31 protein-coding genes and 1 rRNA gene are annotated in these 40,930 nt (G+C 43.6%); 20 read left to right on the forward strand and 12 right to left on the reverse strand.

The features are described from left to right. The 6 genes from rrf to FTU95_RS13340 all read left to right on the forward strand — a co-directional run. Positions 1-108: ribosomal RNA gene (gene rrf, locus FTU95_RS13315) — 5S ribosomal RNA — on the forward strand; the annotation flags it as partial. Positions 109-272: 164 nt separating this feature from the next. Then, positions 273-1,532: an esterase-like activity of phytase family protein gene (locus tag FTU95_RS13320; RefSeq protein ID WP_257220142.1), complete on the forward strand. Its 1,260-nt coding sequence runs from the start codon at positions 273-275 to the stop codon at positions 1,530-1,532. A gap of 288 nt (positions 1,533-1,820) precedes the next feature. Then, positions 1,821-3,185, forward strand: coding sequence for an MFS transporter (locus FTU95_RS13325; RefSeq protein WP_171255752.1), 1,365 nt, complete (start codon positions 1,821-1,823; stop codon positions 3,183-3,185). A gap of 336 nt (positions 3,186-3,521) precedes the next feature. After that, a complete protein-coding gene (locus FTU95_RS13330; RefSeq protein ID WP_180078761.1) occupies positions 3,522-4,871 on the forward strand; it encodes an aromatic acid/H+ symport family MFS transporter in 1,350 nt (449 codons plus the stop codon). Positions 4,872-4,967: 96 nt separating this feature from the next. Continuing rightward, on the forward strand, positions 4,968-6,245 hold the full coding sequence (locus FTU95_RS13335) for a HEPN domain-containing protein (protein ID WP_180078763.1): 1,278 nt from the start codon (positions 4,968-4,970) through the stop codon (positions 6,243-6,245). 58 nt (positions 6,246-6,303) lie between these two features. After that, positions 6,304-6,627 carry an ankyrin repeat domain-containing protein gene (locus FTU95_RS13340; protein WP_180078765.1) on the forward strand — a complete coding sequence of 108 codons (324 nt, stop codon included), beginning with the start codon at positions 6,304-6,306 and terminating at the stop codon, positions 6,625-6,627. A gap of 46 nt (positions 6,628-6,673) precedes the next feature. Here FTU95_RS13340 and FTU95_RS13345 read toward each other — a convergent pair whose 3' ends face one another. Beyond that, positions 6,674-7,225, reverse strand: coding sequence for a type 1 glutamine amidotransferase domain-containing protein (locus tag FTU95_RS13345; protein WP_159516525.1), 552 nt, complete (start codon positions 7,223-7,225; stop codon positions 6,674-6,676). A gap of 379 nt (positions 7,226-7,604) precedes the next feature. Beyond that, the gene (locus FTU95_RS13350; RefSeq protein ID WP_180078767.1) at positions 7,605-8,294 is read right to left on the reverse strand and encodes a TIGR04219 family outer membrane beta-barrel protein; all 690 of its coding nucleotides are present in this window, start codon (positions 8,292-8,294) and stop codon (positions 7,605-7,607) included. A gap of 135 nt (positions 8,295-8,429) precedes the next feature. Here FTU95_RS13350 and FTU95_RS13355 point away from each other — a divergent pair, with 135 nt between their 5' ends. The 4 genes from FTU95_RS13355 to zupT all read left to right on the forward strand — a co-directional run bounded on the left by FTU95_RS13355 (position 8,430) and on the right by zupT (position 12,971). Further along, positions 8,430-9,878 carry an aldehyde dehydrogenase family protein gene (locus FTU95_RS13355; RefSeq protein WP_180075602.1) on the forward strand — a complete coding sequence of 483 codons (1,449 nt, stop codon included), beginning with the start codon at positions 8,430-8,432 and terminating at the stop codon, positions 9,876-9,878. Between the two features lie 596 nt (positions 9,879-10,474). Then, entirely contained in the window at positions 10,475-11,950 is a 1,476-nt protein-coding gene (locus FTU95_RS13360; RefSeq protein ID WP_074383770.1) for a sodium-dependent transporter, read from the forward strand. 10 nt (positions 11,951-11,960) lie between these two features. Then, entirely contained in the window at positions 11,961-12,071 is a 111-nt protein-coding gene (locus FTU95_RS13365) for a methionine/alanine import family NSS transporter small subunit (protein ID WP_005173576.1), read from the forward strand. A 90-nt stretch (positions 12,072-12,161) separates the two neighbouring features. Continuing rightward, entirely contained in the window at positions 12,162-12,971 is an 810-nt protein-coding gene (gene zupT / locus FTU95_RS13370) for a zinc transporter ZupT (protein WP_180078769.1), read from the forward strand. A 71-nt stretch (positions 12,972-13,042) separates the two neighbouring features. On the opposite strand, the gene rsmB is transcribed toward zupT, so the two are convergent. After that, positions 13,043-14,350, reverse strand: a complete 1,308-nt coding sequence (rsmB, locus tag FTU95_RS13375; protein ID WP_180078771.1) for a 16S rRNA (cytosine(967)-C(5))-methyltransferase RsmB — start codon at positions 14,348-14,350, stop codon at positions 13,043-13,045. Further along, positions 14,347-15,309 carry a methionyl-tRNA formyltransferase gene (gene fmt / locus FTU95_RS13380; protein WP_180078773.1) on the reverse strand — a complete coding sequence of 321 codons (963 nt, stop codon included), beginning with the start codon at positions 15,307-15,309 and terminating at the stop codon, positions 14,347-14,349. Before fmt ends, rsmB begins: the two co-directional genes overlap by 4 nt. Positions 15,310-15,717: 408 nt before the next feature. Between fmt and ilvD (FTU95_RS13385) the strand changes: the two genes are divergently transcribed. The 5 genes from ilvD (FTU95_RS13385) to FTU95_RS13405 all read left to right on the forward strand — a co-directional run bounded on the left by ilvD (FTU95_RS13385) (position 15,718) and on the right by FTU95_RS13405 (position 22,605). Beyond that, complete coding sequence (gene ilvD, locus FTU95_RS13385; RefSeq protein ID WP_004280822.1) at positions 15,718-17,547, forward strand: dihydroxy-acid dehydratase; 1,830 nt, start codon at positions 15,718-15,720, stop codon at positions 17,545-17,547. 197 nt (positions 17,548-17,744) lie between these two features. Beyond that, entirely contained in the window at positions 17,745-19,052 is a 1,308-nt protein-coding gene (locus FTU95_RS13390) for an RNA-guided endonuclease TnpB family protein (protein ID WP_005173589.1), read from the forward strand. A gap of 126 nt (positions 19,053-19,178) precedes the next feature. After that, the gene (gene ilvD, locus FTU95_RS13395; RefSeq protein WP_100355461.1) at positions 19,179-20,864 is read left to right on the forward strand and encodes a dihydroxy-acid dehydratase; all 1,686 of its coding nucleotides are present in this window, start codon (positions 19,179-19,181) and stop codon (positions 20,862-20,864) included. Between the two features lie 150 nt (positions 20,865-21,014). Beyond that, on the forward strand, positions 21,015-22,337 hold the full coding sequence (locus FTU95_RS13400; RefSeq protein ID WP_100357655.1) for a hypothetical protein: 1,323 nt from the start codon (positions 21,015-21,017) through the stop codon (positions 22,335-22,337). Further along, entirely contained in the window at positions 22,318-22,605 is a 288-nt protein-coding gene (locus tag FTU95_RS13405) for a chorismate mutase (protein WP_005173592.1), read from the forward strand. Before FTU95_RS13400 ends, FTU95_RS13405 begins: the two co-directional genes overlap by 20 nt. A gap of 121 nt (positions 22,606-22,726) precedes the next feature. Here FTU95_RS13405 and FTU95_RS13410 read toward each other — a convergent pair whose 3' ends face one another. The 3 genes from FTU95_RS13410 to FTU95_RS13420 form a co-directional block, all read right to left on the reverse strand. Continuing rightward, positions 22,727-24,022 carry a solute carrier family 23 protein gene (locus FTU95_RS13410; protein ID WP_180078774.1) on the reverse strand — a complete coding sequence of 432 codons (1,296 nt, stop codon included), beginning with the start codon at positions 24,020-24,022 and terminating at the stop codon, positions 22,727-22,729. Between the two features lie 296 nt (positions 24,023-24,318). Further along, positions 24,319-27,003 (reverse strand): phosphoenolpyruvate carboxylase, encoded by a 2,685-nt coding sequence (ppc, locus tag FTU95_RS13415; protein WP_180078776.1) that lies wholly within the window; start codon positions 27,001-27,003, stop codon positions 24,319-24,321. A 150-nt stretch (positions 27,004-27,153) separates the two neighbouring features. Beyond that, positions 27,154-27,777: a TetR/AcrR family transcriptional regulator gene (locus FTU95_RS13420; RefSeq protein WP_100329647.1), complete on the reverse strand. Its 624-nt coding sequence runs from the start codon at positions 27,775-27,777 to the stop codon at positions 27,154-27,156. A gap of 148 nt (positions 27,778-27,925) precedes the next feature. Here FTU95_RS13420 and FTU95_RS13425 point away from each other — a divergent pair, with 148 nt between their 5' ends. The 5 genes from FTU95_RS13425 (at position 27,926) to FTU95_RS13445 (ending at position 34,676) form a co-directional block, all read left to right on the forward strand. Then, positions 27,926-29,029: an efflux RND transporter periplasmic adaptor subunit gene (locus FTU95_RS13425; RefSeq protein WP_180078778.1), complete on the forward strand. Its 1,104-nt coding sequence runs from the start codon at positions 27,926-27,928 to the stop codon at positions 29,027-29,029. 2 nt (positions 29,030-29,031) lie between these two features. Beyond that, positions 29,032-32,169: an efflux RND transporter permease subunit gene (locus tag FTU95_RS13430; protein ID WP_180078780.1), complete on the forward strand. Its 3,138-nt coding sequence runs from the start codon at positions 29,032-29,034 to the stop codon at positions 32,167-32,169. A gap of 130 nt (positions 32,170-32,299) precedes the next feature. Next, positions 32,300-32,677 (forward strand): hypothetical protein, encoded by a 378-nt coding sequence (locus FTU95_RS13435; RefSeq protein ID WP_004280853.1) that lies wholly within the window; start codon positions 32,300-32,302, stop codon positions 32,675-32,677. A gap of 104 nt (positions 32,678-32,781) precedes the next feature. Further along, positions 32,782-33,900, forward strand: a complete 1,119-nt coding sequence (dnaJ, locus tag FTU95_RS13440; RefSeq protein ID WP_005094779.1) for a molecular chaperone DnaJ — start codon at positions 32,782-32,784, stop codon at positions 33,898-33,900. A 305-nt stretch (positions 33,901-34,205) separates the two neighbouring features. Further along, positions 34,206-34,676, forward strand: a complete 471-nt coding sequence (locus FTU95_RS13445) for a spore coat U domain-containing protein (protein WP_159138977.1) — start codon at positions 34,206-34,208, stop codon at positions 34,674-34,676. 12 nt (positions 34,677-34,688) lie between these two features. Here FTU95_RS13445 and FTU95_RS13450 read toward each other — a convergent pair whose 3' ends face one another. The 5 genes from FTU95_RS13450 to FTU95_RS13470 all read right to left on the reverse strand — a co-directional run bounded on the left by FTU95_RS13450 (position 34,689) and on the right by FTU95_RS13470 (position 40,750). Beyond that, the gene (locus FTU95_RS13450) at positions 34,689-35,675 is read right to left on the reverse strand and encodes a spore coat U domain-containing protein (RefSeq protein ID WP_180078782.1); all 987 of its coding nucleotides are present in this window, start codon (positions 35,673-35,675) and stop codon (positions 34,689-34,691) included. Then, the gene (locus tag FTU95_RS13455; protein WP_180078784.1) at positions 35,666-38,011 is read right to left on the reverse strand and encodes a fimbria/pilus outer membrane usher protein; all 2,346 of its coding nucleotides are present in this window, start codon (positions 38,009-38,011) and stop codon (positions 35,666-35,668) included. Before FTU95_RS13455 ends, FTU95_RS13450 begins: the two co-directional genes overlap by 10 nt. A 37-nt stretch (positions 38,012-38,048) precedes the next feature. Next, positions 38,049-38,798, reverse strand: coding sequence for a molecular chaperone (locus FTU95_RS13460; RefSeq protein ID WP_166134614.1), 750 nt, complete (start codon positions 38,796-38,798; stop codon positions 38,049-38,051). A 24-nt stretch (positions 38,799-38,822) separates the two neighbouring features. Then, entirely contained in the window at positions 38,823-39,362 is a 540-nt protein-coding gene (locus FTU95_RS13465) for a spore coat U domain-containing protein (RefSeq protein ID WP_180078786.1), read from the reverse strand. 596 nt (positions 39,363-39,958) lie between these two features. Further along, positions 39,959-40,750 carry a hypothetical protein gene (locus FTU95_RS13470; protein WP_005166851.1) on the reverse strand — a complete coding sequence of 264 codons (792 nt, stop codon included), beginning with the start codon at positions 40,748-40,750 and terminating at the stop codon, positions 39,959-39,961. Between the last annotated feature and the right edge of the window lie 180 nt (positions 40,751-40,930).

Raw genomic sequence — 40,930 nt, forward strand, 5'->3', positions numbered from 1 at the left:
ACAATAGCAAGAGTGAACCACCTGATCCCTTCCCGAACTCAGAAGTGAAACCTCTTTGCGCTGATGGTAGTGTGGGGTTACCCATGTGAGAGTAAGTCATCGCCAGCTCATTATTCCAAACACCCCCTGCATAAGTAGGGGGTGTTTTTTTGTGTGTGGGGTTTATAATTATTAAGATAAAACTGTCCTTAAAACTTCATCTCATCGCAACTGTCCTGTCATTCACACTGTATTAAATAAGACGTCGACTTTATAAAAAGATGAATAGACGTATGAGAAAAATTTCTTTAAGTTTGCTGGCGGTCTCTGTATTCGCTCTGACGGCATGCAATGAATCCGATGATAAAACCCTTCAGCCCATCGAAAGCGTAACTGAACCAACTTTGGTGTCTTTTGCCAAACTGGATGTAGAGACCTATGCAGAAGGCTCTGATTCAGGACGAGATGTACGTGGAGCAAATGGTATTTTTCCTCCATTTTCAGGCCAGCCTGTACAGGGTTTTTCTGCTGCATTAAAGCAGCCGGATGGAACTTATCTGGTGATGTCGGATAATGGCTTTGGCTCGCAGGATAATTCTTCTGATTATTTATTGCGTTTGCATCATCTTTCTAGCGATTTCAGAACCAAGGCGGGCGGTACAGCAACTGTCAAACATTTATCTTATATTCAGCTTCGTGATCCGAACAAACTGATTCCTTTTGAAATTGTCCATCAGAATACTCAAGAGCGTTTATTGACAGGTGCTGACTTTGATCCGGAATCTATGCAGCGCGCGCCCAATGGCGATATCTGGATTGGAGATGAATTTGGCCCTTATTTATTACATTTTAGTGCAGATGGAATATTAAAAAGTCCGCCGATTGCTTTAGCGCATCCATTAGAAGCTGGAACTGAACTCAGATCTCCACAAAATCAGCTAAACAAGGGGACTATCGGTTATATTGACGGTTATATTGAACCTTTGGTACAGCGGAGTGGGGGCTTTGAAGGTATGGCAATTTCCCCCAATGGTCGCTATTTATATCCTTTACTTGAAAAACCTTTATTAAATGCCACGACGCCACAACTAATCATTTCAGAATTTGATCTGGAAAAGAAAGTTTATACTAGAAATTTCTATTATTTTGAGTTGGCTTCGAAAGCCTCTGCAATTGGTGATTTTCAGTTATTTAGTGCCAAAGAAGGTGTGATTATTGAACGTGATGACAGTGAAAATAATCTGGGCGGCTATAAAAAATTAATCAAGGTCAGATTGAATCAGTCCGGTGAGTCTGTCGCACGTGAAGAACTGGTTAATTTAATGGATCTGGCCAATCCAGATTTACTTTATGGTCCGGTACGTCCGGGAGATCTTGCCACCGGTCAGCGCTTTGGTTTTCCATTTCAGACCATTGAAGACATTATTATTGAAGGGCCTGATTTAATTACCGTCTTGAATGACAATAACTTTCCCGGTTCAAGTGGTCGTAATCGAAATCTGGCAGATGATAATGAAATTATTCAAATCCGATTAGCTCAAGCATTATATTAATTTCAGTTTTTTCTCAATTTTAAAACGTTCCCTGAGTCTGAGAACTCAGGGATTTTTATATCGAAGAAGTAGCTTGAATTGTTAAGAAATCATTAAAAACTGGACGCATGGGTTTAGAATTTTGAGCAAAGCTTAAGACTTTAGTCGCATATTGCCTGAAAATTAGCTGTGTTGAACTAAGTTGTTGCACGAACATGGCGATAAGAATCATTAAAAATAATAAATAAGAGTTAGTGGCATGTGTCGTGCTGAAAACAACGAATAATAACTCACAGGAGGTGAGTAAAAATGGTAGAAAACACGAAAATGGCAGCAAATACGGTTAGTGTGAATGATGTGATTGATCAGGCAAAATTCAATAAATTTCACTTAAGCATTGTATTGTGGTGTTTGTTTATTGTTCTATTTGACGGGTATGATTTAGCAATTAACGGTGTCGTTCTGCCTCTACTGATGCAGGAGTGGGGCATGAGTGCTGTTGAAGCAGGCATGCTTGCCAGTACAGCACTAGCCGGCATGATGTTTGGTGCCATGCTGTTTGGGATGCTTGCAGACAAAATCGGTCGTAAAAAAGTGATTTTAATTTGTGTCACTTTATTTAGTGCTTTTACATTTTTGGGTGGATTTACCACCACTCCAACAGAGTTTGGTATTTTACGTTTTATTGCCGGCTTGGGCATAGGCGGGGTATTACCTAACCTGGTTGCGTTAACCTCTGAATATGCGCCTAAACGTTTAAAAAGTACACTTGTAACCACCATGTTTAGTGGTTATGCCGTAGGTGGGATTATGGCTGCATTATGTGGTACATGGTTTACTCCAAGTTTTGGTTGGGAAATTATGTTCTTCATTGCAGGTATTCCCTTACTTTTTGTTCCATTGTTTTGGAAGTTCTTACCTGAGTCTCTAACTTTCTTGGTTAAAGAACAAAAAATGAATGAGGCACGTCATTTTATAAAACGAGTTGAGCCAACTGCAGACGTACGAGCAGACACTGAACTGGTTCTAGCCACAGGCGATCAGACACAAAGTGCATCAGTAAAAGCGTTATTTACAGAAAATCGTGCAATGGGAACATTCTTATTTTGGATTGCTTTCTTTATGTGCTTGCTCATGCTTTATGCACTTGGAAGTTGGCTGCCAAAACTCATGATGGCTGCGGGATATTCTTTAGGCAGCAGTTTAATGTTCTTATTAGCACTGAATATTGGTGCCGTGATCGGAACCATTAGTGGTGGTATTCTGGCAGACCGTTTTGACTTTAAACCTGTTCTTATTAGTATGTTAACTGTGGGTGTACTGTCTCTGGTTGGTTTAGGCTTTAACTCTCCAACACCTGTTATTTATTTACTTGTCAGTTTAGCAGGTGCTTCATCTATTGGTACCAGTATCTTGTTATATAGCTATGTTGCTCAATACTATCCTGTTGCAGTACGTTCTACCGGTATTGGTTGGGCTTCTGCTGTGGGGCGTACAGGTGCAATTGTGGGTCCAATTGTGATTGGTATGCTGCTGGGTATGGAATTACCACATAAATGGAATTTCATCGCGGTTGCCATGCCGGGTATTATTGGTATCATCGCTATTTCAATGATTCGTCAACCACAACCCGGTCGCGTTCAGGTGAAACAATTAAAAGCAGCCAAAATTTAAACGATCCTCATTGATTCATTCAGTTAAAAAAGCCCCTTTGTCTGAAGGGGTTTTTTATATTTTTAGTATGAAATAAAACCACTCAAAAAAAGTGATTGAGCTAAAAAATCTACAAATTCTGCTTAAATTAAAGTCATTATTATTAATAGCTTAAAATTTAATTTTAATAATAATGTGACATATCACGCAAATAAATGGCATTACATTTGTCATAGCAGAATATCAATTAGTCTTATTGTGCCTTAAATCCCGCTTGCGTATATTGCCTGACATTGAAGATTGCCTTCAATCTTCAACAAAGATGTTATGGACAAGTACTCATGGGAGATGAGAACGATGACAACGGAAAAAATAGATGTAAATTCTGTAGTCGATAATGCGAAATTCACGCCTTTCCACTTCAATGTAGTTGCTTGGTGTTTACTCATTATCTTATTTGATGGCTACGATTTAGCAATCAATGGTGTGGTTTTACCCTTACTGATGCAAGACTGGGGCTTAAGTGCAGTGCAAGCGGGCATGCTTGCAAGTACCGCACTGGCTGGCATGATGTTTGGTGCGATGATCTTCGGTTCCCTCGCGGACAAGATCGGTCGTAAGAAAGTGATCATGATCTGTATTGTATTATTCAGTGGTTTAACTTTTGCGGGTGGCTTTGCCTCAAATCCAACCGAATTTGGTATTTTACGTTTTCTTGCCGGTCTGGGTATTGGTGGGGTCATGCCGAATCTGGTGGCATTGACTTCGGAATATGCGCCACAAAAAATGCGCAGTACCTTGGTAACCACCATGTTTAGTGGTTATGCCGTCGGTGGTGTAATGGCTGCGTTGTTGGGTTCATGGTTTACCCCAAGTTTTGGTTGGGAAATCATGTTCTTTATCGCGGGTATTCCATTATTTTTATTACCAGTGATCTGGAAATTTTTGCCTGAATCGCTGGCATTTATTGTGAAGCAAAACAAGCAGGCTGAAGCACGTCAAATCGTACGTCGTCTGGCGCCAAATCTGACAGTAACGGATAATACGGTCCTTACTTTGCCACAGGAAAATGTGCCTGAAGCAGCGAACGTGGTCAGCTTGTTCCGTCGTGGTCGTGCGGTCAATACTTTACTGTTCTGGGTCGCGTTCTTTACTTGTCTGTTAACCATGTATGCACTTAGCAGCTGGTTGCCGAAGTTGATGATGGCAGCGGGCTATTCGATGGACAACAGCCTGATGTTCATGATGGTGATGAACGTGGGTGCGGTTGTAGGTATTGTGGGTGGTGGTATTCTGGCGGATCGTTTCCACCTGAAACCGGTACTGATGGTTCTGGGCATGATGGGTGCGATTGTAATGAGCTCAATGGGCTTTGCATCTAACCAGTTCTTGCTTTACATTTTGGTGTTCCTGGCTGGTGCAGCGTCGATTGGTTCGCAAATGTTGCTGTATAGCTATGTGGCGCAGTTCTACCCACTTGCAGTACGTTCAACAGGTATTGGCTGGTCTTCTGCGATTGGTCGTATGGGCGCGATTGTAGGCCCAATCCTGATTGGTGGCTTACTGGGTATGAACCTGCCTGCTTACTTCAACTTTATGGCAGTCGGTTTGCCGGTGCTGATCACTGCAATTGCGGTTGCCTTGATCATGCATGACGATGAATCTGAAAAGATTGGTTCAATTGAACCCGCAGTGTCTAAAGCTTAAGAATTTGAGTTTTAAAAAGAAGCCTCCGAAAGGGGGCTTTTTTATAAGAGGTATACTATTTAGAATGATATATACACTTTAAATTTAATAAATTTTATGAATAGAAGTAAAGCTAAAAGAATATTGCAAAGAATGGTTAACTCATTGTTTAAGTTGCAAGCTTTCGTAAAGATAAATAGCTTTGATGATATAAAAAATCTTGATGATTATTTTGGACAAGAGCTGACTTTATCAAAAGAAAAAACAATTTTCATTACTACTGATACAAGAAACACTTTAAGGTCCATCACCAGTGAATTGATTGTTTATTATGATTTAGAAGATTACATCACTTTTTCTGAGATTTTCTCTAATGTTAAAAAAATATATGCTGACTATATCCTAAATAAAAAATCTCCAGAAAATATGATAGATGATGTCTATGAGTTATCAAAGAAAGAAATAAGAGTATTTAATAATATTAACTGCTGTGAAGGTATAAAGCTTAACGGCATAGAACAATTAAACTGTGGAGAATATAAAATAATTTCTTCTGATTTTTCAACATTTCTTAAAGCCTATGGAAAAGAAGAAGCTGATTTTTATGAGATGATGAAAGATTATCTATGGATTTGTGGAAGTGAAAAAGGAAGTAAGAAGCAGGTAGAACATAAATTTGATTACAAAGCTAATCTAATTACTAGTTTTTTGAGTATCTGTTTGCAAACTATAAATAAAAAATCAATATTAAATTATAGGATTCAAGCTTTAAATTCTTCTTCTAGCCATAAATCTCGTAACCTTCGTTTACAGTGGGCAAACGAAAGTCAATATGGAAGTTTTTCTTATTCATTTCCTAAATTTTCCAATGCTGAAATTGATTTAGAAATATTAAAATACTTTAAAACCAATTTATTCTTTGATGAGTTTTTTACTATTTTAGAAAAAGAATTAAAAACCGAAGTAGAAGATGCGATTATTAAATCTGTATATTGGTTTTGTGAAGCTACAAAAGATAATAATGATACTATGAAATTTATTAAATTATGGTCATGTATTGAGTGCTTCTTCTCTATTACACAAGATGAAATATCTGAATCAAATGCAAAAGGTCTTGCCTGTATATTGGTATATGGTGGTTATCGAATCCATGATATTGAAAATTATAGAGAGGTAAAATTTAAAATTAAAAAAATGTATAAGAAAAGATCTAAAGCTTTACATAGAGCATATTGGTCTGACATAGAAGCTAACGATGTAGTGGAGTTAGCAGATTGGACTGCTTGGTTGATTATCAGTATTTTAGGTTTAGCAGTTGTAGGTAACTATACAAGACTGTCCCAAATTAAAGAACAGACCGTCAGATTAGATAATATTCATAATGAAATACAATAGAAATTAACTTTTTGACATTGTAAAATATTTATTAATAAATAATAAATTTGATCTCATTATGAAACTCAATTCAATCTCCCCAATCCCTGAAGATGATGACGAACTGCATCTTCCGGAACTGGTGTACTGGGCCTCTTTAGGCGATATCGAACAGGTCGAGCAGGGCTTGCAAGAAGGTCTGGACGTCAATTCTGCCGATGAAGAAGGCTATAGTGCCTTACAGGCGGCTGCTGAAAATGATCATCTAGACGTAGTCAAGCTTCTGGTTAGCAAAGGTGCGGATATTGCCCATCGCAGTCCAAATACTGCACTAGAACTGGCCGAAATGGCAGGCAATAAAGAAGTGATGGCTTATCTAAAAAGCTTGACCGGAACTGTTTAAAGCAAAAAAAGAACCTCAATCATGAGGTTCTTTTTATTGTAGGAGCTTAAGCAGCATCGCCTTCAAGTTCTTTTAAAATGGCTTCATTAAAGGCCGGAAGATCATCCGGATTCCGTGAAGTAATCAGTACCCAGTCGCCGGTATTACAGCGATGCACTTCTTCATCGACCCATTTTCCGCCGGCATTTTCCAGATCCAGCTTGATGCTCTTATACGAGGTCAGATTCTTGTCTTTAATTCGATCTGCATCAATTAAGGCCCATGGCCCATGACAGATCGCCGCAATCGGTTTGTGATTGTCGGCAAAATGCTGAATAATTTTCTGGGCATCCTGATTAATTCTTAAAGTATCTGCGTTGACTGTACCACCTGGAATCACCAACAGATCATAATCATTCAGGTCGACATGGTCAAAACTGGTATCAGGCGTATATTGGGTAGCAGCTTTGGTATCACCTTTGACAGTGGCTACATCTTCATTTTTTTCTGCAGCATGAATCACTTCAAAACCTTTGGACTTTAAAAAATTTAAAGGCTCAGTCAGTTCATCATGTTCAATACCTTGATTGGATGTAATAAAGAGGACCTTTTTTACCATGATTGCTGTTCCCAAAAAATGTGAGGATTTTTAGCTTAACAACAAGCCGATTTTTACAATGTTGGAGTTTTAACTCGGAACTGTTAAGCAAAGATAAATAAAACAATGCACAGAAAAAGAAATAGCAGAAAAAAAGCCCCAACATCCTGTTGGGGCTTTTTCCGTATCTCGTGATTTAGGTATAACTCCTGTCGTACCTCACGTCCTGATGCTTGCTTATTCTTGTTGTTTTTAGGTTTTCGGAGCATCCTGCTCTCTATGTGTCTAAAGTAATACACAAGCAGATTTTGTACCAGCAGCAGATTGCGCTTATTGTTGTACGCTTTGACTTACATGAACGCAGAGAAATTGAACACGACCAGCTGCTGAATTCTTGGCATCAAAAATGTACATCTAAGCCAATATACGGGCCTTTAAATTCCAGCTGTAAATCTGGACGTTGCTCCTGTTGAAAATCTACCGTCATCATGCGATAACCGATTTTGGCACCGACATCGACCAGCAGATTATCAATAAAATCATATTGTAACTCAGCCTGTACATCGGTCTTTTTACTATCGCTGCCATGACTGTAAACGGCTTCTGCTTTGGCACTCAGTCCGGTAAATGGCAATTTAACCCCTGCAGTTGCATAGAGCAGTGGAGTGTATTCATCCAGATCGTATTGCGTGAAAGCCCCGGTATTCAGGTTTTTTACCGTACCCTCCAGATTGCTTAAGCCTGCGCCTACATCGGCATGTACCACGGTATCCAGCAATTCGTAATACAGAATATAGTCAATATTCTTCAGTTTGATTTCTGAGGCATTGATCGGAGTGCTTTGTTCGCTGTTGCTGTCCAGATTGACATATTTGATTTTGGCATTCGGTAAAAGCGGAATCGGATGTTCAAAAGCCACGGACAGCTGCGCCGTACCTTGTCGATCCAGACCATGTTTCATACTGCTATTTTCGCTATAACCGTTAAAATTCCAGTAGCTGAGATCGGCTTTTGCCCCGATGAAATCTGCATGACTGAGCGTGCTTAATCCAAAACTGAAGAATAATGTGGCGAGTATTTTTGTCTGCATGACAGTGAGTCCCTAAAGCTTTATTAAAATTGAGCGTGTCTGGTTACTTAAAAACATCTTCTTAATATTTATCAGCAAGTGCATGATATAGAGAATTTCAAAAATGTATATCCTGAGATTTTGAAGGACTAAAAAATGCGATCTACAGCAGTACAACAGTGTAAAGACTATTCATTCTATGTGGCTGGTCAGGCGGTTCAGACCGGAGAATGGCTAGAGGTTAAACATAAATATACGCAAGCACTCTATGCACGTGTCGCTTTGGCCGATGCCAAAAGCCTGGAGCAGGCCATTCAGTCTGCCCTAGACACCGAGGCAGAGATGGCGGCTTTAGAACCCTTTCAAAAACAGAAAATTCTACTGCATTGTGTACGCCGCTTTCATGAAATTCGTGAAGAACTGACTGAAATTCTGATTGCAGAAGGCGGTAAACCGCGCAAAGCGGCAGAAGCCGAAGTCGAGCGTCTGATTAATACCTTTCAAATTGCCGCAGATGCCGTGACTCAGATCGATCAGGGACGCATGCTGCCTTTGGCTGTAACCGCGGCAGCATCGGGGTATCAGGGTATGGTTAAGCAGGTGCCGATTGGCGCAGTGTCTTTAATCAGCCCTTTTAATTTTCCCTTAAATCTGACCGCCCACAAAATTGCACCAGCGATTGCTGCCGGTTGTCCTTTCGTGTTGAAACCCGCCAGTCTGACGCCGATTTCTGCCTTGAAAATTGCCGAGATTCTGGCGGAAACCGATTTGCCGAAAGGCGCATTTTCAGTTTTACCCTGTCCGCGCGAGCTGGCCGATGTGCTGGTCACCGATGACCGTTTTAAATTACTCAGTTTTACCGGTTCCGATGTGGTGGGTTGGGATATGAAAGCGCGAGCTGGCCGCAAAAAAGTGGTTCTGGAGCTGGGCGGTAATGCCGCAGTGATGATCGAGCCGGATACCGAAATTAATGATGCCTTGATTACCCGTCTGGTTGGCGGTGCTTATGGTCATGCCGGGCAGGTCTGTATCAGTGTGCAGCGCATTCTGGTGCATCAGGATATTTATGCCGAAGTCAGAGATAAACTGCTTGCAAAACTCAAACATCTGAAAGCCACCGATCCAAATCTGAGCACAACTTTGGTGGGGCCGATGATCAAGGAAGCAGAAGCCAAACGCCTGAAAAAATGGCTGGAAAAAGCACTGAAAAAGGATGCCAGAATTCTGGTAGGTGGTGAGCTGGATGGAGTGATGTTCGCACCGACTTTATTGGAAAATGTGGATCATAATCTGGAAATTTACCGTGATGAAGTCTTTGGTCCGGTGGCGATGATTGAGCCTTATCCTGATTTTGAAGCAGGGATTGCCTGTATCAATCGTAGCCGTTTTGGCTTGCAGGCCGGAGTTTATACCCAGAACTTGAACAAGATGCTGTATGCCTGGGATCATCTGCATGTCGGCGGGGTCATTATCAATGACATTCCATCTTTCCGGGTGGACAACATGCCCTATGGTGGGGTGAAGGATTCAGGTTTAGGCCGTGAAGGGATTCAATCTGCCATTCGCGATATGCAGGAAGAACGGATGCTGGTGATTAAATCTTAAGTAAATGACATCAATCGCTCAGATCCCGTGATGGATTTGCTGCAGGTCAGACCGGGGTATTGCAGTCCATTTTTAGATGTCAAAAATGCACGTGGAGCAGGGCGATCAGATCTCTGCTCCGCGCATTTCAGCTATAGAGTGGCTCACATCGCGATAAGCCTTTGACTTTAATTCTTCTATAAATATAAGGCGATTTGGATGATCGCAGCATGAGCTTTGCTTGACTACGGTTCTGTAGTCAAACTTAAGAAAGATATATTCCAAAAAGTTTGTCAATATATAACCTGTAAAATCAGGTAGGTTTCGTTGAATTATTGAACGCTTAATTCGAATAGATTATAAATAACGAATATTTTCAGCAGAATTTACAGAAAAAATTTAAAAAAGTCAGTATTGTTGAACCATCTACAAGGTCAGCTTTTCGATCAGACTTTAAGCAAGATGTAAGACCTGCTGACCTGTTTGTACATTAGAATTCGACGCCCAAAAGGTGCAGCTCTAATCCAAACACCCAAAATAATTGAAATGCTTCTTTATTTGCTTGCGCTATAACCATAACAAGCAGCATCTGAAGGGGTTTAAAGTTTAGGTGTTCTATGACAGAAACTCGTGAGAATTGGTCTGCACGATCAGGATTCATTATTGCAGCCATTGGTTCCGCCGTTGGCTTGGGAAATATCTGGCGTTTCCCTTATGTGGCTTATGAAAATGGGGGTGGGGCATTCCTGATCCCTTACCTGATTGCGATTTTTGCAGCAGGTTTGCCTTTATTGTTTTTAGACTATGCGGTCGGACACAAGTTCCGTAAAGCACCACCCATGGCCTATAAAAAACTCATGAATGCCGAATCCTTGGGTTGGTGGCAGGTGATGGTGACCCTGATCATCGGGATTTACTATGCCAGCGTCTTGTCTTGGGCCGGCAGTTATATGTTCTATTCCTTTGGGCAGCAGTGGGGCACAGATACCCAGGACTTTTTCTTTAACACTTATCTGCAAAATGGTGAAGGTTTAAGTTTAGGTTTTGTTCCTGTCCTGTTTTTCGGTCTGGTGGTTGTTTGGGCTGCGGTGATGCTGATTCTTTACGGTGGGGTACGCCGTGGGGTGGAACTGGCGAATAAAATCTTTATGCCACTTCTGGTAATTTTATTTTCTATTCTGGTGATTCAGGCGGTACGCTTACCGGGTGCAGTCGACGGCTTGAATGCTTTCTTTACGCCGAACTGGGAGGCCATGAGTAACTATAAAGTCTGGCTGGCCGCATTTGGTCATATCTTCTTCTCACTGTCGGTGGGCTTCGGGATTATGTTGACCTATGCCTCTTATTTGAAACGCAAAACCAACTTGACCGGTTCTGGGATCGTGGTAGCACTGGCCAACTCATCCTTTGAAATTCTGGCGGGTATTGGTGTATTTGCAGCGCTTGGTTTTATGGCCTTCAGCGCAGGTGCAAATGTTGAAGATGTCGTATCTGGCGGTATTGGTCTGGCCTTTATTGCTTTCCCGAAAATCATTTCCAGTTTAGGTGCAGGCGGTGACCTGTTTGGCTTCCTATTCTTTGCTTCATTGACCGTTGCCGGTATTACCTCGATGGTCAGTATCCTGCAAGTTCCGATTGCCGCATTCCAGGACAAACTGGGCTGGTCGAAGAACAAGTCAGTCACGATTATTGCCGGTGGTTCAGCGGTGATTTCTACCTTGATGTTCTCGACCCATAGTGCGATTACCTTTGTCGACATTATTGACTACTTTGCCAATAATATCGGTATTGTCGGTGGTGGTTTGATCTCCATTATTCTGTTGTCGTGGTTCCGTCGTCCATTGATGAAGCAGCTGGAAGGCCATGTGAATCAGTTTGCCAGCGTGAAACTTGGTCGCAGCTGGAACTTCATGCTGACCGTCATCACGCCGTTGTCCTTATTAATGGCATTGGGTCTGACCCTGAAATCGATCATGGCAGAAGGTTATGGTGGCTATGCTGCCAGCACCCTGTGGATGGTAGGTGGAGGTGTCATGGCATTCTTTATTCTGGGCGCCATTCTGTTTAGTCTGGTCAAAGACCGTCATAGCTAGGAGAGCGACTATGAATACATCTGCACTGGTGATGATGATCATCTCTATCGTTTTATTGTGGGGGGGTCTGGTACTGTCCGTGATTCATCTGGCAAAAAATCCGGAAGAACCAGAAGACTAAAAATCTTCACATAAACCTACTGTTTTACTATAAACGAAAGTCATTATCATCTATGGTGATAATGACTTTTTTAATGGCTGACGATTTGGCATGATTTCCGTTTCAGATGGACAAGTCTATACAGCCTTTGCCGTGACCTTCTTCGCTGGGCTTGCCACCGTGTTGGGTGGGGGACTGATACTCTTCTTAAAAAAACCCAATTTCCGTCTGCTGGCCTTTGGTCTGGCCTTTGCCGCGGGCGCCATGATCTATGTTTCTTTAACCGAAATTCTGAATAAATCGATTGCCTCCTTTAGTCTGGCTTTTGATGAAAAAACCGGTTTTGCCTTTGGCACCTTTGCATTTTTGTTGGGCGTGATTCTGGTGTTATTGCTGGATCATTTTGTGCCGAATCCGCATGAAACTGTTGAAACGCATGCCAGTGAGGGCGTCAGTTCACCGCAACTATTGCGTACCGGCATGCTGACTTTATTCGCCATTAGCGCACATAACCTGCCAGAAGGTCTGGCGACCTTTTTTGCCACGCTGGAAAGTCCTGCCTTGGGTGCGCCTTTGGCGGTGGCAATTGCGATTCATAATATCCCGGAAGGTGTGGCAATTGCCTTGCCAGTGTATATGGCGACCGGACGCAAAGATTATGCACTCTGGGCCAGTCTGGTGTCGGGACTGGCTGAACCTTTGGGTGCCGTCTTGGGTTACTTTATTCTGGCACCTTATATGAGCGATACAGTATATGGTCTGGTTTTTGGTTTAATTGGCGGGGTGATGGTCTATCTGGCACTGGACGAGTTATTGCCGACTGCAAAACGTTATTCCGAAGGGCATGAAACGGTATATGGACTTGTGAGCGGTATGGCTGCGCTGGCCACCAGTCTGGTGATCTTTAAGTTTATTCAGTAAGTCCTGTTGCCATCCGGCAACTCCATAAAAAAAGCAGCCTAAGCTGCTTTTTTTGATTGTAAACTAATGACTTATGAAGTTTTTTCAATACGGCAATAGAAGAAACCATCACCTTGATCTGCTTTCGGTAACAACTGACGACCGTGAATCTGTTCGATGCCCCAGTCCGCTTCAATCTTGATTTCTTTGGCATCGCTATGCTGGGCAAAGAACTCGACCATCTGCTGTTCATTTTCCGCTTTCAGAATCGAACAGGTGATGTACAGCAAGCTGCCGCCGACTTTTAGCTGTTGCCACATATTTTCCAGAATCTGCTTTTGCAGCGCGACGGTTTGCGGAATATCTGTGGAATGACGCAGCAAGCGAATATCCGGATGACGACGGATCACACCAATGGCAGAACATGGCGCATCCAGTACGATACAGTCGACTGGTTCAGGCGCTGTCCAGTTGATGGCATCGGCTGCAATAATTTCAACTTCGGCATATTCTGTTAACAGTAGGCGTTCCAGATTTTCTGCCACACGCACTAAACGTTTGGCGTCCTGATCAATTGCATACAGCTTTTTCGGGCTGTATTTTTCCAGAATATGCGCAGTTTTCCCACCCGGCGCAGCGCAGGCATCGACCACGACCTTGCCTTCAAGATCAGGCACTAAAGTTGCGCAAAGCTGGGCGTGTTCATCCTGAACCGAGAAGCCGCCGGCTTCATAGCCCGGCAGGTTTGGAATATGCACATTCTGTTCCAGTACAATCCCGACTTCAGACAGGCTGCAAGCACGTGCTTCATAGCCTTCTTCTTCCAGAATTTCCAGATATTCATCACGGCTAACCTGATTGACATTAACACGCAAGGTCAGCGGTGCAATCTGTTTTAACTCGTGCGACAGTTCAGCCAGCTGTTCCGGCCAGTCTTTCTTTAAACGTTTGAATAACCAGCTTGGCAGGCCATGTGCCTGATTTAACGCCAGATCAAATTCTTCTGTTTCACGTGAAACACGACGTAACACCGCATTGACCAGACCACTTAAAGGTTCAAAGCCCAGCTGTTTGGCGGCAGTCACGGTTTCTGAAATGGCGGCATGTGCCGGAATGCGGGTACATAGAATCTGATATAAACCCAAATATAAGCAGCTTTCTAGGGCCTGGTTATCAAGGGGTTTGGTTAATAACGGCAGGGTAATGGCTTTCAGGCCATGCCACTGACGTAAACAGCCCAAGGTTAACTCGTGATATAAACCACGGTCACGTTCAGACACGATATTGATATGTTGATTGAGTACTGAAGCAAGTGATTGGCCATTTTGTACAGCCAAGAGTGTTTTGACAACTTGCGCGCGCAAATTCAAGTTTTTAGCTGATGATTGAATTTGGCTCATGTGAATTTATATCCTAGCGATAGTTTTTGAGTTTGATTAATTTGAACAGCATTCAGGGCTTTGCCGCCCGGCCATTGCAGATTGGTGATGCAAATGGCGTTCTGATCACCACACATCACATGTACGCCGTCTTTATCCAGAGCAATTACTTCACCTGCCACTGCAGCGGTTGCCTGCTGGGTAGAAAGTGATGAATTCCAGATGCGTAAATTGTTACTGTCATCCAGCGGGGTAAAGGCTACCGGCCAAGGATTAAAAGCGCGGATATTACGGTCAATCTCTGCCGCAGGCTGGCTCCAGTTGATTTGTGCTTCCGCTTTTGAAAGTTTATGTGCGTAAACCGTAAGTGCTTCGTCTTGCACTTCACGTTCAGCCAAATATTTTTGTAAGCTTTCTTCAGACTCAAGTACCTGAACGGTAGCTTCAGCACCTTTAACAGCAAGTTTGTCGTGTAAGGTTGCAGAGGTATCTGTCGCTTCAATTGGGCAGATGGTTTTCAGCATCATATCGCCTGTGTCCAAGCCTGCTGCCATTTTCATGATGGTTACACCAGTCTCGGTATCGCCGGTGGCAATGGCACGTTGAATCGGTGCTGCACCGCGCCAGCGCGGAAGTAATGAACCATGAATATTCAGACAGCCATATTTGGGTGTATCCAGAACCACTTGTGGCAGAATCAGGCCATAGGCCGCCACCACCATCACATCTGCATTTAAGGCTTTGAGTTCTGCTTGCGCTGCCAGACCTTCTTCAGTCGATGACTTGAAGTGCAAAGGCTGATAGACCGGAATATTGTGTTCTAGCGCCAACTGCTTGACTGCAGATGCCGTGAGTTTTTGCCCGCGTCCGGCTTTGCGGTCAGGCTGGGTATACACCGCCACAATTTCATGCTCGGTTTTGAGTAGCGTAGCCAATGCAGTCGCTGCAAATTCTGGTGTGCCTGCAAATATGATTTTCACACATGAAATTCCAAATAAACTTAAAAGCTATTATAAGCCAAAAGCCAAATTTCAGCCTAATCGTTGCAAAAACTTATCCAAGAAGCTTGCTGAGTGCTTGAATTTCGGTGGAATTTTTATATAAAAAAAACTCATGCAAATTGTAAAAATTATTCATGAAAGTTTTGTATTGTCCTGACGATGATGGCGGTATAGTAGATTTCATCAAGAAATTTTTATCGCCAGATCATCATAATCTCTCTATAGATATTTTTGCCTGCATCTACAACCAAAAGGTCATCTTGTAAAACAAGGACTTGTAGTATGATAGGTCTAAAATGCAACTGATTTAAGCTCATTGTCAGTATGATTTAGCCAGAGTGGATCTGCCCGGTTCATTTCAAGCTCAAACTTTGTTGGAAATATAAAATGCCTGACTATCGTTCAAAAACATCGACACACGGAAGAAATATGGCTGGCGCACGCGGTTTATGGCGTGCTACCGGAATGAAAGACGAAGATTTCGGTAAGCCGATTATTGCGGTCGTTAACTCATTCACGCAATTTGTACCGGGTCATGTGCATCTCAAAGACCTGGGTCAGCTGGTTGCACGTCAAATTGAACAAGCAGGCGGCGTAGCAAAAGAATTCAATACCATTGCTGTCGATGATGGCATCGCGATGGGTCATGACGGCATGCTGTACTCATTGCCTTCACGTGACCTGATTGCTGACTCGGTTGAATACATGGTTAATGCACACTGTGCAGATGCGATGGTGTGTATTTCAAACTGTGACAAAATCACCCCGGGCATGCTCATGGCAGCCATGCGTTTGAACATTCCGGTGGTATTTGTCTCTGGTGGCCCGATGGAAGCGGGTAAAGTGCAAATTCGTGGCAATGAACAGGCAATTGACCTTGTTGATGCGATGATTGTGGCGGCAGATGACAACTACACAGACGAAGAAGTCAAAGCATACGAACGTTCTGCATGTCCAACCTGTGGTTCTTGTTCAGGTATGTTTACGGCCAACTCAATGAACTGTTTGACTGAAGCTTTGGGTCTTTCATTACCGGGTAATGGCTCTACGCTGGCAACGCATGCCAACCGTAAGAAATTATTTGAGCGCGCAGGTCAGTTGATCGTTGAAATCACCAAGCGTCATTATGAACAGAATGATTACAGCGTATTGCCACGTAATGTAGCAACCAAAGCATCCTATGAAAATGCCATGACTTTGGACATCGCGATGGGTGGTTCAACCAACACCGTTCTTCACTTGTTGGCAGCTGCTCACGAAGCAGAAGTAGACTTCACCATGGACGATATCGACCGTTTATCTCGTAAAGTGCCTGTACTGTGTAAAGTGGCACCTGCGGTTAAAAACGTCCACATGGAAGATATTCACCGTGCCGGCGGCATTATGTCGATCCTCGGTGAACTAGACCGTGGTGGCTTACTGGATACGTCTGTACCGACCGTACATGAAGCAACGTTGAAAGATGCTTTAGACAAATGGGACATCATCCGTACTGAAGATGAAGAGGTATATAACTTCTTCAAATCGGCACCGGGCGGTGTACCAACCCAAACTGCATTCTCACAAGATCGTTATTACACCCGTCTAGATGGCGACCGTGAAAATGGTGTAATACGTAATGTTGAACATGCCTTCTCGCAAGACGGCGGTTTGGCAGTGCTTTACGGCAACATTGCACTGGATGGTTGTATCGTCAAAACTGCGGGTGTAGATGACTCTATCTTGAAATTCAACGGCACAGCACGTGTATTTGAAAGCCAGGATGATGCAGTTGAAGCCATTCTTGGTGGGAAAATCGTGGCAGGTGATGTGGTGCTGATCCGTTATGAAGGTCCACAGGGTGGTCCAGGCATGCAAGAAATGTTGTACCCAACCAGCTACTTAAAATCGAAAGGTTTAGGTAAAGACTGTGCACTTGTCACTGATGGTCGTTTCTCTGGTGGTTCTTCAGGTCTTTCCATTGGTCACGTTTCCCCAGAAGCAGCTGAAGGCGGCACAATTGCCCTGGTTGAAGATGGCGACCGTATCGAAATTGATATTCCAAACCGTAGCATTCATTTAGCCGTTGCTGAAGATGTATTGGCAGCACGCCGTGAAGTACAAGAAGCCAAAGGTTGGAAGCCTGCAAAGGAACGTCCACGTAAAGTATCTAAAGCGCTGAAAGCCTATGCAATGCATGCCACCAGTGCGGCGAAAGGTGCGGTACGTGATATCTAAGCTGTAATTTTACAGATTTAAATAGCACTCCAGATGGGGTGCTTTTTTTATACAAGAAACTATCTTAAAATGAAAGAGGACTCCACCCGACAGTCAGGGTGGAGGTGAATTTCGTAAGTTTTTTAATTTAGCTTTAATTCGTTTTTATGTTAAAATAAAAGAAATATAACATTGTATTTAAATAAGTTTTAAAAAAAATGAAAATCAACAAGGCGTACAAATTTAGGCTTGAGCCTAATGAAGAGCAAGAGGTTATTTTAAACAATCTTGTTGGTTCTGCGCGTTTTGTTTGGAATCAAATTTTAGTTGTGTCATTTGAAATGTTTGCAAAGAATGAATTTATCAATGCAACCAATTTGGTGAATAAAATCACCAGTCTTAAAAAGAATCCTGAATATGCTTTTTTAGCAAATCATTCTAATGCTGTTTCCCTACAGCAAAAAATTCGTGATCTGGCTTCGGCTTGGACAAGGTTTTTCAATGCAAAAGAACATGCAAGATTAAAAGAAAATAAGCGTAAACCACGCAAGCCCAAATTCCTCAAACTCACTGATGGTTCTGAAATCCAGTTACGCCCACTGATGCCTAGATTTAAGAAAAAATCAGATGGTTACGATTCAATTAGATTGGTGCAATTTGATAAATATTGTCGAATTGAGGGTAATCGAGTTAAGCTGCCAAATGGCATAGGATTTGTGAAATTTAGAAAATCACAAGATATTCTAGGCACAATTAAGAATGTGACAATCAGTAAGAGATCAGGTCATTGGTATATTTCATTTGGCAGTGAAAAAGAGTTATTGGAAAATCCAGTACATCCATCCAAAACCGCAGTTGGTGTTGATTTAGGTGTCAAGAAATTAGTCACAACATCTGAGGGTGAGGTATTTAACCCAAAGAACAGTTTTAAAACCAACCAAATTAAATTAGCTAAACTTCAACGTAAGTTGAGCAAAAAATTGAAGTTTAGTGAAAATTGGAAAAAGTTGAACACCACAATTAACAAGCTACATTATCATATTGCTAATATTCGGCATGACTACCTACATAAAGTCACGACAACTCTCAGCAAAAACCACGCAATGATCGTAGTTGAGGACTTAAAAGTAGCCAATATGTCGAAGTCAGCAAGTGGCACAATCGAGAAAAAAGGAAAGAATGTCAAAGCCAAGTCGGGCTTAAACAAGGCAATCCTAGATCAAGGTTGGTCAATGCTTGTTGATATATTGGAGTACAAACAACAATGGCGAGGTGGTTTACTCGTTAAGATTGACCCGAAATACACAAGTCAAACGTGTAGCTCCTGCGGTCATGTTGCAAAAGAAAATAGGCTTACTCAGGCACATTTTGAATGTGTTGCGTGTGGCTTTAGCGAGAATGCGGATATTAACGCTTCTCGTAATATTTTGGCGGTGGGACACACCGTTTTGTCTGTGGAGGGTGGATGCGGTAAAGGTCGCCCGATGAAGCAGAAAGCAAGCGAAATCCGTGAGGAAGTCACCTAAGAGCTGATGCTTTTAGAATCCCCCACTTGAATAAAGTGAAAGTGGTGGGAGTATGTCAAACAATGATCTTAAAATAAATTGTCCAAGACCGACGCTTAAAATCGGTCATCGCCCAGGAAGAGAATAATGAGTAAAGATAATATCCGCGAGCATTCTGCCCCCGTTTATGAAGGTATTGAAAATGCACCGGCGCGTTCCATGATGCGTGCCACCGGTTTTCAGGATGCCGATTTTAACCGGCCATTTATCGGCATTGCTTCGACCTGGGCCAATGTCACGCCTTGTAATATGCATATTGATGGTCTGGCCAGAACCGTAGAGCAGGGCGTGAGTGCGGCGGGTGGCAAGGGCATTATCTTTAATACCATTACCATTTCAGATGGCATTTCCAATGGCACCGAAGGCATGAAATATTCCCTGCTGTCACGGGAAGTGATCGCAGATTCGATTGAAACCGTGGTCGGCTGTCAGGCTTATGATGGTGTGATTGCCATTGGTGGCTGTGACAAAAATATGCCCGGCTGCATCATGGGATTGGCGCGCCTCAACCGTCCGGGGCTGTTTATTTATGGAGGAACCATCAAACCGGGTGAAGGTCATACCGACATGATTTCAGTGTTTGAAGCGGTGGGTCAATATGCCAAAGGTGAAATCAACGCGATTCAGGTCAAGCATATTGAAGAGGTTTCCTTGCCAGGTCCGGGTTCGTGTGGCGGTATGTACACGGCCAACTCGATGGCCTCTGCGATTGAAGCTTTAGGTATGAGCCTGCCGGGCTCTTCGGCACAGGAAGCGGTATCGGAAGACAAGCAAATTGACTGTGCCCGGGCCGGTGAAGCGGTGATGAACCTGTTGCGACTGGATATTAAGCCGCGCGACATCATGACCAAAGCCGCCTTTGAAAACTCGATTAAAGTCTTGATTGCGCTGGGTGGTTCGACCAATGGTGTACTGCATCTTTTAGCCATGGCACATACAGCAGGAGTGGAATTGAGTCTGGATGATTTCGTGCGGATTGGTAAAGATATTCCGGTGGTGGCCGACGTGCGTCCATCAGGTAAATATCTGATGTCAGAACTGATTGCGATTGGTGGAATTCAACCACTGATGAAGCGCATGCTGGATGCCGGCATGCTGGATGGCTCATGTCTGACGGTCACAGGTAAGACGCTGGCAGAAAATCTGGCCGATGTGCAGGACTATCCGGAAGGCCAGCAGATTATTCTGCCTTTTGATGCGCCAGTGAAAAAAGACTCGCATCTGGTGATTCTAAAAGGCAATCTGTCACCGAAGGGCGCGGTCGCCAAAATTACCGGTAAGGAAGGACTGCATTTTGCTGGCCCAGCTCGCGTGTTTGAAGGTGAGCAGGGTGCCATGCGCGGTATTCTGGATGGCGAAGTCCAGCCGGGTGAAGTGGTGGTGATTCGTGGCGTTGGTCCCAAAGGTGGCCCAGGAATGCCAGAAATGCTGAAACCGACCTCTGCGATTATCGGGAAGGGCTTAGGCGCTTCAGTTGCCCTGATTACCGATGGACGCTTCTCGGGTGGCAGTCACGGTTTTGTGATTGGTCATGTCACCCCCGAAGCTTATGATGGCGGCCCGATTGGTCTGGTACAAAATGGCGACCAGATTTCAATTAATGCGGAAACCCGGGAAATGACCTGGCATGTGGATGAGCCGGAGATTGCAGCACGTCAAGCAGCCTGGATCAAACCAAAACCGAACTATACCCACGGCGCTCTGGCCAAATTCGCCAAACTGACCTCAGGTGCAGAAACCGGGGCAGTCACTGACCTGAATCTTGAGCTCTAATCCATTGTTAAACATTGAACATTTGCTTATGACTTGATATAAGTTTTTACACCATGCAGGGCTTTGGCTCTGCGATCTTAAAAATAGATTATTCTGCGCAGATTTAGCTTTGTCGAGCTGCGCACTGTCATTCTTGTCGAGGCCGATCTCATGTCCCTGTTACGCCGTTGGTTTGATCCAATCCGATCGAGTTGGTTTTACCAGAAACCAATCCGTCAAACGGTGTTATCTATTCAAGATGGGCTGAGTATCCATTTAAGACTGGATGATGTGTACAGCTATCTGGCGGTACAGCAGTTACCGCAGCTTGAAGAAATTTTAAGTCCGCAGCTCAAGCCGCTGAAAGTCGTCATTTCCAGTGCGCATGCAGAACCCCCCAATCAGATGTCTTTTGAGGAATGGCAGCATTACACGATTAATGATGCCAAGATCTTGTCGAAACAGCATCGTTTCAGTTTTCATGACACGCCAGAATTGCCAAGCGCTGAAGCCTTGCAACAGGCGGAACTGATTTTACGGCGCACCCCGCTACGCGGGCAGGATTTCCTGTATCTGCTGGAAGATGTATTTCATATGCTCTGGCAAAAGCAGACCGGAAAATTACGTACCTTATATGCCATGGCCAGCCGCCATCATCAGCCACAGGATTTTCCCGAACGCATTTTTGACCAGACCCCGGTTCTGGCCAGCTATTTTGATTTGGGGGGCCGCCAGTATCAGGCGGTGGATGACCTATTACGTCTGACTCGGCGTCTGGAGCAGCAGAAACTGCTCACCGGCAATCCGATTTTCCTGATCAATCATATTGAATGGCGTGAGCATCTGATCAGTGATGCCGAAGAGCTGAACGAGATCCAGTCGATGGACCCGGAACTGGATTTATATATTGCGCTGGAAGATCCGATTTCCTGGTTGTTGCTGGCCTATATCAAAGAAGAACTGGCGGATTATTATAATATCCAGCTGAAAGTCTATCCTTTGTCTTACCGTGGCCGGGATGAGTTTGACTGGAGTCTGGCCACGCGTTTATCGAAACGGACTGAGGTCGAATTTACCCCGTTCTGCCGTCCGACTGAGCCGGCGATTGCCCCCATGGCGCAGTTATTTTATAGCTGTCCTGAAGAACAGCGCATTGAGGCCATGTATCAGATCTTGCAAGCTGTCTGGACCCGTGGTCAAGACTTGTCCTATGCACCGCATTTCCAGCGTATGCAGCAGCAACTCAACATTGCCGAGCTGAGCCAGGACGATATTCTGGCCAAGTTGCAGGACAATGATATACTCTGTGAAATGAAGTCGCAGCCGAACTTTCCGGTACTGGAATTGCGCATCGATGATCAAAGTTATACATTTAATAGCTTATATCGGGTCTGGATGATTGAAAGTATTTTCAGTAATGTGTTAGAAGAAAAGTATAAGAGTAATAATCAAACTGAAAGTGAACTGAAAAAACATGGAAAAGATCAAAGCTGAATCATTAGAACATGCACGTCAACAGATCGATGCCATTGATACAGCTTTAGTTGAGCTGATCGCTGCGCGTCAATTTTATGTTGATCAAACCACCCGTTTTAAAAAAACTGAAACCGATTTACAGTCACCGGAACGTATGGAGCAGATTGTAGAACATGTCAGAGCACTGGCGCAGCAGCAGGGCGTCGATCAGGAATTTATTGAACATCTGTATCGTGAAATGTTTCATTATTTCATTCAACGTGAATTGAAAGAGTTTCGCCCTTAACCAGACTTGTGCTTTAACAGAAGCCTTGCGGGGCTTCTTTTCATTTCTTTAATCGCAAAGTTGCAAAATACAAAGATAAAAAAAGCAGCCATTCGGCTGCTCAATACTTTTATTTCGAGTTTTATTTTTTATCGGCCAGACTAAAGAACCAGTTCAGGATTAATGCGGCAAAAGTTGCCGTACCAATACCACCCAGATTAAAACTGCCAAATGTCAGGGCAAAATCACCGGTACCTAAAATAATGGTCACTGCAGCCACCATCAGGTTTTTGTTTTGCGAGAAATCGACTTTATTTTCAATCCAGATTTTGGCACCGGCAATGGTAATCAAACCAAAGACCACAATCGAAGCACCGGTCAGAATCGCGGTGGGAATGGTATGAATCACCGCCCCAAACTTGGGTGATAAACCCAGGAAGATCGCAAAGACACCAGCCACTGCAAAAATGATGGTCGAATAAACCCGTGTTACGGCCATGACCCCAATATTTTCACCGTAGGTGGTCATGCCCGGGGCACCCACACCGCCTGCCAGAGTGGTTGCAACACCATCTGCAACAAAGGCTTTACCAATATGCGGATCCAGATTCTCTCCGGTCATCGCGCCTACCGCTTTGATATGTCCCAGATTTTCAGCCACCAAAATCAGTGCAATCGGTGCAATGATCAACATGGCATTGACTTCAAAAGTCGGTGCGTGGAAGGTCGGTAACCCGAACCAGGCGGCTTGCTGAATGGGCAGGAAATTGATCGCAGTGCCATAACCCATAATATTGCTGAGCACGAAATAGATCAGATAGGCCAATAACAGCCCCACCAATAATAGCAGGCGTTGTAGCAGGCCCTTGGTAAAGACGGCAATTGAGCCCATACACATGACGGTAACCAGAGACATCCACATATTAAAGGTGTTGCCCATCACGCTTTTTACCGTCACCGGTGCCAGGTTTAGACCAATGATCATCACTACGGCACCGGTCACCACCGGTGGCATCAGCTTTTCAATCCAGCGCGTGCCGGTCGCCATGACCAGAAAACCCATCAGGGCATAGAAGATACCACAGGCAATGATACCGCCGGCTGCGACGCCAATATTGGGGTTGAGTCCACCACCACCGGCATAACCGGTTGCCGCGATGACCACACCAATAAAGGCAAAGCTTGAACCTAAATAACTTGGAACCCGGCCACCGGTAATCAGAAAGAACAGGATGGTACAAATCCCTGACATTAAAATGGCCAGGTTAGGGTCAAAGCCCATTAAAAAAGGTGCCAGTACAGTCGCGCCAAACATGGCAAAAGCATGTTGTACACCCAAAACGACCGTTTGTACGGGTGGCAAATACTCTGCGGTACCTACTGGGCGTGCATCGATGCTGCCCTCATAAGGGCGCCATTTGGGAAACCAACTGGACATAAAATGAGCACTCGAAAGATAAATTGTGCACATCATACTCTTGTTCTTTAGAAGATTTAATCACTTAAACAAAATTTTTGTTCAAATTAATTCTATGACTTTATTTAATATTTTACCGGGTGGTAAAAGAATTTTGAGTTAAAACTAAAGTGAAATCAGTAGATTAATTTCTTATAATCAATAGGGCTATGTATAAATAAATCTGATTTACTATATAAAATAAAATATTTCTTGGCTATTGACTGCTCAATAAAAAAGCACATCGCGAAGATGTGCTTTTAAACGGTCTGTTTGGATTAACCGGTATTGCGTAAACCCGCAGCAATTCCGGCAATACTGACCATCAGGGCATGATCCACCGGGGTATTTTCAGCTTGCTGCTGTTGCAGATAGAGACGACGACGTTTCATCAGCTCGGCTTGCAGTAAATGTAGTGGCAACAAATACGGTTTACGGACTTTCATGGATTGATCCAGGACGCCGTTGCTACTCAGCAATTTGGATTCACCCTTTAACGTCAGTAAGGTCTGTACAGCATCCTGCAAACGCTGGCGCAGCTCTGTGCCGAGTACTTTGAGATCTTCATCTTGGGTCAGATGTGATTCATAGTACAAGGCCACATGTGCATCGGCTTTGGACAGCACCATTTCCAGCATATCAATCAGGGTCTGAAAATATGGCCACTCTGCCAGCATCTCATCGAGTACCGCCCGTTGCCCCTGATCCAGTACTTTATTCAGCGCGGCACCGGTACCCAGCCAGGCAGGTAACATCAGACGAATCTGGGTCCAGGCAAATACCCACGGAATCGCACGCAAGGACTCAATCCCGCCACTGACTTTACGTTTCGCCGGCCGTGACCCCAGCGGCAGCATTTGCAGTTCAAGTTCCGGAGTGACAGTGCGCAGGTATTTGACAAAGTGCGGGTTTTCCCGCACGGTCTGGCGATAGACCTGAACCGAGAGTTCGGTCATTTGATGCATCAAGTCGCGCCATTCCTGTTTCGGCTCGGGTGGCGGGAGCAAGGTCGCTTCTAAGGTCGCAGCGGTATAAATTTCCAGATTCTGCAGGGCAATCTCTTCCAGTCCGAATTTAAAGCGGATCATTTCGCCCTGTTCAGTCACCCGAATCGTGCCTGAAATCGACCCCGGTGGCTGTGAGAACAAGGCTTGCTGGGTTGGCGCACCGCCACGGCTGATCGAACCGCCCCGGCCATGGAACAGGGTCAGCTGAACGCCATGTTGCTGGGCAATCGTCGTCAGTTCTTCCTGGGCACGGTACTGCGCCCAGTTGGCCGACATAAAACCGGCGTCTTTGGCTGAATCCGAATAGCCAATCATCACTTCATGCTTGCCCTGAATATGCTGTTTATACCAATGCATATTGAACAGGGTCGACATGGTCTCGGCTGCGCCGTCCAGATCTTTGAGGGTTTCAAACAGCGGTACCACTCGTAATGCGTGCTTGATACCCGCTTCTTTTTGTAGAAGCAATACCGCCAGCACATCACTTGGATATTCCGCCATGGAAATAATATAGGCACCCAGAGACTCACTTGGCTGTTCTGCCAGGGTGCGCATGGTGGCAAAGACTTCCTGTACATCCGGGTGCTGAATCAGACTGCCGGCTGGTTCATTCAGATGTTTTGGGAGCAAGGGACGTTTGCTTTGCAATTCTTGCAGTAAAAAGTTTTGACGTGCCTGTTCGGTCCAGGTGTCAAAATTTCCCAGCCCTAAATATTCGGTAATCGCCGAGATCGCCTGACGGTGACGTCCTGATTCCTGACGAATATCCAGTTTCAGTAACTCAATCCCAAAGCTGTTGACCCGGTAAATAAAGTCCAGCAGGCTGCCATTGGCAATTTCGGCCAGATTGCAGTCCATTAAGGAGCGATAGCAGGTCAATAGTGGCTGTAATAGCTCATCTTTACTTTTAATGACTAAACTCTCATCGGCATCATTGCCCTTTAATTTTTCTGCCAGCCAGTGTCGGGTCGCTTTCAGGCGGCTACGGGTATCACGTAAATATTCACGGTAGGGTTCCGGATGATCCAGACCCAATGCCTCGGAGATTTCCGTACTACATTGCTGAATGGAGAGTTCCCAGCGCAGGTTTTCAATATCGCGTAAATACAGATCGGCAGCTTTCCAGCGTGACAGCCACAGCACTTCTTGCGTCACATTATGGGTAACATTCGGGTTGCCATCGCGGTCACCACCCATCCAGGAAGCAAAACGTACCGGTGCAATATTTAAGGGCAGGTTCTGGCCGCATTGTTGTTCGACCATGTCATTTAGTTCCCGGATAAATTTCGGGACTGCATTCCACAGGGTCTGTTCAATGGTCGTAAAGCCCCATTTGGCTTCATCGATCGGGGTCGGACGATGCTGACGAATTTCATCGGTTTGCCAGGCCGAGCTAATCAGCTGTTTCAGATCTGCCAACACCGCCTGACGTTCACGCGGCGTGAGTTTCTGCTGATCGAATTTGGACAGGGCATTATTGATACCATCATATTTCTGGATCAGGGTGCGGCGGCTGACTTCTGTCGGATGCGCGGTCAGTACCAGTTCAATTTTTAATTCACAGATTTGCTGGTACAGCGTGTCGGCAGAAATCTCCTGCTGTTTAAATTTTTCAAATAACGGTACCAGAGGATTAGGGGATTCTGCCGTGTCATCGAATTCGCTTTGGCGACGACGACGCACCACATGATATTGTTCGGCAATATTGGCAAAGTTCAAAAAATGGGTAAAGGCACGGGTTAGAGGCAGGATTTCCGCATCTTCCAGACTCAAAAATAATTGTTCTAGCTGTTTTTCTGCTTCGACCTGTCCATCACGTGCGCCTTTAGATAAAGCACGAATCTGCTCAATCTGATTAAACAAATCCTGCCCCGCATGTAATTTTAAGGTTTCCCCCAGCAAATTACCCAGTAAGCGTACGTCTTCGCGTAGTGGTGCATCAATTTGTTGAATCATTTTTATATTCCCTTAAATGCTTGCTTTGACTATACCGCGACTGTAGGACAATCCAAGTCCTTTACAGACAAAAGTTGCAGATATTTTGCGGTTTTTTTAGCAAATTTTAGCCAGTATCCTGTCGCCAGCACTCAAGCGATCAGAAGGAATTTAATCAGCAATGGCATATTTCAGCATAAACAGCTCAATCGCCTGACTAATGATCTGCTGCTGTTCTGTACTGGAGGGCGGAGCTGTAAGTCCGAGCAGGATTTTTTGATGACGTGTTCCGGTCAATAGGGACACGATCAGTTCGGTCTGTTTCTCGGGTCGATCGACCTGAATAAACTGGTAGTGCTGCGCCAGCGCAAAGAAATCATGCCAGACCGCCTCCAGTTTGGCATGCGAGGCCTGATAAAACTGCTCTGCCAGCGGGCTTTGCTGCGAGGCCAGCTCCATGAGTAATAGGTCCAGTTTGATGGCTTCAGGCAGGCTAATAATATTCAAAGCGCGTAAACAGGCCCGATAAAATTCCTGAGCAAAGTCACTGCTTGGCTGCAAGACCTGCGGATGCTCATGCAGAATGGCTTCACAGGTATCTTCAATGGCACAGCTGAACAGCGTCGCTTTGTCCTGGAAATGGTTATACACCGTCAGTTTGCTCACCCCTGCTTCACGGGCAATCTGGTTCATGCTGGAGGCATGATAACCATGCGCTAAAAATAGCGCTTTGGCCGCGCTCAGGATGCGTTGGCGTTTCTCCAGATCTTTCGGTCGTCCTACAGGTATTTGCACAATTTCTTCCAAAAAAAGTCAACTTGGTCATTGCTTTGAGGGTTCTGTTGTAATTAGTGTACCGGGTGGTATATTAATTAAAAAATAAGCAATTCAATATATCAGCATAGTTTGCCCGAAAAAAGATGATCAGATAAGAGCGAATAAGATGAGCAGGATTTACAGCGTGTTGGCTGGCATGATGATACTTTGCAGTGTGACCTTAAATGGATGCAGTAAAGATACAATCGCCGCAGAACAGGAAATTCCCTTTGTCATGGTGACCACACCGAGCACTTCACAGCATGAACTGAAAAGTTATGCCGGCGATGTGCAGGCGCGTCAGCAAACAGCACTGGCCTTTCGGGTAGCGGGACAGGTGACCCAGCGCTTCGTCGATGTCGGGGACCAAGTCAAAGTCGGACAGGTGCTGGCCACACTGGATGTAAAAGATGCCCAGTTGCAGCTGAATGCGGCACGTGCCCAGCTGGAAAACGCGCAGTCTGCCAGTAAAATTGCTCAGGATGAACTACAGCGTTTCAAGCAGCTGTTACCGGTCAATGCCGTGAGTCGCTCGCAATATGATGCCATCGATAATCAATATAAAGCTGCACAGTCGAGTCTGAAACAGGCGCAATCCAATTATGCTACTGCCAAAAACCAGACCACTTATAACCAGCTGATTGCCACTAAAAATGGCGTGATCACGGCACGCAATATCGAAACGGGTCAGGTGGTCGCAGCCGGGCAAGCGGTATATGAGTTAGCCATTTCCGGTGAGCGTGAAGTGGTGATTGGCGTGCCGGAACAGGCCATTTCAGAGGTCAAGGTCGGACAGCCTGCCACGGTGACTTTATGGTCCAAACCTGAAGAAAAATTTAGTGCCTTTGTCCGTGAAATATCACCAGCTGCGGATCAGTCCCGTACCTTCCGGGTCAAAGTCTCACTGCGCGAAGGCAATGCTCAGATCCAGCTCGGACAAAGTGCCCGGGTGTTTTTTCAGCACAGCCGGGACAATAGGCTCAGTGTACCGCTGTCCAGTGTCTCAGCCACAGATCAACAAGCCTATGTGATGCTGGTCAAGCCGGATCATACTGTACACAAAGTCCCGGTGACTTTAGGGGCTTATGGTCGCGATAGCGTACCGGTACTCAGTGGCCTGAAAGCGGAAGATTATGTGGTGATTGGCGGCGTACATTTGCTGCGTGACCAGCAAAAAATCAATCCGATTAATCGTGAAAACCGTCCTGTGACCGTTCAGGCAGGGAGTTAAATATGAACTTTAACCTGTCGGAATGGGCTTTAAAGAATAAGGGCCTAGTACTGTATTTTATGATCCTGCTCGGGCTGATTGGCATCGTGTCCTATTCCCAGCTGTCGCAAAGTGAAGATCCGCCTTTTACCTTTAAAGTGATGGTCATTCAGACCTACTGGCCGGGTGCCAGTGCCAAAGAAGTGTCCTTACAGGTCACGGATCGGATTGAAAAGGAACTGATGACCACGGGGCAGTATGACCGCATCATGGCCTATTCGCGTCCGGGTGAATCCATGGTGACCTTTATTGCCAAAGACTCGCTGGCTTCGAAAGATGTGGCTGATGTCTGGTACAACGTCCGCAAGAAAGTCAGCGATATCCGGCATGAATTGCCGCAAGGAGTACAAGGCCCCTTCTTCAATGATGAATTTGGCGATACTTTTGGCAATATCTATGTGCTTAAAGGCAAAGACTTCGATTATGCGACCCTCAAGGAATACGCCGACCGTTTGCAGTTACAACTGCAACGGGTCAAAGATGTCGCCAAAGTCGATTTAATCGGCCTGCAAGACCAGAAAATCTGGATTGAGATTTCCAACACCAAAGCCATCCAGCTCGGAGTTCCAGTCAGCGCCATTCAGCAGGCTTTGCAGCAACAAAATGCCATGACCCATGCCGGTTTTTTTGAAACCGGCTCAGACCGGATTCAGGTTCGGGTCAGCGGTGCCTTAAACAGTATTGAAGAATTACAGCAACTGCCACTTTTGATAAATGGCAAAACCATTCAGCTGGGAGATGTCGCTGAGATCTATCGCGGCTTTAGTGATCCGGCCCAACCCCGGATGCGTTTTATGGCTGAAAATGGCATTGGTATTGCCGTGTCCATGCGCAAAGGCGGCGATATTCTGGCACTGGGCAAACATCTGGAACAGGAATTTGCCCGTCTGCAAAAAACCTTGCCCCTTGGCATGGAGCTGCAAAAAGTCTCCGATCAGCCAGTGGCAGTCGAACGCAGCATTAATGAATTTATGAAAGTGCTGGCAGAGGCAGTAATTATTGTGCTGCTGGTCAGTTTCTTCTCGCTGGGTTTTCGTACCGGACTGGTGGTGGCCTTTTCGATTCCGCTAGTATTGGCAATGACCTTTGCCGGCATGCATTTATTTGATGTCGGCCTGCATAAAATTTCCTTGGGTGCCCTGATTCTGGCACTCGGTCTTCTGGTCGATGATGCGATTATTGCCATTGAAATGATGGCGATTAAAATGGAGCAGGGCTATAGCCGGCTTGAAGCAGCAGGCTTTACCTGGAAAACCACCGCCTTTCCAATGCTGACCGGCACCCTGATTACCGCCGCCGGATTTTTACCGATTGCCACAGCAGCATCGAGTACCGGTGAATATACCCGTTCTATTTTTCAGGTGGTCACGATTGCACTGCTGATGTCCTGGATTGCCGCGGTGTTATTTGTGCCTTATCTGGGCGATAAACTGCTGCCCAATTTCAACAAAGACTTGATACAAAAAGCGCCGTGGTATCAGCGCCTTTGGGCGCGTTTGCGCAAGCAGCCCGAACCTCAGCCGGTCGTGCATCATGCCGGCGAACAGCATGATCCTTATCAAACCCGGTTTTATCAAGGTTTTCGCCGTTGGGTAAATACCTGTGTGACCTATCGTAAGACCGTGATTACAGCAACGGTAGGAATTTTTATTCTCTCCATTTTAATGTTTAAGCTGGTGCCACAGCAATTTTTCCCGCCCTCGAATCGGGCTGAAATTCTGGTGGATCTCAAGCTCGAAGAAGGCGCCTCTCTGAAAGCCACCGAAGCTGCGGTGAAAAAAGTTGAAGCCTTTTTGTCGAAACAGCAGGGCATTGATAACTATGTGGCCTATGTCGGAATTGGTTCTCCGCGTTTCTATTTACCGCTGGATCAGCAGCTGCCGCAAACCAGTTTTGCCCAGTTTGTGGTGCTGGCATCCTCTTTGGAAGATCGTAACGAAATCCGTCAATCCTTGAGTGACCAGATTCGGCTGTTATTACCGGAAGTCCGTACCCGGGTGTCCCTGCTGGAAAATGGCCCTCCAGTCGGTTATCCATTGCAGTTCCGGGTCTCTGGTGAAGATCTGGGACTGGTTCGTGAATGGGCGCAGAAAGTCGCCGCAACCGTGGGCGATAATCCGAATACCACCAATGTACATCTAGACTGGGGTGAGCCGAGCAAAGTCATCAAACTGGAGATCGATCAGGATCGTGCCCGTCAGTTGGGCGTGACTAGCAGTGAGCTGGCCAATGTGCTGAACAGCTCGATTTTGGGGGCCGGCATTGATCAGTATCGGGAAAAGCGTGAACTGATTGAAATCCGTTTACGTGGTGCGCAGGCTGAACGCGTTGATGTCGCTTCTTTAAGCAGTCTGGCGATACCGACGTCACGTGGTACTTCGGTACCGTTGGCACAGCTTGCCAACATTGAATATAGCTTTGAAGAAGGCTTGATCTGGCATCGGAATCGTTTACCGACCATCACTGTGCGTGCCGATATTCGCACGGCCTTACAGCCGGCCACTGTGGTGAATGAATTACACGATTCACTGCACCAACTTCGAGCTGAGTTGCCGAATGGCTATCTGCTGGAAGTCGGCGGTACGGTCGAAGAATCCGCGCGTGGCCAGAACTCGGTCAATGCTGGCATGCCTTTATTCCTGGCGGTGGTGATGACCCTGTTAATGATTCAGCTCAAGAGCATCTCACGGGCCTTTATTGTATTCCTGACCGCACCTTTAGGCATTATCGGGGTGGTGTTATTCCTGTTACTTTTCAATAAACCTTTCGGTTTTGTGGCCATGCTCGGGACAATTGCGCTCTCTGGAATGATCATGCGAAATTCCCTGATTCTGATTGACCAGATCGAGCAGGATATTCAGGCCGGAGAATCCCCATGGGATGCCATTATCAATGCCACAGTCCGCCGTTGTCGCCCGATTGTCTTGACCGCATTGGCCGCTGTTTTAGCCATGATTCCCTTGTCCCGCAGTATTTTTTTCGGGCCAATGGCGGTGGCGATTATGGGTGGTTTGATTGTGGCAACATTATTGACCCTGTTTTTCCTGCCTGCACTATATGCACAGTGGTTTAAAGTGAAAAAAAGTTTAAATTCTGTTTAAATTTGTCATAATTTCAGGTGCGAAATTTGGAAATTTTCAATATAGTAGCACCTGAGATTTTTATAATTTAAAAAAATAAGTAACTACTGCATTGGCCGAACTGCCAATCCGGTAATGAGGTTAAACCAACATGACTCAAACTACATTAACCAAGATGCGACGTTCCGTAGCGATGGCTTATGTCTTCATGTTTTTGGCCTTATTTACGCTATTTAGTGGACTTTTTGCCTACTGGTTGGCCCGTAAAGTGACACAAGTCGATTATGCCGAAGTCTGGTTACAGGCGCAGGCCTTGTGGATCATGCGAAATATCGTGATTTATACCATTTTGGCGCTCTTTGCTGCGCTGTGGTTTATTCCGCTGTTTTTCTTTGCCTGGGACAGCCAGTTATGGGTCAAAGCCTGTGTCGTGACCGGGGTGATTTTCAGCTTTATTGCCTTTATTTTCCTGCTCAATGCCTGGTTTAAAGGCCTGCATAAATTCTCTCAAAATAAAGCTGTGTTCTAAAGCATATAATTTTTTTCATATTTCCCCTTGTAAAATCAGGTTTGACCCCAATTTCAGACCTCAGTTGAATATTAAACAAAATTCCGTGAGGAGCATCGCCAGACATGGCTAAACGTGATTATTATGAGGTTTTGGGCGTCGCTAAAACCGCTAGTGATGATGAAATCAAAAAAGCCTACCGTAAGTTGGCGATGAAATATCATCCAGACCGTAACCCGGACAATGCTGAAGCTGAAGATAAATTTAAAGAAGCAGCAGAAGCCTATGAAGTGCTGTCTGATGGTGAAAAGCGCAGCATGTACGACCGTATGGGCCATCAGGCCTTTGAAGGGGGTATGGGCGGCGGTGGCGGCTTCGGTGGTGGTTTCAGCGCAGAAGACATTTTCAGCCAGTTCGGTGATATTTTCGGTGGTGCTTTCGGTGGCGGCGGTGGTCGTGGCCAGCAACGTGCACGCCGTGGTTCGGACTTACGCTATGTGATGGAATTGACCCTGGAAGAAGCGGTCAAAGGCGTCAAGAAAACCATTACTTTTACTGCACCGGCACCATGTGATGCCTGTGATGGTAAAGGCTCAAAAAATCCAAATGATGTAGAAACCTGCCGTACCTGCCATGGTGCCGGTCAAGTGCGTATGCAGCAAGGTTTCTTCTCGGTGCAGCAAACTTGTAGTACCTGTCGCGGTCAGGGCAAGATCATCAAGAACCCATGTAATAAATGTCATGGTTCAGGTGTGTCGGATCGTCAGCAAACGCTAGAAGTTACTATTCCTGCGGGTGTGGATAATGGCGACCGCGTACGCTTGACCGGTAAAGGTGAAGCGATTCGTGATGGTCAGTCAGGTGATTTGTACGTCGAAGTAGTGGTGCGTGAGCACGAAATCTTCCAGCGTGATGGTGCTGACCTGTATATGGATGTGCCGGTTTCAATCGCCGATGCAGCCTTAGGTAAGGAGGTTCAGATTCCGACTCTAGACGGTCGCGTAAGCCTGAAAATTCCTGAAGGAACGCAAACGGGTAAACTGTTCCGCTTACGTGGCAAAGGTGTTAAACCGGTACGTACCAGCATGCAAGGTGATTTGCTGTGCCGTATTGTAGTGGAAACTCCAGTGAATTTAAGTGCACGTCAACGTGAACTGTTGAAAGAGCTGCAAGAAACTATGGATGGTGAAGACAGTAAATCATCACCAAAGAAAAAATCATTCTTTGATCGTTTGTTTGATTGATCGAATGAAAATAAAGAAGGACGCTGCGGCGTCCTTTTTTGTGCTTTAAATTTATACTATGATAGAAATAGAATTAGGTACTTGAAATGGGATTTCGCATAAGAGTTTTTATGTTAAATCTAGCCTGTTTGCCCTTTTATTTTTGAATTGTTTACTAGATGGCAGCATAGTTGAGTAAAATCGAATAATATGATTAGAATCATGAAATTTAGTGCGTAATCCAGACTATTACTTTAAATAGTTAGCTTTTTACTCTCGACAATTCAGATTAATATAATTATCTATATTGGATATAGGCACATTCAATGAAAATTTTTAAATATTCATTTGTAATTCTAGCTGTAGTTTCAGTCTCTGCTTATACCATGAGTGACCGGCAGTCCACACAGTTTCAGGTCAAAATAAAAGTCAATGAAATTTGTGATATCGGCACAGGTTCTACTTCTAATATAGATTTTGGTACGATTTCTCGTAATACCCAAAATATCCAGGCAACGGGTAGTCTAAATGTCTCGTGTACCAATGGTACGCCTTACAATATTTCACTAAATAGTGATGGTACACTAAAGAATACTCAGGATGCTTCCTTGAAGCTTTCATATCGACTTTATCAAGATGCATCTATGAGCAAAGAATGGGGAAACAGCTCTGAAAATCTTTTTTCACAACACGGTACAGGACAAACTCAAAATATTACCATTTGGGGGAAAGTGCCTGATACTAACGTTCCTGCCGGTCAATATATAGATACAGTTACTGCTACGATTACCTATTAAATATAGAGTTTTCTAATAAGTTAAAGTCACAGTAATGGTATCGGAATATTTCCCTATACTGCTAATGCTTTGCGATGGGACCATCGCATAAACAGGGATAGTCTGGTGGGTTATAGAATATGAAGTATCCGCCTGCCAAATGTTCGAGTGACTTGGATCCTGATATAAACCGTATTGAATATAACTTCCTAAAGAATTTTTCATACGTCTTTGTGAGCCCAATGGATTTAGACCATTATTTAAACTTACCTTCATATTGGTACCCATTGGACATGCTAATTGAATAGTCCCTGAACGATATAAAGTATTATTCAATAGCTCCACTGAACCAAAATCTATATCTGATGCAGATAAAATCAAACAGCTATTTTCATAGTTAGAATTGACGACTATATTGTTAGTTGAGCTATTTTGACTAGCTAGAGCTTCTAAATCTGAAGGTGTTTCTAAGCCATAGCGATAAGCATAGTATAGCTTTATAGAAGTACTATTGGTTTTATAGGAGCCAGCAGGTACATTTTGTCCTGCAAGAACTTGACCATATATTTTGACTAATGTACTTGGATTTCCTGTATTAGCACCTACTTGAACAGACTGGCACTGAGCTGTGTTTTTAGCGTCTGAGTTTGGTATCTTGCGTGTTCGTGCGACATCATAATATAAGTTATAATTTAATAAGGAAGCAGGATAGTTATCATAGTTAATCATTGTGCGAGGATCTTTAGCCGCTGGATCTATACTATCAACTACCATACATATCTTATATGTCACGGGCTGACTCCAGTTTGAATTACATGTTACGGTAATATCCGTAGAAGCTGTCATCGAGCCTTGAATGTTCGCTGTGCCTAGGCTTAAATTACCTCCACTTACCCAGCAACTCTCTGCATAAGCAGATGAAGAGCATATGCTATAAGCTAAAAACAATAAGCTCATACAAGCTAAACGCTTGATGAGGCCATAAGCTTTGATTCGGTTAAATTGATGAGTTATTGACATACCACCCTTCCTAAATCGCTAAAACCTTCAAGAGTGGAAACTTCAGGAAGATTCACTTGGCATTGCTTAAGCTCATCGCCAATATATAATTTATTATTTTTCACATCATCTAAATATACAATACCATCATGAGCTACAATGGTTTTAGAAGGCTGCTGTATTGATGGTTGAATATCCCAAACCGATTTACCCACTGCGAGATTCTCTCCCTGATCATCGACTGCCTGTAATTGCACGGATTTCACTTGATACATTGGAAAACGAACGAATACACCACTTGCCTGACGAGGTACAACATCTTGCTGTGTGGTTTCTATTTTTAAATTTATTGGTAGGTTTAGGGTATCAACTGCTACACTATTATGCTGATATGGATTTAGACGATCCAATAGCAAATATCCTTTCTGATTAGTTTTACCAATCAAACGATTCTCCATACGCACCGGTACGCTAGCAATATTATCTGTTGAGACAATAGCAAATGAACCGTTACTCAAACGTGTGGGGAGTATCACATCTTTTAGAATAACTAAACCTCCGTTGACTGAGGCAAAAGCGCTGGTATTATTTTGTTGGTCTGATGCTGTATGTTGCACATTTAATTGTGCTAACCCATAGCGACCGAGATAGTCGATCTGCCCCTGAAACTGTGAGTATTGATCTGTACGATTGGCCATGGCTTGCCATCCCATCCCTCCCTGATCTTGATTTAGCGCATGCATTATATTGAGACCAAACTGTTGGTTATCATGACTACGCTGTATTGATGCTGTGGCTGAGTTGCGTTGCGCCCAAGGGATATTAAGTGATAGATAATAACTATCTTTTTTATTAATTAAATCATGACTATAACCTAAATTCATGTTCATACGTCGCGGCAAGATATAAGACCAGTTCAGCAATACAAACTTACTCTCTTGCTCTGTGTATTTTTGCTGGATATAGCTACTTCCCAACTGACCAATTTTAGTATTAAAACCTATATAAAATTGGTCTGATTTACTGGCAAATGCCGCATCATTCAAGCTGGCAATGTCATTAAACTCACCAAACTGTCGTAGTCCATTATAATTTAAACTTATTAATGTAGAGTTCCAGCTATAACCTAGGCCTAATAATTGTCCATGTTGCTCAGGTGTACGACTATAAGCATAAGAGAGATTAAGCTGCCCTGCACGTTTGCCTAATTGATAGAGTGTGCCTAGTCCTACCTGTTGCAATTGATCGGTCAATTCAGTATGTGTTTCCAGAGTAAGTTTATTTAATATTCCATAACGATAGCTCCCACTAAATGCAGGATCTTGTGCATAATCAAATGAAGATAAGCCATAATTTAACTTTGGATAACCTACATTAAAAGACCAGTCATTTAAGCCTTGTGCGAGTAGGTTATTTGTACCATATAAGGGAATACTCAGTACTTGCTGTTGGCCATTAATATCTGTAATGACCATTTGTGCATTGCCTGCACCTGTAATACTCGGTACTGATTGAATATCAAATTGCCCAGGTACTATATTTTCTGAAAACTGCTTAATACCATTAATTATTAAATCTACTTGTGAAGGCAATGCTACCTGGCCTTTAAAACTCATTAAGGGGGTCGTCACGGTATAGGGTTGTAAAGCGAAATTTTTCGACAAGCTAAGACCACTCAATCGAGTAGAGCGTGTCCATGATAGTGCATTACTTTGTGCATCACCTAAACGTAGTCTAAGCAATTTTTCTGGGATATCTTTTTCCCAATATGTATCCAGTATATGATGATTTATAAAGGCATTATCTTGATATTGGTAGTTACCAGAAAGGCTGAATACCCCACCAAATAGCCCAAAAACACGAAATTCATTCCAACCATTTAAAGAAAATATATTCTCATACTGCTGAGCAAAAGCAGTGTAATTGAGTAAGACACCTGTTTTTTCATGCAATGGATTAACTTTTGCAGCAGGCAGATGCTGATAGCCATATTGATGTTGACTGCTTAACAGTGTAATAGGTACTTGGATTGAGATTTTTTGATTGAGGTCGTCATATTTATAGCTTAGCCCTTCAATCTGATCAAGTGCGATATAGGATACCTGATCAATTATGATTGGTTCTATCTCGGTAGTAATGGCGAAATTTTTTAAGGAAGCTACATCAATATAGAGTTGCTGATCTTGTTGTAAAAAATGACCAATTTGAATCTGTGTAGACTGATTTACTTCTACATCCAAATACAATTCCTGTTGAATCGCACTGGCTATATTGGATGAGTATTGTTCTGCAAATGTTGTCGGTGCTGTGACCAGCATCATTCCTGCAAGTATAAAATTGCTTGCTCGAACATTCAATGATCAGAAACTCCCTATCCCTAAAGCTTATTTTGTATTAGGGAGATAATGGTAGAGTTTGTTCACGAAGATCCATATTAACTACAGCTATAAACTTTCCACCACGCGTAACATTTATATTATTTGGAATTTTCCATTGCATGCTTTTCCCACTAAGTACATAACCCATCAATCCCATTTGAATTGGTATTTTTTTGCCTTGCGCATCCATGTAGGCAAACTGACTAAAGCGCTTATAATGACCAGACTGATTGTTGATTGTTAGTGTTTGCTTATTATATTTAAAGCTCATACCTTGCAGGGATGTTATGCCTTGATCTGTATCATTAATGTCCGATACTTTTAAAAAAACAGGAATGGAATATTTGAGTAACAATTGTAGACCACTTTGTACATTAGTCTGGGAGTTAGGTAATTCATCCACGATGAGGCGATAAGCTTGTTCAGTCGTACTTGCTATTTGAGTATTGCGGATCAATCGAACCAATTGCCGTTGTCCGGCAGGAATGCTAATGACCATAGGACTAGCAATTAGATCTTTGGAGTTTGTTAAAATATCTTGTTGATTGCTTTGTGTCCAAGCGTTCACTCGTACTTGTGCACGAATACTCTCATTACCTGTATTGGTCAACCAAAGTTCTTTGACTTTTTCTTGCGGTGAAAATTCTAATAAAATAGGCGCAACTTGCAAACTGGCAGCATGCGCCTGTGTTATAAAAATACTAGCTGCCAAGATTCCTGCACCACAAATGTGGAATACATGAGAGAATTTGGCTGGCTTTTTCATGTGGACTCTTTACGATAATAAAAATTAATAAGTTACTGTGGCTGTGACGGTATCTGCATAGTTACCAGCGCGTACATTTGTAGAGCCAGATAATTTAGCAACTACCGGGATAGTCTGTACACTACCTGAACCAGTTGCAGAATATCGATTATTGTCGTTGTCCCACTCTGCTGTATCACTGGATGCTTTAAATAATTGATAAGCAATGCTAGACGTAGGGTCAGTCGTATGAGTCATTTTTCCACTACTAGATAAACCAACGCTGTAGGGTGTCTGACTGGTACAGGTTACATTTAGATTACCTGTTTTATCTGTTGCTGCGATACCACTATTTACTTTATCAAAATCGATATCTGTAGCACTGATCGCACATGTTGATACAACTTCAATTTTAACTTGGAAGGTTGTATCCGCAGCTTTAGTAGAAGCATTCGTCTGTCCTGCTATAAATACGCCAGAAGAAAGCAATAATGCTGTAGTGATAAAGTTTTTCATATAAGGGCCTATTAATAATGAAACAGATGGTTTTTTTAAAAACTTGCTGTTATTTTTTAATAGTTTCATAAAAAAATTTTACTACTAAAAAATAGAGTGTGAAACATATCACATTTTATGACTTTTTCAATATTTATTGACGTTATTTTAAGCGACTTTAATTCGTATCCTGGACGGCACACCCGACGCTGATTTAAGAAATCTAAATAATAAAAAACCCCAGCATCCTGCCGGGGTTTTTTATCGTTGCTGATTGTGCTGTTGTACCCTCTGGTCCATGTGCAATAACTTATAATTTTTGTTTTATGTTATGGAACATCCTGTTCCTGATGACTTGATCATAGGAAAATTCCAGTATGCCGCATAGCAGCAAAGGGCCGAGATTGATGTGAGCCTAAGCGTACAAAATAGCCTAAATTTTATCCCCAGCAATTGGGGATAGTTTTAAGGATTCAAGCATTGATAAAATTTAAAAAACCCCGAAATTGAGTGTTTTTTAGACGATTTTATTGGCGAAAGATTACAAAGTTGCTTAAAAAACACACGAGTTGTTAAAACGTCTGTTTTTTGATCTTTGGGGTTTTGGATTTATTGAGTTAACTATTTGATAAATAATACTATTTAAAAAGGCGTTTCGTATAACGCCCATTATGTTAAATGGGGAACTATTTAGTTAGTTTTTGAGGTGATGGAGCAGAGTTCCATGTACCTAATAAGCGCCAAATTGCACTATCTATCTCTTGCCATTTGTCCCAATTATTTAAATTCGTTTCCCACTGAACCCATATACCGCCATATTTATTGGGCTCATAACTCTCTCCTCTAATTTGAACAAATCGATTATCTACCGTATTTTCTAAAGCAACTACATCCAATAAAACACCAGCAACATCCTGTTCTTTGGATTTCCCATAACAACCATAGAAATTATCAGCCACTTTTTTTGGGTAACAAGTCAGACCATATTTTTCAAATTTTGAATTTTTCTTAAAAAATTCTTTCCTTTGTAAAAATGTCTTATATGTGTCTAATTTCTCAGCTCGCATATCTATGGTAAGACCTTCGATCCTGACTCTCACTTGGTCATCATGATCAGGTAAATAGCCATCTGTTGCTTGAAAATCTAAATTGCTTAATTTTAAATCAAACTGTAATTGTCGATTCGAATCAGGCATCGGCAAACTGTCAGCTTCTTGTTGTGCAATAGGTTCAAATTTTTCAGGTGTATAATCAATTGGAAATTGACCTAAATAGTGTTCTCGTGCAGGTCTATAAAACTCATAATCAAATTGATCAGGTATATGTTCTCGTCTCAGTCCAAGTTTCGCTTTAACTATCAATTGTGGATTCTGTTTCCATGTCACTAGATCTCCTTCCTGAGGAATATATGATTTTTCTTTAGGTGTACATCCTATAAGAAAAACCAAACATAAAGAGACCATTACTTTGTGCTGCATTATTTTTTCTCTTTAATAGAGTTTATTTTTTAAATCTGAATCAGTTTAGTTTCTCTAAAATTAACATAATACACGTTATACGAAGTTGAAAAAGGGAGCTTAAAGCTCCCTTTTTTACTAGTTTTTTTTAAATTGCTAAGCGTAAATTCAGTGCTTTTACGACTTTAATAACAGTATCAA

It is taken from the genome of Acinetobacter sp. YH12208 (assembly GCF_013418055.1).
Classification (GTDB): Bacteria; Pseudomonadota; Gammaproteobacteria; order Pseudomonadales; family Moraxellaceae; genus Acinetobacter; species Acinetobacter pseudolwoffii.

What these genes read in the sequence shown, in the direction of transcription:
- FTU95_RS13320 (WP_257220142.1), top strand. Translation starts at nt 273, where the DNA reads ATGAGAAAAATTTCTTTAAGTTTGCTGGCGGTCTCTGTATTCGCTCTG.
- FTU95_RS13325 (WP_171255752.1), top strand. Translation starts at nt 1,821, where the DNA reads ATGGTAGAAAACACGAAAATGGCAGCAAATACGGTTAGTGTGAATGAT.
- FTU95_RS13330 (WP_180078761.1), top strand. Translation starts at nt 3,522, where the DNA reads ATGACAACGGAAAAAATAGATGTAAATTCTGTAGTCGATAATGCGAAA.
- FTU95_RS13335 (WP_180078763.1), top strand. Translation starts at nt 4,968, where the DNA reads ATGAATAGAAGTAAAGCTAAAAGAATATTGCAAAGAATGGTTAACTCA.
- FTU95_RS13340 (WP_180078765.1), top strand. Translation starts at nt 6,304, where the DNA reads ATGAAACTCAATTCAATCTCCCCAATCCCTGAAGATGATGACGAACTG.
- FTU95_RS13345 (WP_159516525.1), bottom strand. Translation starts at nt 7,225, where the DNA reads ATGGTAAAAAAGGTCCTCTTTATTACATCCAATCAAGGTATTGAACAT.
- FTU95_RS13350 (WP_180078767.1), bottom strand. Translation starts at nt 8,294, where the DNA reads ATGCAGACAAAAATACTCGCCACATTATTCTTCAGTTTTGGATTAAGC.
- FTU95_RS13355 (WP_180075602.1), top strand. Translation starts at nt 8,430, where the DNA reads ATGCGATCTACAGCAGTACAACAGTGTAAAGACTATTCATTCTATGTG.
- FTU95_RS13360 (WP_074383770.1), top strand. Translation starts at nt 10,475, where the DNA reads ATGACAGAAACTCGTGAGAATTGGTCTGCACGATCAGGATTCATTATT.
- FTU95_RS13365 (WP_005173576.1), top strand. Translation starts at nt 11,961, where the DNA reads ATGAATACATCTGCACTGGTGATGATGATCATCTCTATCGTTTTATTG.
- zupT (WP_180078769.1), top strand. Translation starts at nt 12,162, where the DNA reads ATGATTTCCGTTTCAGATGGACAAGTCTATACAGCCTTTGCCGTGACC.
- rsmB (WP_180078771.1), bottom strand. Translation starts at nt 14,350, where the DNA reads ATGAGCCAAATTCAATCATCAGCTAAAAACTTGAATTTGCGCGCGCAA.
- ilvD (WP_004280822.1), top strand. Translation starts at nt 15,718, where the DNA reads ATGCCTGACTATCGTTCAAAAACATCGACACACGGAAGAAATATGGCT.
- FTU95_RS13390 (WP_005173589.1), top strand. Translation starts at nt 17,745, where the DNA reads ATGAAAATCAACAAGGCGTACAAATTTAGGCTTGAGCCTAATGAAGAG.
- ilvD (WP_100355461.1), top strand. Translation starts at nt 19,179, where the DNA reads ATGAGTAAAGATAATATCCGCGAGCATTCTGCCCCCGTTTATGAAGGT.
- FTU95_RS13400 (WP_100357655.1), top strand. Translation starts at nt 21,015, where the DNA reads ATGTCCCTGTTACGCCGTTGGTTTGATCCAATCCGATCGAGTTGGTTT.
- FTU95_RS13405 (WP_005173592.1), top strand. Translation starts at nt 22,318, where the DNA reads ATGGAAAAGATCAAAGCTGAATCATTAGAACATGCACGTCAACAGATC.
- FTU95_RS13410 (WP_180078774.1), bottom strand. Translation starts at nt 24,022, where the DNA reads ATGTCCAGTTGGTTTCCCAAATGGCGCCCTTATGAGGGCAGCATCGAT.
- ppc (WP_180078776.1), bottom strand. Translation starts at nt 27,003, where the DNA reads ATGATTCAACAAATTGATGCACCACTACGCGAAGACGTACGCTTACTG.
- FTU95_RS13425 (WP_180078778.1), top strand. Translation starts at nt 27,926, where the DNA reads ATGAGCAGGATTTACAGCGTGTTGGCTGGCATGATGATACTTTGCAGT.
- FTU95_RS13430 (WP_180078780.1), top strand. Translation starts at nt 29,032, where the DNA reads ATGAACTTTAACCTGTCGGAATGGGCTTTAAAGAATAAGGGCCTAGTA.
- FTU95_RS13435 (WP_004280853.1), top strand. Translation starts at nt 32,300, where the DNA reads ATGACTCAAACTACATTAACCAAGATGCGACGTTCCGTAGCGATGGCT.
- dnaJ (WP_005094779.1), top strand. Translation starts at nt 32,782, where the DNA reads ATGGCTAAACGTGATTATTATGAGGTTTTGGGCGTCGCTAAAACCGCT.
- FTU95_RS13445 (WP_159138977.1), top strand. Translation starts at nt 34,206, where the DNA reads ATGAAAATTTTTAAATATTCATTTGTAATTCTAGCTGTAGTTTCAGTC.
- FTU95_RS13450 (WP_180078782.1), bottom strand. Translation starts at nt 35,675, where the DNA reads ATGTCAATAACTCATCAATTTAACCGAATCAAAGCTTATGGCCTCATC.
- FTU95_RS13460 (WP_166134614.1), bottom strand. Translation starts at nt 38,798, where the DNA reads ATGAAAAAGCCAGCCAAATTCTCTCATGTATTCCACATTTGTGGTGCA.
- FTU95_RS13465 (WP_180078786.1), bottom strand. Translation starts at nt 39,362, where the DNA reads ATGAAACTATTAAAAAATAACAGCAAGTTTTTAAAAAAACCATCTGTT.
- FTU95_RS13470 (WP_005166851.1), bottom strand. Translation starts at nt 40,750, where the DNA reads ATGCAGCACAAAGTAATGGTCTCTTTATGTTTGGTTTTTCTTATAGGA.